The following is a 57,671-nucleotide window of genomic DNA, read 5'->3' on the forward strand; positions in this document are numbered from 1 at the left end:
CATGAACGTGGTCTCGGTGGACGGCGGTGAAGACCATCGCCTGCATCCGGGTCAGGCGCAGCAGCGCTACTGGGTGACCGGTGATAGCGGCCCGAGCGCGTTGCTCCAGGTGTTCGAGGACCTGAGCAGCGGCGAAACGGTGTCGATTCAGCCGGTGCCGGTCGGACGTCGTCATGTGAAGGTAGTCCGTTGCAGCAGGACCGTGATCTGGTGTCGGTATGCCGACCTGTGCGAGCAGCCGCTGGCGGCGATGGACTTCATCGAGTTATGCGACCGCTACAAGGCGGTGTTGCTGAGCGACGTCCCGGCCTTGAGCGCACCGCAGCGAGAAGGTCGTATTGCTCGCGGCACCGAAGACGGCGTCGAGCAAGTGGTCGCCNGTTTCATCGCGCTGGTGGACGAGTGCTACGACCGCAAGGTGCCGCTGTATGTCGAGGCCGCGATGTCGATGCACGAACTGTATACCGAGGGCTACCTGGCCTTCGCCTTTCGCCGAACCCTGAGCCGGTTGCAGGAGATGCAACTGGCGCGGTTCGGGCATTGATGGGGCAGGCCGCGGTTAGCTTACCTAGCCGTTCGGCTCGCCGGCGGTGGGGCCCCTGAAATCACTGCCGCGGCAAGCCGGACGACTACGGGGATCGAGTCAGCTTTGATTCCTGCGCCTCTGCGCCAACACATGCTTGGCGCCTTCACCCACCAGCACCATCACCGCCAGCCAGATCGGCAGATAGGTCATCCATTCGTCGCGGCCGATGGACTCGCCCAGCAACAGCGCAACGCCGACCAGCAGCACCGGTTCGACGTAACTCAACAGCCCGAACACGCTGAACGCCAGCAGGCGGCTGGCCAGGATGTAGCTGACCAGCGCCAGCGCACTGATCGCACCCAGCACCGGAATCAGCAGATAGAAACGCGGAAACTGCTCGACCACCGAAGGGTTGCCCTTGCAGATGAACAGCACTGCGACCGGCAGGATCAGCAGCATGTCCCACCACAGACCGCCCAGGTTGTCGGTCTTGAACTTGCGTCTGAGGATGAAATAGACCGGGTAGCCCAGACACACCAGCAAGGTTTCCCAGGAGAAGCTGCCCAGCCTGAAGAGCTCGTTGCCCACGCCCACCAGCGCAAGGCACGCGGCGATTTTTTGCAGGCGCGACAGGTGTTCGCCGTAGACCACACGGCCGGTGAGGATCATGGTCAGTGGCAGCAGAAAGTAGCCCAGCGACACCTCGAGGCTGCGCCCGTGCAGCGGTGCCCACATGAACAGCCACAACTGCGCGCCCAGCAACAGGGCCGAAAACATCTTTACGCCGAGCAGAGCGGGGTTGTGACGCAGGCGAGCCGTCAGTGTCCGCACCATTTTCCAGTCACCGCTGCTGAGCATGAAGATCGTCACGCAGGGCAGGGTCAGCAGCATGCGCCAGCCGAATATTTCTTCACCGCTGAGGGGTTTCAGCAATGAGGTGTAGAAGTACATGACCGCGAAGAGGCAGGAGGCCATGACCGATAACGCAACACCCTTGTACACAGGGTCTCCTTGGTTTCGATGCTTGGGAAGTGAATACGTCGGGCTCTGATGGCCGGATCGTGTAGGGGAAAGCGGCGCATAGTTTATCTGAACGTTCCTCGGGCGTTCGCTCGCATTCTGGTAAACGCCAGATGGCCTGGCAGTAAACGATGCACGTTTGGCAGAGAACGAGACCGCGTGCCGATTGAGCCGAAAACGGCTGTCCCTCAGACTTTTCCTCAACGCGCCAGACCGGCGCGATCAATCGAGGAAGACCTCCATGACTCAAGAAATCGCCGGTATCAAAATCCCCGACAGTGCCCTGGCCCGCGCCACCACCGAATACATTCGCGACGAAGAAGACGACCTGTTGTTCAACCACTCACGTCGCGTATTCCTGTGGGGCGCGCTGACCGGTGAGCGCAAAGGCCTGAAGTACGACGCCGAACAGCTTTACGTCGGCGCGATGTTCCATGACCTGGGCCTGGTGAAAAAACACAGCAGCCCGGACCTGCGTTTCGAAGTGGACAGTGCCAACGCTGCCCGCGCCTTTGCCAGGCCGTTCGGGTTGTCCGAAGGTGATCTCGAGCAGGTCTGGCTGTCCATCGCGTTGCACACCACGCCGGGGGTTCCCGAGCATCTGCGTCCGAACGTGGCCTTGGTGACCGCTGGCGTCGAAATGGACGTGCTGGGTATCAACTACGACCAGTTCAGCGATGAGCAACGGGAAGTCGTGACCCACGCTCACCCCCGTGGCGAGGCGTTCAAGGAGTGCATCCTGTGCGCCTTCGCCAATGGCTTCAGGCACAAGCCGGACACCACCTTCGGCACCGTGAACGCCGATGTGCTGGTGGATGAAGATGCGAAGTTCAAGCCGATGAACTTCGTCGAGATCATCCGCACGTCGCCGTGGAAGGCGTAACGGGAGATTCATTGTTGAACCGGGCGCCGGCAACCGGCCCAGACGCGCCTGCCAGACGCGCCTGATTGTTCCCACGCTCTGCGTGGGAATGCCGCCCTCGACGCTCCGCGCCCACTTAGGGTAACGCTGAGCGTCACAGGATTTATCACCACGCGGAGCGAGGGAACGATCAGCAGAGATCGTTATGGCGTCAGGGGGTTGAGGCATTCCTGAGGCCAAATCCCTCAGCATCCCTTCTTCGGCATTGCGCCAACCTTTGTTAGGCTCTCTTTTTGTCGGCCCATGATGGGCGGGCTGGTTTTCTAGGGAGCGGCAATGACGTCCATCAGTACCGCAGCGCCCACCGTTCCGGGTCGGTTGGAACAGTTCTCCACGCGCGTCGCCTATTTCATCACCGGTTTCAGCATTTCCGCCTGGGCGCCCCTTGTGCCCTATGCCAAAAGCCGCATGGGGCTGGACGACGCCAACCTTGGCCTGTTGCTGCTGTGTCTGGGAATCGGCTCGATCATCGCCATGCCTATGGCGGGAGCGATGACCGTTCGCTACGGCTGTCGGCGGCTCATCATCCTGTGCGGCAGCATCGCCTGTCTGTGCCTTCCCTTGCTCGCCACTCTCACCAGTGTGCCGTTGATGGTTGCGACGTTATTCGTCTACGGTGCGAGCATGGGCGCGCTCGGGTGTGTCACCAATATTCAGGCGATCATCGTCGAGCGCGCGAGCGGCAAGACCATGATGTCCGGCTTTCACGGCCTGTTCAGTTGCGGCGGGATTGTCGGCGCCGCAGGGGTTTCGGCGCTGCTGAGCGTCGGCGTCTGGCCGTGGCTGACGATGACGCTGGTCGCTGTGTTCATCGCCATCGCCTTGTACAAGGCTGGCCCGAACATGCTCGGCTATGGCAGTCAGGCCGGAGGCCCCGCATTCGCGATCCCTCACGGCGTGGTGCTGTTCATCGGTCTGATGTGCTTCACCGTTTTCCTCACCGAGGGCGCGATGCTCGACTGGAGCGCGGTGTTCCTCAGTGCCCAACGTGGCGTCGAACCGTCCTACGCCGGTTTCGGTTACGCAGTGTTCGCGCTGGCCATGGCCATCGGGCGCTTGTGCGGCGACCCCATCGTGCGGCGCCTGGGTGTGCACCGGATTATTCTGTTCGGCGGATTGTGCGCTGCAGTCGGCATGGCCGTGGCGACGCTGATCCCGTACTGGCAGGCCGCGCTCTGTGGCTACGCGCTGGTGGGGATCGGTTGCTCCAACATCGTGCCGGTGTTCTACAGCGCGGTCGGGCGACAGAAGACCATGCCGGAAAACGTCGCCGTTCCGGCTATCACCACGTTGGGCTACATCGGCATCCTCATGGGCCCGGCCGGGATCGGTTTCGTCGCGCACCTCAGCAGCCTGGGCGTGGCCTTCCTGCTCATTGCCGTGATGCTGCTGGGCGTGGCTATCAGCGGTCGTTACCTGAAAGTCTGAAACTCAGATGGCTCGCGCAGTGCCCGACACGCGAATCGAGCTGCCGGGCACGTCGCTGAACTCGGCGTGGATCCGCGAACGGCAGCCCATGTCTTCGCCCTGCACGATGTCGATGACGCCGCCGTGATCCCAGCCGATGTCACGCAAGTAACCGGCAAAGGCGGCGCTGGCAGCACCGGTGGCCGGGTCTTCGTAGACGCCACCGAAGGCGAACGGGTTGCGGGTATGGAACAGGCGGGACGTTTCAGCGAACACCAAAAGGAGGGTCACCAGCCCTTCGCGGACCATCAGACGGCGGCCGGTTTCGAAGTCGTAACGCATGCCTTTCAGCGTCTCGCGGCGGTTGACGGCCAGCACCAGATGTTGGGCCCCGCCGTTGATCAAAGCGGGAGGAATGCGCAGATCAATGTCTTCGGCCTGCAAGTCGAACAAGCTCATGGCCTCGCTCAGCAATGGGCGGCTGACGGGCTGGCTGTGGGTCGGCGGGGATTGCAGCGCAGCAGCGGTCAATCGGCCCTGTTTTCGGCCTTCGACGCTGATCTGCGCTTCGTTCAGTTGCAGCTTGAAAACCCCATCGCCGAAATGCTCGGCCAGCGCCGCACCGAGGGCGATGGTGGCGTGTCCGCAGAACGGTACTTCGGCTTCGGGGGAAAAGTAACGCACGCGAAAACCATCGTCTTGCGGTACGGCAAAGGCAGTTTCCGAATACCCCACGTCAGCCGCAACCGCCTGCATGGTCGCGTCGTCGGGGAAGATTTCGCCGATCCATACACCGGCCGGATTGCCGCCCTGGTCTGCGTCGGAAAAGGCTGAAAGCCTGCGGATGTCCATTGCCATGTTCGAGTGCCCTTGCGCCGTGGGAAAGTGGCGCAATTGTTGTCGAAGCGGGCGACGGACACCAACCAAAAGTGCTTATGCGTTGGATTCAGGCGATTGATGCAAGGGCCATGATCACTCCGGAATCATCGCAAAACCGACACCGAAACGGTTCCAGGCATTGATGGTGGCGATTGCCAGGGTGATGTTGGCGACGTCGGCCTCGCTGTAATGCTCCAGCAGGGCTTCGTATTGATGCTGTGGTGCGTGGTGAATCGACAGTTGAGTCAGGCTTTCGACCCAGGCCAGCACGACCTTCTCTTTTTCGCTGAAGAAGTGGGTCTCTTCCCAGACGCTCAAGGTCTGCAGACGGGCTTCGGTTTCACCGGCCTTGCGGGCATCATTGGCGTGCATGTTGACGCAGTAGGCGCAGCCGTTGATCTGCGAAGCGCGCAGGCGAATCAGCTCCAGCAGCGAGCTGTCCAGGCCGGATTTACCCAGTGCCATTTCCAGGCCCACCATGGCTTTGTAGGCTTCCGGCGACTTTTGTGCCCAGGCGATTCTCTTGCTCATGACGTGTGTTCCGAAGGAAGTTGAAGGAGAAGTGCGTTGCTGTGGGATTACATTACGCTTGAAGGTTGCAAGCCCGAATAGCCAATGAAACGGGATTGCGGGAGACCAATTGCGCCGCTCACCTCCCTGGAACACGTTTCATGAACGGGCCGGCCACGTTTGGGGCCTTGTCCCACACGCTCAGCGACTTAGCATGTGCGCCAGTTCTAACAACAACTCACAAGGAGCCATCCATGTTTGCCGGATTTCAGAAAGATCAGCGCCAGGTCAACGGTGTACAGATCGCCTACCGGATCGGCGGGAGCGGTCCGGGCTTGTTGCTGCTGCACGGCCACCCGCAGACCCACGTCATCTGGCACAAGATCGCCGAACAGTTGAGTCAGCATTTCACCGTGGTCGCGGCGGATCTGCGCGGCTATGGCGACAGCAGCAAACCGCCGGCGACCGAGGACCATTCCAGCTATTCGAAGCGGGAGATGGGCCGCGACATGGTCGAGCTGATGCGCGAACTGGGGTTGCCGACGTTTTCGATATTGGCTCATGACCGTGGCGCTCGGGTGGCGCACCGACTGGCGCTGGATCATCCACAGGCGGTCACGCGCATGGCGTTGCTCGACATCGCGCCAACCCTGGCGATGTACAGCCAGACCAACGAAGCCTTTGCGCGCGCCTACTGGCACTGGTTTTTCCTGATTCGTCCGGCGCCGTTACCCGAAACGTTGCTGGAGGCCAATCCCGAGCGCTACCTGCGCAGCGTCATGGGCAGCCGCAGCGCAGGGCTCACACCGTTTACCGATGAAGCATTCGCCGAATACGTGCGGTGTGCCAGCCTGCCGGGCGCGGCCCGCGGCGTGTGCGAAGACTATCGCGCCAGCGCCAGTATCGATATGGACCACGACCGTGAGGACATCGCCGCGGGCAATCATCTGACCCTGCCGTTGATGGTGCTGTGGGGTGACGAAGGGACGGTGGGCAAATGCTTCGAGCCGCTCAAGGAGTGGCACAAAGTGGCTACTGACGTGCGCGGCAAGGCGCTGCCCGGCGGGCATTATCTGGCGGAGGAAATTCCCGAGGCGTTGTTGGCGGAGGTGTTGCCGTTTTTGCAGTGAAAGGTGGCTTAGGTTCATACCTCCCCGCAGCAGCACGGCTTACCGGCGGTAGCGTTTTCGGAAACGCCTCCGCCGGCAAGCCATGCTGCTACGGGGGATCGGCGTCAACGCTCCATTGGGCCGTGCATGGGTCTGTGCTTTTCGAGTCTGCGCGCCACAATCCGCTCCCGCACCTTGTCATACGCCATGTTGAACACCAGGGTGTACGGCAGGAACAACAGCAACAGGCCGATATCCAGCAGGAACGCCTGCCACAGGCTGATCGACAGCCACCACGCGGCCAGTGGCACGACTGCGATGATCAGGCCGGTTTCGAACGCGATTGCGTGCAGCACCCGAACCTTCAGGCTCATGGCAAAGCCGATGCGCCGACGCAACCGGTCGAAGCCTGCGTTGAACACCATGTTCCAGAGCATTGCCACGGTTGAAATCATCACCGTCATCGCGCCCATCTTGCCCAGCGACTGGCCGAGCACCCAGGCCAGTCCCGGTGCAAACAGCACCACGCCAATGAGTTCGAACAGCGACGCATGAAACGCGCGTTCCTTGATGGATTTGGCAGGGACGGCCGACTTCGCGGTCTTCGTTTGAGAGATGACGCCAATTGACATGACCATTTCACTTTGTTGCGGGGCAGGCGTGCATTGTCGGCGTGCGATGGACTAAAGTGAAAATCGTTACCATCGGAAAAACCGATGGGTGAAAGAGCAAACCTGTCATGAGCTATTCCCCCGAAGCCCTGGAAGCCTTTGCCCAGACCATCGCCCTGGGTTCGTTCAGCGCGGCTGCACGGCGGCTGGGCAAAAGCCAGTCGACGGTCAGTGAAGCGATCTCTCGGCTGGAGATTGATCTCGGCGTGGAACTGTTCGACCGCTCGTCGAAACAACCGGTGTTGACCGAAGCGGGCAGGGCGCTGCACGGACGGATCGAAGAAGTGCTGGGGGCCTGCGACAAGTTGCGCCGCGCGGCGGGGCGTCTGGCTGAAGGCATGGAACCCCGGCTGACGCTGGTGTTGTCCGACGCCAATCAGTTCGCTGAGTTCGAGGCGCGCATGGCCGAACTCGATCAGCGCTTTCCGGAGCTGGAACTCGAATGCGTGTTCGCCGAGCACGGCGACGCCATCAACCTGATCCAGAGCGGACGGGCGTCGCTAGGGCTGCTGTCGGCCCAGGCCAGCTATCCGCCGGAAGTGGGCCACGCGACCATTGCCGAGCGCGCCGACTTTGGACTGTTCGTCTCCCATCAGCATCCACTCGCAGCCGAAGATGCCGTGGATTACCGCAAACTTGCGCAGCACCGCGCCTTGCGCCTGAACACCATCGTCGACGAAAGCATCCCCACCGATGACCTGCCCAGTGGCGCGCGACGTAGCTGGTCGGCGCCCAATTATCTGTTGCTGATGGACATGGCGATCTTCGGATTCGGCTGGTCGGCCCTGCCGCGCTGGCTGGTCCGCGGTTACGCTCAGGGGCGCCTGAAGGAATTGCAGGTCCCCGGCTGGCCGCGCAGTTCGGCAGTGGATGTGATCTGGTCACGGCAGAAAAGCCTGGGTCCGGCAGGCGCCTGGTTGCTCGATACGCTGCTGGAGGGACGCGGCGGATATTGAACGCCGACGGGTACGCAGAGCGCGTTTGAAATCTTCATCGCAAACGATTGCGACCACCGGTGGTCTGTATTGACCAGCGGTGCGAACCCCTCTGAATCCGGGGTTTGCACCGGTTATGCAGTGCCGTGGCCGCTGTTTTTGTCTGCGCCAGGCGATCACCCCACAAAATAGAGGTTGAATAGTCACAGAAAATGTTATTTAAATAACAAAAATAATAACGCGTCGGCGGTCGTTTTTTCGGACCCCGCTGCGTAAACAAGGTATGACACACATGAACAAGATCGCGGTCATCGGCAGCAACATGGTGGATTTGATCACCTACATCGACCGGATGCCGGCCCAGGGCGAAACCCTCGAGGCGCCGAATTTCGCCATGGGCTGCGGCGGCAAGGGCGCCAATCAGGCCGTGGCGGCTGCCAAGCTCGGCGCCGACGTGCTGATGCTGAGCAAGGTCGGTGACGACATGTTCGCCGACAACACGCTCGCCAACTTCCAGCGCTTTGGCATCGACACCCATTTCGTAGAGTGCGTGCCCGGTGTTTCCAGCGGCGTCGCGCCGATCTTCGTGCAGAGCGACTCGCACAACAGCATCCTCATCGTCAAAGGCGCCAACGCTCACCTCAAACCTGCCGATATCGACGCCGCGCGAGCCGCGTTGCGCGATTGCAAGCTGATCGTGCTGCAGCTGGAAATCGAGCTGGAAACGGTCTACCACGCCATCGACTTCGCCAAGGCCAACGGCATTCCCGTGCTGCTCAATCCGGCACCTGCCGTCAAAGGCCTGAGCCGCGAACACCTGCTGCAACTGGACTTCTTCATTCCCAACGAGACCGAACTGGCGCTGATCACCGGCCAGGTCGTCGACTCGCTGGAATCGGCCCGTGCCGCTGCGTTGCAACTGGTGCAGGACGGCATCCGCCACGTCATCGTCACCCTGGGTGAAAAGGGCGCGCTGTACGTGGGCGAGGAGGGCGAGTTCCGCGTCGAGGGGATCAAGGTCAACGCCCGCGACACCACAGGCGCAGGGGATGCCTTCATCGGTTGCTTCGCCCGCCACTGGAGCGAGGACGGCGATATGCGCAAGGCCATGACCCAGGCAGTGGCCTATTCGGCCTGCTCGGTTACGGGCCTTGGCACCCAGAGTTCCTACCCGGACGCTGCCACGTTCGGACAATTTCTCGAAACGCTGTAAGTCACTCATGAGCCGCCGCGCCCGGACCGGTCAATTCGACCGGCCGGGCGAGGTATTCCCTGCACTTCCCGGAGAACAACAATGACAAAGCCCGCGCTCCAACAATCCCCGGACGGGTTCTACCTGAACCGCACGCCCTGGTTCGCTTTCCTGCTGCTGTGCTGTTGTTTCGCGTTGTGGGCGGCGGCCGCGAGCATGAACGACGTGCTCATCGCGCACTTCAAGAAGGCCTTCTTGCTCAGCGATTTTCAGACCGCTTTCGTGCAGTCGGCGTTCTACCTGGGCTACTTCTTCGTGGCGATTCCGGCGGCGATGGTGGTCAGACGCTTCAGCTACAAGAGCACCATCCTCATCGGCCTGCTGTTGTACATGGTCGGCTGCTCGCTGTTCTTCCCCGCAGCCTCGATGGCCAAGTACGGCATGTTCCTGATGGCGCTGTTCGTCATCGCTGCGGGCCTGTCGTTTCTGGAGACTGCGTGCAACACGTATTCGACATTGATGGGGCCGCGTGAAACCGGCACCCGTCGTCTGAACATCTCGCAGACTTTCCACCCGTTCGGCGCCATGGCCGGGGTCTACGTTGGCAGCTTCGTGATGTTCAAGGACACCGATGCCACCCGTGAACAACTGACCCAGATGAGCGCCTCCGATGCGGCGATCCAGCAACTGGAAATGATCCAGTCGACCCTGCTGCCGTACAAATGGATGATCGCGGTCCTGATCCTGATGTTCGTGCTGATTGCCTTCACCAGATTCCCCGCGTGCAAGGGCAACATCAAGGACGTCGCGAAAAAGAGCAGCATCGGCCAGAGCCTGTCCCGCCTTTGGCGCAACCCGCGCTTCACCTTTGGCGTGCTGGCTCAGTTCCTGTATGTCGGCGCGCAGGTCGGTGTGTGGAGTTTCACCATTCGCCTGGCAATGCAGATGGGCGGGATGAACGAACGCAGCGCATCGTGGTTCCTGCTGACCACCTTTGCTGCGTACTTCGTCGGCAAGATGATCGCCAACCTGCTGATGCGCAAGATGCATCCGGCCAAGGTCCTCGCGATTTATGGCGTGCTGACCATCGTGCTGTTGGCCTACACCATTCTGGTGCCGAACATCAGTGCGGTTTACGCGGCGGTGGGTGTGAGCATCTTCCTCGGTCCGTGCTGGCCGACCATCTATGGCCTGACCATCGACGGTCTGGGCGAAGACACCGGTGTCGGCGGTTCGCTGCTGGTGATGAGCATCGTGGGCGGTGGCGTAATGCCGATCTTCCAGGGACTGTTGTCCGACGCCACCCACGGCAACATGCAGATCGCCTACAGCGTGCCATTGCTGTGCTTCGTGGTGATCGTCGCCTACGCCATCAAGTGCATGCGTGATCCACGCAGCGAAACGGCGCCGGTCGGTGCGGTAACGGCATCATGAGCGGTCTCGACAAGCGCACGACGATCCCGCTGTTTCCCGAGCTGTTCAGTGGCGATGAAAAGACCCTGCTCGAGTCCGCTGACTTTCGCGTGCTGGCCTGGACCTACCCCAGCGGCGTGAAGGCGCTGGCGCTGGAGAACAATCGCGGTCGCGTCGTGGTGCTGCCGTATCAGGGCCAGATGGTCTGGTCCGCGGTGTTCGATGGCTGCGACCTGACCATGCGCAACATGTTCGAGCAACCGCGCCCCAGTCCTACCGTGATTGGCACCTATGGTTGCTTCATGTTCCACAGCGGCATTCTGCGCAATGGCTGCCCGACACCGCAGGACGATCATCCGCTGCACGGCGAGATGCCTTGCGCGCCGATGGACAGCGCCTGGCTGGAAGTGGGCGAAGATACCTCGGGCGCGTTTCTGCGCATTGGGGGCGAATACGAATACGTGATGGGCTTCGGCGATCATTATCTCGCCCGGCCCAGCGTGACATTGCGCGCAGGCTCTGGGCTGTTCGACATCGGCATGGATGTGCGCAATCTGGCGGGCAAGCCGATGGAGCTGATGTACATGGCCCACATGAATTACGCCTACGTCGAAAACGGTCGGTTCGTCGAGCCGCTGGGTGTCGAACGCACCCGGGTTCGCAGCAGCGTTCCGGCCCATGTAAGGCCGACCCCGGCGTGGTCGGCCTACATGGCCGAACTGACGGACGATCCCTCGCGCTTGCAGACCTTGAACACGCCTGAGCTGTATGACCCGGAGATCGTCTGCTTCTTTGACGGGGTTCGAGCGGATGCGCAGGGCGATGCGCACTTTCTGCTCAAGCATGTCGACGGCGCAGCGTTCTACACCCGCTACAAGCCGGCGCAGTTCGACCACGCCGCGCGCTGGATCCTGCACAACGCCGATCAGCAGGTGGCGGCCTTCGTGTTGCCTGCCACCTGCGAGCCGGAGGGCTATCTGGCCGAGAAAGCCAAGGGCAATGTGCGAATGCTGGGCGCGGGGGAGAGTGCGGTATTCAGCGTGACCACGGGTTATCTGGCGGTTGGGGAAGTGCAGACGGTCGAGCGCAATACTCGACCGTAGCGTTTCATGACAGCCAGGGATTCTGCGCCAGGTGCCGGTCCTGAAACGCCAGAATCTGTTCGCGCTTCTGCAGGGTGCTGCCAATCGCATCCAGCCCCAGCAGCAGCGCGTTCTTCCTCAATTCATCGATCTTGAACGGCATCACCCGACCGTTCTGCAAACGAATCTCCTGCGCCGCCAGATCCACCTCGATCTGCGCGGTCTCAGGCTGGCTGACCAGCGTGCCCAACGCCTGAATCTCGGCCTCTTCCAGGACGATGATCAAGACCCCGTTGCGCTGGCAGTTGTCGTAGAAAATCCCCGCGAAACTGCTGCCGATCAGCGCCTGAATCCCCATCTGCTTGAGGCCCCAGACAGCGTGCTCGCGACTCGATCCGCAACCGAAGTTCGGCCCGGTCACCAGAAATTTCGCCCCCTGCCACGCGGGCTGGTTGAGGATGAAGTGCGGATTCGGCTCGCCAGACGGCAGGAAGCGCAGGTCGAAGAACAGGCCCCGATCCAGCCCGGCGCGGTCAATGCCCTTGAGGAACTGCTTGGGCATGATCACGTCGGTGTCGACGTTGGCGGCGAGCATGGGCGCGGCCTTGCCGCTGACTTGGGTAAACGGCTGCATGTCAGAGACTCCCCTGCAAACGACGAACATCAGTCAAGTGGCCGGTAATGGCGGCTGCGGCGACCATTGCCGGGCTCATCAGGTGGGTGCGTGCGCCTGCGCCCTGACGGCCTTCAAAATTGCGGTTGGTGCTCGACGCGCAGCGGTCGCCGGGCGCGAGCACGTCGTCGTTCATGGCCAGGCACATCGAGCAGCCCGACTGGCGCCACTCGAAACCGGCATCGCGAAAGATCGTCGCCAGCCCCTCGGCTTCGGCCTGATCGCGCACGGCGGTGGAACCGGGGACGATCATCGCCCGCACGTGTTGGGCCACGTGTCTGCCGCGCACCACGTGGGCGGCGTCGCGCAAATCTTCGATGCGCGCATTGGTGCAGGAACCGATGAAGGCGTGGCTGATGACGATCTCGCTCAGCGGCATGCCGGCTTCAAGGCCCATGTAGGTCAAGGCTCGGCGCATGTCCTGACGCAGGATCGGATCGGCGATGGCGTCCGGATCCGGCACAGTTTCATGGATAGCGGCGGCCTGATCGGGGCTGGTACCCCATGTGACCATGGGTTGCAGGTCAGTGGTATCGAGCTGGATTTCGCGGTCGAACACGGCATCAGCGTCGCTGTGCAGCGTCTTCCAGCTTTCCACGGCGCGGTCCCATAACGTGCCTTTCGGTGCGCGGGGCTTGTCCTTCAGGTAGGCGAACACCTTGTCGTCCGGCGCCATGAACGCCCCTCGTGCGCCGGCTTCCACGGCCATGTTGCAGATGGTCATCCGGGCTTCGACACTGAGGGCGGAAATGGTCGAGCCGGTGAATTCGATGGCGTAACCGGTGGCACCCGATGCGCCGATCTTGCCGATCAGCGCCATGATCACGTCCTTGGACGTCAGGCCGCTGGACAGGTCGCCCTCGACGGTCACGCGCATGCTTTTCAGACGTTTGTAGACAAGCGTCTGGGACGCCAGCAGGTGTTCGATTTCCGAGGTGCCGATGCCGAAACCGAACGCCCCCAGCGCCCCGTAAGTGGTGGTGTGGCTGTCGCCTGCGGCGATCACCATGCCGGGGAGAATAAAACCTTGCTCGGGCGCGATGACGTGTTCGATGCCCTGACGCTGGTCGAGGACGTCGAACAGTTCGATGCCGAAATTTTCGCAGTTGTCGGCCAGATACGAGACCTGTAACGCACCGCCTGGATCGGCCATGGCCGCCACCCGTTGCGGCGCGGTAGGGTTGACGTGATCGACGACCGCCAGTGCGGTTTGCGGCCGCCACACCTCACGCCCCGCCTCACGCAGACCGCTGAACGCCTGAGGGCTGGTGTATTCGTTGATGACCTGACGGTCGATATAAAGCAGAACATGGCCCTGATCATCGAGGGTGCACACGGTGTGCGAGTCGATGTGTTTGTCGTACAGGGTTCTTGCTGAGGATCTTGTTGGAGTCGTTGTTGTTGAACTCATCACGGCACTCACTCGATGGAAATCACGGCCAGGCAGGCTTGCTGACATCTTAGGCAGGCGAGGGTGACCATCAATGGCCGAAGGGTGAGGGCTTGGAACATGGATCGTGTTTGATGAGGGCGTGACGCTGGGCTGGCTCCTGGTTCTACGCGAAGGAGTTGAGAAAGACTTGTAGGGCTTTTGATTCTGCCCGAAGGGCGTGGGAGTCCAGCTTGCTGACGATGGGCTCTCGTGCGGCTTTTGATTCTGCCCGAAGGGCGTAGGAGTCCAGCTTGCTGACGATGGGCTGCGAAGCAGTCCCGAAACCATTCGACCAGATTGTGTCAGGCGGATAGCGCTGGCAGGGTTTGTTGCCGGTTCCCGGCAGATCGTCAGCAAGCTGGCCTCCCACGCCTTCGGCAGAAGCAGGCAGGTGTTGTCGCCAAAGTCCGGCCAAAAAAACAGGCGCCGAAGCGCCTGCGAAGGAGAGCACGTGAAGCTCTGTGAATCAGAAAATCTGGGTGAAGAACCAGTACAGGCCGCCGGACAGCAGGATCGCCGCTGGCAGGGTCAGAACCCAGGCCATTGCCAGGTTGCGCAGGGTGCGCATCTGCAGGCCGGAGCCGTTGGCGGTCATGCTGCCTGCCACGCCCGAAGACAGCACATGGGTGGTCGAGACCGGCAGGCCGTACATGTCCGCCGCGCCGATGGTCAGCATGGCGACCACTTCCGCCGAAGCGCCCTGGGCGTAGGTCAGGTGAGTTTTGCCGATCTTTTCACCCACTGTCACCACGATGCGTTTCCAGCCGACCATGGTGCCCAGACCCAGCGCGATGGCGACAGCGATCTTCACCCACAGCGGGATGAAGCGCGTGGCGTTGTCGATCTGCTGCTTGAACAGCTGCACCTTGCTTTGGGTATCGGCGTCGAAGTTGCCGACCTTGTTCTTGTCCATCAAACGGATGGCTTCGGAGGTCAGGTACATGTCGTTACGCACGTTGGCGGTGGCTTCGGCCGGGACCTTGGACAGCGAACCGTAGCTGGCGACCTGATCGCCGATTTTGCCGGCCATCACGGCCAGCGCGGGCACCAGATCGGGGGTGGCCTGTTTGTCACGGATGTAGTTGGAGAGCGTCTGGCGCGAATCGGCGGGCGCGGGCAATGGCGCGGCTTTGGTCAGCGCCTGTTGCGTGACCTGAGCCACCGCCGCGAACTGCACCGACTGATCGGCGGGCATCGCACGGTTAAGCGCATAGGCCATCGGCAGGGTGCCTACCAGAATCAGCATGATCAGGCCCATGCCCTTTTGCCCGTCGTTGGAGCCGTGGGCGAAGGACACGCCGGTGCAGGTCAGGATCAGCAGGCCGCGAATCCACAGCGGCGGCGGTTGATTGCCTTCCGGGGCTTTGTATAGCGCGCGGTTCTTGACGAAGGCACGTAGCGCCAGCAGCAACAGGGCCGCGCAGGTGAAGCCCACCAGCGGCGATAGCAGCAGCGAGTAGCCGATCTTGGTGGCTTGCGACCAGTCCACGCCGCTGGTGCCATCACGGCCATGCATCAGCGCGTTGGCGACGCCGACGCCGATGATCGAGCCGATCAGCGTGTGCGACGACGAAGCGGGCAGGCCCAGCCACCAGGTGCCGAGGTTCCACAGGATGGCGGCGATCAACAGGGCGAAGATCATCGCGTAACCGGCGGACGAACCCACTTGCAGGATCAGTTCGACCGGCAGCAGGGCGATGATGCCGAACGCCACCGCACCGCTGGAAAACAGCACGCCCAGAAAGTTGAACATCCCCGACCAGACCACGGCGAAATTCGGCGGCAGGGAGTGGGTATAGATGACGGTTGCCACCGCGTTGGCGGTGTCGTGGAAACCGTTGACGAATTCGAAACCCAGAGCGATCAACAACGCAACGCCGAGCAGCAGGAAGGGGGTCCAGGTCAACACGACCGTGCCCAGTTCATCCATGTCCTGCTTGAGGCTGAAGGCCGTGTACAACAGGCCCAGGCCCAGTACGGCGAAGAAGATCACCATCGTCAGAACGCCGGGCTTGCGCCCGAATTGAGCACTCAGCCCGGGACCCTGTTGCAGGGAGCCTGGAGCCATTGTCGGGGTCGCCATGATTCACAATCCTGTTGAGATGGGATGGCGAACATGATCATTACAAAATGTGACAGAGATACGACGCAGGTCAGGGTTGCGGTGGATTTGTTGGGGTAAGGGATGGGTGGCGTTAACAAATGCCGATTCTGGCCGGAGGCCGTGGCGCATGCCGGAGTGGCTTACTGACGACTGTAGGAGCGCGCTTGCCCGCGATCTGCCGGGAACCGGCAGCGAAACCAGCCAATACGGTATGCCTGATCAGACCTTACAAAGTGATCTTACTGCCGGTTCCCGGCAGATCGCGGGCAAGCGCGCTCCTACCAGAGATTCGGCCACGACCCGCTCAATAATCCCGGCTCTTGCGAAACGCCCAGCGTCCCGCAATGAAGGTAAACGTGGCTACTAGTGCCACCAGCACCCAGAAGCCATGGGGGTCGCTGGCCAGCGGAATACCGCCCACGTTCATGCCGAAGAAGCCGGCGACGATGTTGATCGGCAACGCCAGCACCGTGACCACCGTCAGGGTGAACAGCGTGCGGTTGGTCTGTTCGCTGAGGTTGGCGGCAATTTCTTCCTGCAACAGTTTGATCCGCTCCCCAAGAGCAGTGAGGTCGCTGAGCACCAGCGCCGACTCTTCGGTGGACTGCCGCAATTCCTGCAAGTCCTCCTCCAGCAGCCAGGTGGGCGGGCGATGCAGCAGGCGCATCAGCGAGCCGGGTTCCAGCGCCAGCAGCCGCTGCAGGCGGACCAGCACGCGACGCATGGTCCCCAGTTCGGTGCGGTTGTTGCTCAAGCGCTGGGACAGCAACTGGTCTTCGATTTTGTCGACGCTGATGCTGGTCTTGCGCATGAACTGGGCCAGCACCTCGCTCTGGTCTCGCAGAAGGTGCGCCAGCAGCTCGAGCGGCGAGCGAAAGGTTTCGCCCTGTTTGACCGACGAGCGCAGCTTGTCCACCGAGCGCAATGGTTGATGGCGCGCCGAGATCATCAGATTGCTGCGCACGCACACCCACAACGTGGCGATATCAGTGGAGATACGGTTGAAGTCGAACACCACGTCGTTGACCACCGCCAGCAGGGCGGAGTCGACGTGTTCGATGCGCGTCGAGCGCGAGCCTTCGTGCAGGGCTTCGAGGAACTCGTCAGGCAGTTCGAAGTTGGTTTTCATCCAGCGTTCGCAGCTGGCATGGGCCAGGTTCAGGTGCAGCCAGACGAATTCGTCAGGGTCTGTCGGCGCGCGCAGACACGCCAGCGCAGCGGTGGAATCGATCTCCCGACCAGGCTCCCCAGGACGGAAACGAAAACCGTACAGCAGCCCGAACAGGTCGGATTCCTGATGAGGAGCGATGCGTTGATTCATGAAGGCTCGCAGGCGAGGAGGCCGCAGAAGGCACGGGATCTGAAGCGGCATCATCGCAAGCGGTTTTGACAGTTTTGTGACCGTTTGTGGCAGCACGTCATGCAGACTTGTAGGAGCGCGCTTGCCCGCGATCGCGCCGGTTCAGATACCTCTATCCCGACTGACACACCGCAATCGCGGGCAAGCGCGCTCCTACAGAACGTGGGTCATCACAAAGGTGGGTCATCACACCATGGACAGACGCTTCTTGCGAGTCGGCGCAGGCCACGAGGTGTCGATCAGCAGTTCGTCCTCGATGCTCAGCTCGATCCCGGCCGCAGCGGCATTGAGCTGGAGATGGTGAGGATCGACGGCTTTGGGGATGGCGATCACGCCATCCTGACGCAACACCCAGGCCAGGCTGATCTGCGCTGGCGTGGCGTCGTGGCGTTCGGCAACTTCGATCATGGCCGGGTTCATCAGCAAGTTACCCGCCTGACCAATCGGGCAGTAGGCCATGAGCGGCATGTCGACGTTCTGCATCCAGGGCAGCAGATCGTATTCGACGCCGCGCTCTTCAGGGTTATAGAGCACTTGATTGGTGGCGCAGTGGGTGTTGTTCAGCTCCAGCATGTCCGACACATCGAAGTTCGACACGCCCCAACGGCCGATCTTGCCCGCTTCACGCAGACGTTCGAAGGCCTCAACGGTTTCCTCAAGGGGGTAGGAGCCCGGCCAGTGCAACAGGTACAGATCGATGTAGTCGGTCTTGAGCCGTTGCAGGCTGCGCTCGCACGCGGCGGCGATGCCTTTGCGGCTGGCGTTGTGCGGGTAGACCTTGCTCACCAGCACCACCTCGTCGCGCCGCCCGGCAATGGCCTCGCCGACCACTTCTTCGGCGCCGCCTTCGCCGTACATCTCGGCGGTGTCGATCAGCGTCAGGCCCAGTTCGATGCCCATCTGCAGGGCTGAAACTTCCTCTTGGCGCTGATGGCGATCTTCCCCCATGCGCCAGGTGCCTTGCCCGATGACGGGGACGGTTTGATCTGCCAGTTGGAGCGTGCGCATGGTGCCTCCTGCCGAGTGGGGTATAGAGAGATCAGGCAGTTCAGGCGGGCAGGGGTTCAATTTCATGGATGAATGCGGCTTTGCAGCAACGTCGTTTCAGGGGCGGCTGCAAGACGTGTGGGAGCCGGCTGGCTGGCGAAAGCGTCGGGCCAGAGACCTCAATGCTCAATGACGCAGCGCATTCGTCACTCAGCGGGCTCCCACAATGGATCGTCTTACTGATGTGCCTGGGCGGGCGCGGCAGGCGCCGGCCTGGAGTTCTCCCAACCCCCACCCAGCGCCAGGAACAGATCGATCTGCCCCATGGCCACCTGAGTATTCGCCGCCGCCAGTTGCGCGGTCACGTCGGTGTAGGTGCGCGTTGCCTGCAAATCCGCCAGGAACGACTCGCGACCGGCCATGAAGAAGCGGTGGGTCTGGTCAGCCGCCTGTTTGGCCGATTGCTCGGCATCGGCCAGGGCGTCGCGGCGCTCCAGCAGGGCGGTGTATTGCGACAGACCGGTCTGCGCTTCGCGAATCGCGTTGAGCACCACGCCATCGAAATGCGCCAGTGCCGCCTGATTCGACGCTTCGGCCATGTGAATGCGGGCACGGGCGCCGTTGGACGGGATGGTCCAGTTGATCACGCCGCCGAAACCCCAGCGGTTGGTCGACGGTTCGCCCAGTTCGTCGAGAATACCGACAGTGGCGACCGTCGCGCCGATGCTGATGTCCGGATACAGCTCGCCCGTGGCAACACCGATGCCGGCGCTGGACATCGCCAGACGACGTTCGGCCTGACGCACATCGGGACGACGCTTGAGCAGGGCCGCGCCATCACCGACCGGCATCACCTGAGCGATACGCGGCAGCTCGGCGCAGTCGGCAACCCCTTGCGGCAACTGGTTCAGCGGACGTGCCAGCAACATCGACAGGCGATACAGCCCGGCCTGGCGCGCTGCCTCATAGCGCGGCAATTCGGCGCGCAGGGACTTGAACTGGGTCTGCGAGCGGGTGACCTGAGTCTCGTCGCCACGGCCGGCATCACGCAGGCGCTGGGTCAGGCTCACGCTCTGTTTTTGCAGATCCAGCGAGTGCAGGGCGATATCGTGTTCTTCGTTGGCGGCGCAGATTTGCGTGTACGAACGCACGACGTCCGCCACCAGCGTAATGCGCGCGGTGTCTGCCGCGGCCTGCGCGGCGTCGGCATTGGCCTCGGACGCTTCGATGCCGCGTTGCAACACACCGAACAGGTCGAACTGATACGAGGTGGTCAGGCCCGCATCACCCACGTTGGAGACCGGAACCTTCTCCGGAAGCAAATAGGCCTGACCCGACTCTTGCAAGCGCTGGGCACCGGCCTTCGCAGTGTTGGTGAAGCCGCCTGCGGCGTCGGCTTCGTTCACTTGATAACGGGCACGTTGCAGGTTGGCGGCGGCCACCCGCAGGTCAGTGCTCGACGCCAGCGCCTGAGCCACCAACTGATCCAGTTTGGGATCGTTGTACAACCGCCACCAGTCAGCGGGAACCGGGGCAGACACCACATTGGCCGAGCTGCCCGCCAGCTCGCCCTGTAAATCAGGACGATTGACCGCTGCCTCGTTCGGCAGTTTGTAATCCGGCCCGACCACGGTACAGGCCGAGAGCAACATGCCCAAACCAACGGTTAGAAGGCGTGCGCCGGGTTTCATTGAGCGACTCCTTTGTCAGTGGCCTTTTCATTCTTGCGCGCGGTGGCATCGTCGATGATCGACACGGCCGCCGTACGCCCGGCAATCATGCGGAAGTCGTCTGGCACTTCGGCGAAAGCGATACGCACCGGAATCCGCTGGGCCAAGCGCACCCAGCTGAATGCCGGGTTGACGTTGGGCAGCAGATTGGAGCCGCTGCTGCGGTCGCGGTCCTCGATACCGGCGACGATGCTCACCACATGTCCGCGCAGACGGGCGTTGTCGCCGATCACGCGGATGTCCACGGCCGATCCGATGTGAATGCCGTCGAGCTTGGTTTCTTCGAAATAACCGTCGATGTGATACGAGGCGCTGTCCACTACCGACAGCACCGGGCGCCCGGCACTGACGAACTCGCGGTCCCGTGGCGCGCGGTCGTTGAGGTAGCCGTCGACCGGGCTGCGGATCACCGAGCGGTCGAGGTTCAGCTGCGCGGAGTCCACCGCCACCTGGGCCTCATTCACCGCCGCCAGGGCGCGGGCTTCCTTGGACTGGCTTTCTTCCAGTTGCTCGCGAGCCACCAGGTTGCCAAGGCCACGGTTACGCTTGTTCTCGCGCTGAGCCTGTTCCCAGGTTTCCTTGCGCTCGGCCAGCGTGGCTTGCGCCTGACGCAAGGCCAGGCGGAAGCGGTCCTGGTCGATGGTGAACAGCACCTGGCCCTTGGTGATCGCCTGGTTGTCGCTGACCGAGACCTTTTCGATCAGGCCGGAGACGTCCGGGGCGATCTGGATCACGTCGGCGCGGATGTGACCGTCGCGTGTCCAGGGGGCGTACATGTAATACATCACCATGCGCCAGACGACGATCGCGGCGAGGATGACAACCAGCAGTGTCAGGACCACACGGCCCAGAGTCAGTAGAGGTTTTTTCATTTCATCAGGTATCGACTAAGGGTATCCACGACGCCGAGCAGCAGAGCGTATAGACCGACGTTGAACAAAGCCCGGTGCCAGACCAGGCGGTAGAAGTGGGCACGCGACAGTACGGCGTGAACCACCAGAAAAATCACATAAGCGATGCCCATCAGCACCAGAAAGGTAGGCAGGAAAATCCCGCTGATATCCAGTTCACCGATCACAGTGGCGCTCCATCGATGCCATACGGCGGTTGTTCTTCTTGCTCGGCCAGCACGTCGACGATTTCCACGCCCGGCAGCAGTGCCAGTCGCAGCCCGCTGAGTGCATGCAGCAGGTGCCGACGCGATTCATCGTCGCCCATCCAGTCGAAGGTCAGGGAGCGGCGGGCGCGGTCCATGGTCATCAACAGACCTTTGGGCGCGGGCAAACGCTCGCGGGCCTTGAGGCAGGCGCGGAAATACGCACCGACTTCGGTCGCCACCTGGCGCAGCAACTGGTGTGGCACGTCACCGACCCGAGGCATATAAGCGAGCAGGTCGAGCATGTTCAGCGCCACCCGCACTTCACGCAGCGCAATGTTGGTGTCCTGCGCCGTGATCACCAGTCGCGGCAAGTGCTGCATCAAGCGGTCGAGCATGCGCACGCCCATCTGCCGGTGCTCGGCCAGGGTTGCATCTTCACTCAGCGAAACGATGTCGCACCAACTGAAGCGCGTCAGGCGTTTGGCCGCGACCTCTGTCCCGAACGGCCGCACGATCAGCGTCCAGACAAAGGCAAATGCCAGCCCGGCAGGGCCTGCCAGGTTGGAGTTGACGAAGTTCAGGAAGTCCGCGTCGTAGGCGCTCTGAATGCTGATGAACGACGAGGTGTTGACAATGGTCAGCAACGTGCCGAGGTAGAACTTGGGCTGCACGGTCAGGGTGCCGACACAGATGAACGGCACGGCGAACGCCAGCACCAGCATCGGGAAGTCATGCAGGTTCGGCAGCACCACGAACAGATAGAGGCTGGCGAAGATCACTGACATCATCGTCCAGAAGAAGAAGCGGTAGATCTGCGGCGCCGGGTCGTCCATCGCGGCGAAGAAGCTGCACGACACCGCTGCCAGCGCCACGGCACTGGCACCGTCCTGCCAGCCGAGCAGAATCCACAGCACCGAGGCAACGATGATCGCACTCACCGAGGTCGCCACCGAGTACAGCATCATGCCTTTGTCGAGGAACGGCGACAGGCGAGCCAGACGCCAGTGGCGATAGACCGCACGCCAGGGGCGATGGTCGTCGGTTTCGATGGCGTGTTGCAGGCTGCGGCAGTCCTGCCACAGGTCGATCCACTCACGCAGACGATACAGCGCGTTGGACAACAGCAACTGACGGCGATCATCCAGTTGCGCAGGCGTCGGTTGCAGGCGGTCGAGCTCGTCGTGCAGCGCTTGCCAGTATTTGACCGGTGCACCCTCGGCGGTCTTTTCCACCCAGTCGCGGCACTCGATGATCAGCGGCGCAAGATCGGCCACCAGTTCCGGCGTGCGGCGTTCCAGTGCCCAAAGCGCGTCGTCCAGGGCATCGATCACCGGCAACAGGTGGATCATGCGGCCGCGCAGTTCCTTTGCATTGCGTACGGTCTGGCGGTGCGTGCCTTCGTGGGGCAGTTGGCCGATCATCAGTTCCAGGCTGTTGAACGTGCCGACCATGGCCGTACGCAAGGCACCGACCTGTTCCGGTGTGGCGCTGCGAGAGAGGAACAGATCGCTGTAGGTCGAGGCGTCCTTGAACCATTTGCCCATGGAGTCGACCAGCACTGGCGCCAGACGGCGCGGCCAGAACATTGCGCCGACCACCGCCGCGCAAACGATGCCGAGAAAGATTTCCTCGGTCCGCGACACCGCGATGTCGAACACCGCCTGGGGGTTGTCCACCACCGGAAAGGAAATCAGCGGCATGGTGTAGCCGGCCAGCATCAGCGCGTAGCTGTTGGCGGTGCGCAGGTGCAGGGACAAGAAGAGCAGGGTGCCGGTCCACAGGGCGATGACCACCGCCAGCAGAAACGGCGTCTGCACGAACATCGGCACGATCAGCACCGATGCGGTGGCGCCGAGCAAGGTGCCGGCAGCCCGGTACAGCGCCTTGGAACTGGTCGGCGCGACGAAGGGGCTGGAGACGATGTAGACCGTGGCCATCGCCCAGTAAGGACGGGGCAGCTCGAAAATCAGCGCGATGTACAACGCCAGCATCGACGCGGCGAAGGTGCGGATGCCGTAGAACCAGTCGCGGGACGGCGGAACACCGTCAAAGAAACCTTTGAAAAGTCCGTTCAAGATGACTGCTCCGGCCCCATGGGACTGGCGTTGGCGAAGGCTTTGAAGACGCGCAGGGTGGCTTCCAGGTCCGCAGGTTCGATTGCGCTGAACACATCCCGGCGCAGACGGATCAGTTCATCCTCGATGGAGTTGGCCAGGGCGCGTCCTTCATCGGTCAGGCTCAGGGCCTTGGCGCGGCGGTCGGTGGGGTCTTCAGTGCGCTGGACCAGGTTGGCCTTGCCGAGTTGGTCGAGCAGGCGCACCAGCGACGGGCTTTCCAGCCCGCACGCCTGAGCGACGGTGACCTGCCGCACGCCTTCTCCCAGTCTCGCGATCATCAACAACGGCCCGGCGCAGGCTTCCGACACGCCGTAATTCACCAGGGTGGTCTGACACACGCGGCGCCATTGGCGAGACGCCGCGACGACGCCGCCTGTGATGTGCATTTGCAGTGAGTCTAGAGTCATGAGGATGCCACTGGGTGGATTCGACAAAAAAGGTTGGTTAGGCAGTGAATGATTAGTCCCGGTATTATTAGCTTGCTAATTATTAATATCAAGTTACAAAGTTGAGCGTCAAATCAAATGTGGATGAGTGGTGGCCGACAGGACGAAAGGGCGTGACCGCCCCCTCTCTAGAGGGGACCTGGCGTCTGCGAGTGTCTGACTTTACTACCGCCTGTCGGACTTTTTGCTGAATTGTGAACTTAATTCGAAATTTCTTATCACGCATCTCCAAAAAAATGGCGTCAATCTTTTAGTGGGGCATGCCCGGATTCTGCTGGCCTGATCAAAAAACGCACAATTAGATCGGTGTGATAAGTGATATCGCGATGGTGGCTATCGCCATTTTCAGGGTGATTTCGGCGGTTTCTTGACTGTTCGGCCGAGTTAAAGATCAACCGATTCAGCCGATAGCAAAGGCGACGGGAATCAGGGCTCAAAACCCTGTTCCAGACACATCCCTTTGCTGGTGCGCATGCGCACCCAAGAGTCGCAACATGATCGATCTCGCCACCTGGAATCTCTCCGTACCGGTCGGTACTCCTGCCGTCACTGTGGACACACCCAAACTGGTCGGCGGTTACCAGGATGGTTACTTTCGCTCCGGGGACACCTTGTTCTTTTGGGCGCCTGTAACCGGCTCACGGACTGACAACGCCATTTATCCGCGCACGGAATTGCGTGAAACCTACGCCAACGGTGCCGTGCATAACTGGACCTACACCCAGGCAGACAATTTCCTGCGTGCAGCGTTGACCGTGGATCAGGTGCCATCGTCCGGCAAGATCGTGATCGGTCAGATTCACTGCTACGGCAGCACCGAACCGCTGCTCAAGCTCGAATACCAGTTCAAGGAAAAAACCCAGACCGGCAACATCGTCGCCAAGTTTCGTCTGACGCCGACTTCCGAGCCTGAAGTGATTCAGATCGCCACCGGTGTACTGCTCAAGGAACGTTTCACCTACACCATTCACTTGACGCCAACCGGCAACCTCACGGTGAACGCCCACGATATGCAGTGGAGCGCCAGGCTCGATTCGACCTGGAACGGCAAACAGTTGTATTTCAAGGCGGGGGTCTATACCCAGGACAACACCGGGTATGCGACTGAGGGCGGGGCCGCGACGTTCTACAAACTGCAGATTGCGCACGATCCGAAGGCTTGATGCCAATCTCTGCTTGGGGTTGATACCTGTAGGAGCGCGCTTGCCCGCGATCAGGGTGTGTCAGGTTCACCCTTGTTGACTGGGGAAGCGCCATCGCGGGCAAGCGCGCTCCTACAAGGTTTTCGACCCTGCAACGGGAAACACCAACGCAAAACAGATTCTGCCCGGCGTTGGCTGATGCACCGCGACATCCCCCCCATGCAACTGCATGATCGCCGCGACGATGGCCAGACCCAGCCCGTTGGAGTCGGAACTCTGGTGGCGCGAGGCGTCGCCGCGGTAGAAGCGGTCGAACAGTTTGCCGAGGGCCGATTCGCTCAGGATCGGCCCTTGGTTTTCCACTTCAATGCGCCGATGGCTGGCGCCGTCGACCACCCGGATCTCAATCTCGCTGCCTTCGTCGGCGTAGCGGATCGCATTGGCGACCAGATTGCTCAAGGCCCTGCGCAACAGCAGAGGGTCGGCGCTCAACTGGCCGTTTCCACTGATCTGCAACGTCATCTGCCGTTCTTCTGCCAGCCCTTCGAAATAACCCGTCACCCGCTGCAGTTCATCCTGCAGCTCCAGCGACTGGCAGTTGAGCGCCGCTTGGGCATCGTCGGCGCGGGCCAGAAACAGGATGCTTTCGACCATCCGCGAAATCCGTTCCAGCTCTTCCAGGTTCGAGGCCAGCAAGGCCTGGTATTCATCGGCACTGCGCGGTTGGCGCAAGGCAACCTGGCAATGGCCCATCAACGAGCCCACCGGCGTGCGAATCTCGTGTGCCAGATCGGCGGAGAACTGCGTCAGGCGTTGATACCCATCGGCCAGGCGATCGAGCATCGCGTTGTAGGCGTCGCTCAACTGCTGCAACTCCACGGGTGTGTCGCGGCTGTCCATCCGGCTGTCCAGCCGTGCCGGCGTGATGGCCGCGGCGTGATCGGCCATTCGCCGCAACGGGCGCAATCCCCGGCGCAGCAGCAGATAGCCGAGCAGCGCGGTCAGCACGAACGCCAGCGCGACGGCGATCAGAATACGGTTGCGAAAGTTGGCCAGCGTCGCCATTTCCTTGACCGCCAGATGGGCGGCGGTCAGGTGCACGATCTTGCCGCCGGAGATCGCTTGGACCGTGGCGGCGCGCATGGGGACCTTCGAGCCGACCATGCCGCTGCGCAAGTCGTCCGAACTCAACGGCGTGTTGGCTTCGACCACCGGCATCTCGGGCAAGGGGGCGTGCAGCGGATTGACCATGATCACCGGCGGCTTGTCCGGCTCGGCAATGATGAAGATGTCGTCTTCGCTGTCGAGCATGTTCTCGAACAGTTGCGGGCTGCTGCGCAGGGTATCGAGGGTCAGGTCGTATTGCAGCAGTTTGCGAAAGTGATCGAGCCGCGCCAGCACTGCATGGTCGCTGCGGGTCATCACCGAGGCTTTCATGGTTTCGTACAGGTACATCCCGGCGCTGGCCACGGCGAGCATCGCCACCACCGAAAACGCCAGGGTCGAGCGCAGGGTCAGGGAAGGCTGGCGTCGGGCTCGCATGGCCGCACCTCGCACACATAACCGATGCCGCGCACGGTGTGGATGAGTTTGACCGGGTAGGGCAGGTCGACCTTGCTGCGCAGGCGTTTGATCGCCACGTCCACCACGTTGGTGTCGCTGTCGAAATTCATGTCCCAGACTTCCGAGGCGATCTGCGCCCTGGACAGCACGTCGCCTTCGCGGCGCAGCAACAGGTGCAGCAGGGCGAACTCCTTGTTGGTCAGGGTGATCACCTGTTGCTGACGGGTGACCCGGCGGCGCAGCAGGTCCAGCTCCAGGTCGGCCAGATGAAAGTGGTCGGCCTCGCGCACCACGCCACGGCGCAGAATCGTGCGGATGCGCAGCAGCAATTCGGTGAAGGAAAACGGTTTGACCAGATAGTCGTCGGCGCCCAGTTCAAGGCCGCGAATACGGTCCTGTAGCTGATCGCGAGCCGTGAGAAACAGCACCGGCACGTCCTGTTTGGCGCGCAGCACTTCGATGATCTGCCAGCCATCGATGCCCGGCAGCATCACATCCAGCACCAGAAGGTCATAGCGGTGTTCCAGCGCCATGTGCAGACCGTCGGCGCCGTGCTGCGTCCAGTCGACCTTGTAGCCGGACTCGCTGAGGCCCTTCTTGAGGTACTCGCCGGTCTTGGTGTCGTCTTCGATAAGCAGAATGTGCATTGTGGCGCGGGCTCGGTTCGGGACATGGGCGCGAAACGGCTGAATACCGCGTCGAATGCGGAGTGTAACCAACTCGTGTGCGGCGGTCGGTTACATTTTTGTCATCGGCGTGAAGGGCTGAAAAGCCCATCGATGAATGACAAAAATGTCATCGGCCGGTCATTGTGCAGTGCCGGTTCGGGGTTGAGTATGGTCGTCATTCAACCCGCACCTCCAATCGACAAGGATTCTCCCAATGAAGATGAAGACTGCTCTGTCCACCACCTTCGGCATGCTCATGCTCAGCGCCGCGGTCATGGCCTCGGCCGCCGACATGCCGGTGGTCAAGCCGCTGCGCGGCACGGTCGACAGCGTTGAAAACAACACCCTGAACTTCACCACCCTGGCGGGCGCCCACCAAAGCATCGGCCTGTCCGACAAGACCGGTATCCGCTCGGTCTCCAAGGCCAGTATCGATTCGATCAAGTCCGACAGCTTCATCGGCTCGGCCGCCACGCCTCAGGCGGACGGCACGCTGAAGGCGCTGGAAGTCACGGTCTTTGAAGCGAGCCTCAAAGGCAGCGGTGAAGGCCACTATGGCTGGGAAAATGCCGACGGCAGCACCGGCACCATGACCAACGGCACCGTGGGCAAACTGACCCAGGCCAACGGCCGCACCCTGAGCGTGAGCTACAAAGGCGGCGAGAAGCAATTGGTCGTGCCTGAAGACGTGCCGATTGCCTACGTGCAGGCGGGCAAGGTCGATGAACTGGTCAAGGGCGCCAAAGTCGTGGTGTTTCCGGGCGAAGACGGCAAGACCGCACGCGGTGTAGCAGTTGGCAAGGATGGCTTCCAGCCGCCGATGTAAGCAGCGGCGGTGCGTCCTGTGCACCGCGTTGCGTCCATTGTAGGAGCGCGCTTGCCCGCGATTGCGATCTGTCTGATACAAACATTGTTCTGACACACCGCCATCGCGGGCAAGCGCGCTCCTACAGGTCTCGGCTTACCAGGTTCATCCATGAAGAGCCTTTCAAGATGAAAAAAACCAGAATTCACCCATGGCCCATTCGCCTCACGCACTGGATCAACGCCTTCGGCATGGTCTGCATGTTCATGAGCGGGTGGGGCATCTATAACGCATCGCCGTTGTTCCGTTTCTCCTTCCCCCGGGACTTCACCCTCGGCGGCTGGCTCGGCGGCGCACTGGCCTGGCACTTCGCGGTGATGTGGCTGCTGGTGATCAACGGGCTGATCTACGTGCTCTACAGCCTGTTCAGCAAACATTTCAAACGCGACTTTCTTCCTGTCACGCCCTCGGCGGTCAAGCGCGATCTGATGGACGCGCTGCGTTTTCGTCTCAAGCACGAGAAGGGCGTCTACAACGCCATACAGCGGCTGATGTATTGGCTGGTGCTGGCGGCGGGCGTGCTGATCGTGGTCTCCGGTCTGGCGATCTGGAAACCCATTCAACTGCAGGCACTCACGGCACTGCTTGGCGGCTACGACTTCGCCCGCTTCGTGCATTTTGGCGCCATGGCGGCCATTGGTGCGTTCGTGGTGGTGCATCTGGCGCTGGTCTTGCTGGTACCCAAAACCCTGTTGCCGATGATTACCGGCGGGGTAAAGCCGGTTGCAAACGGGAAGACTGAACATGATTGAACCGAAGAAGCGCGCTGTCCAGCGGATCAAGCTGGAACCGGCGCAACAGACCCAGCTGGAAAGCATTCAACGCCGCAACTTTCTGAGAGGCGGGCTGACGGTGGGCGCGATGGCGATGCTCACCGGCTGCAACCTGCAGGATGGCGATCAGGTGGACAAGGTCCTTTGGGCGATGTCGCGCTGGAACGATCGGGTTCAGGCGTGGCTGTTCAGCGGGCAGAAGCTGGCGCCGACCTTTGGCAAGGAGCAGATCCGCAATCCGTTCCCGTTCAACGCTTTTTATGCCGAGGACGATATTCCGGATCTGGACGTGGCGGACTGGAAGCTTGGCGTGGGCGGTCTGGTTCGCGACAAGGCGCCGTGGACGCTGGATGGTCTGCGCAAACTGCCGCAGCGCAGCGATATCACGCGTCTGATCTGTGTCGAAGGCTGGAGCGCGATCGGGCAGTGGGGCGGGGTGCCGCTGCGCACGTTTCTGGAGCATGTAGGCGCGGATACGACGGCGAAGTTCGTCGGGTTCAAATGCGCCGACCGGTATTATTCGAGCCTCGACATGCCGACGGCATTGCATCCGCAGACTTTGCTGGCCCTGGATTTCGGCGAGGTGGCGTTGCCGCCGGATTATGGGTATCCCTTGCGGGTGAGGGTGCCGACGAAGTTGGGGTTCAAGAATCCCAAGCACATCGTCGAGATCTTCGTGAGCAATGATTATCCGGGGGGGTATTGGGAGGATCAGGGGTATAACTGGTTTAGCGGGATTTGACGTTATGGGGCATTTGGGTTGGCGCTGAGGTTGGGGTGTATATCCGTTATTTTGGGTGGCGCTGATAACGGTTCCGCTCTTACAGCGGGTCACTTTTTCCAAGAGCCGAAAAAGTAACCAAAAAGGCCCTGCTCCCGGTTTGGCCTCGACTTCGTCGAGGTTCCCTCACTCCGGCGACGCTCCGTGGGCCCGCGCCGAACGGACATCCATGTCCTGACGGCGCTCTCGCGGCATCCATGCCGCTCGGCCCACTACACGCCGCCTGCGTTCAGCCTGCACCCAGGTCGCGATTTGTGGTGTCTGGGCTATTGCGTACGGAGATCAAGATCAAGATCAACGGCAACGGCAACGGCAACGGCAACGGCAACGGCAACGACAAAGGGAGCGCCGCCCGACCGTACTGCTAAAAGGGGATGGCATGCATTACGCGCGATGATCGTTCCCACGCTCCGGTGGGAATGCCTTTCAGGACGCTCTGCGTGCCCAGGCTGACGCGGAGCGTCAGTCACTGCGTTACCACGCGGAGTGTGGGAACGATCAAACCGATCAAAGCAGCGGATCGCTTGTGCTGCATGCGAAGCGCATTAGCGCCAGCCCGATCAGGTGCAGAGCGTAGATTGTGTGAGCGACGCAAATTGCGACTTTGGGAGGCCGAGCGCAGGCGTTGCGTAGGGGGCTGCGCGGCATGGATGCCGCGCAAGCCGCCGTTCGGCCAGGGATGGCCGGTCGGCGGCGTGCCCCCGGAGCAATGCCGGAGTCGAGGGAACCCCGACGAAGGAGGGGCCGGACAGGGAGCGCTAGACCCTTGGTTACTTGGGGTCATCAAGTAACTCGCCGCAGGCGAAACCATTCTGGCGTTAGCCAGAACAAAGCTCGATACCCGATCACCGCGCATAAAAAAGCCCGCTCAAAAAAGCGGGCTCTTCATTGCGTTCAGACTCAGTTCAGACCGAGTTTGCCACGCATCTGCGACAGGTCTTCAGCCAGGGTGTTGACCGGGCCAGCCAGCGCCTTGCGGTCGTTTTCCTTGACCTTGTCATAGGTCTCGTAGCCGCCGTCCTTGGTTTTGTACTTCGCCAGGATCTTGTCCACGGTCGCGAAGTTCTTCTCGACCTTGGCGACGAACGCCGCGTCGGATTTGGCCAGTTGCGGCTTGAACAGATCGACGATTTTCTTCGAGCCGTCAACGTTGCCCTGGAAGTCGTACAGGTCAGTGTGGCTATAACGGTCTTCTTCACCGGACAGCTTGGTCGCAGCCACTTCTTCCATCAGCGCAGCAGCACCGCCCACCACTTTCTCTGGCGGGAACGTCATGTCGGCAATGCGCGATTGCAATTCTTTCACGTCGGCCAGCAGCTTGTCGGCGAAAACAGCCTGGTCCTTGGTGGTGTTCTGCGAGAACAGTGCGTATTCCAGACGGTGGAAGCCGGTGAAATCATCGGCTTTCACACCGTTTTCGTGGTCGTCTTCGCGGGAGTCGATCGAAGCGTCCAGGTCACTGAACAGCTCGGCGATCGGTTCGATGGATTCGTAGGAAATACGAGTCGTCGGGAACAGTTTCTTGGCAGTCGCCAGGTCGCCTTTCTTGATGGCGTCGGTGAACTTCTGGGTGTCTTCGGCCAGCTTGTCGACGTTTTCAGTGACGTAGATCTTGTAGTCCGAAACCGGGGTTACCAGGTCCAGCGGTGCGGTTGCAGCAAACACGGACATCGGGGTCTGCAACAGGCCAAGGGTAAGCAACAACGCGAGAGGCGACTTTTTCATAGAGCTCTTCCTGTGAGGTAAGGGTTGTCAGGCAGTTCTTGTATTTACAGCTGAGGCAGCAGCCAGCAGTGACCGGCCGATGTAATCGTTGCTGTCCACCACGCCCGGCAGGGTGAAGAAATAACCGCCGCCAATCGGCTTGAGGTATTCCTCCAGCGGCTCGCCATTGAGGCGCGTCTGGACAGTGATGAAGCCTTTTTCAAGGTCCGACTGGTAACAGATGAACAGCAGGCCCATGTCCAGCTGACCGTTCTTGTTGACCCCATTGGAGTAGTTGAACGGACGACGCAGAATCAGGTTGCGTTGGGTTTCTGCCGTGCGCGGGTTGGCCAGGCGGATGTGAGCATCCATCTTGGTGATCTTGCCTTCCGGGTCCTTCTTGTAATCCGGGACGTCGGTTTCAGTCTTGCCATCCATCGGTGCGCCGGTGGTCTTGACCCGGCCGAAGATCGCTTCCTGTTCCTGCAGTGGCGTACGGTCCCATCGCTCGACGAAGTTGCGGATGATCCGCACCGCCTGGTAGCTGCCGTTGGCGGCCCAGGCCGGTTCATCGCTGCCCGGTTGCACCCAGACCAGCTCGTTCATGGCCTTCTGGTCGTTCGAGTCGGGGTTGGCCGAGCCGTCACGGAAGCCCAGGAAGTTGCGCGCGCTTTCCGGCGGTTGGCCTGGCTTGAGCGGGGCCTGCGCGGGCACGGTGCCTTCCTGTTTCCAGCGCACCCACAGCAGGTCCGGCAGGTTTTTCACGATGTCGCGCAGGGCGTGAATGTTGCTGTCCGGGGCGTTGGAGCAGAACTGAATGCTCAAGTCGCCATGGCAGCAATCGGCTTCCAGCGCGTCATTGGGGAAGCCGACCATGCGCTGCAGGCGTTTAGGCTTGACGGGGGCCAGACCGAAACGCTCGTCGAACAGCGAGTCGCCGACCGAAACGGTGATGGTCAGGTTGTCCGGGGTGACGACCGGGCCGAGGATGCCGGAGTCCAGCGGCGGCAGTTTCGGGTCGACCTGTGGCACGGCGCCGCCGGTCATCAGGAACGAAATACGCTCGTTGAGGGTGCGAAACAGGCGCTCCAGGTCTTCACGATCCTGAGCCAGTACGTCAAAGGAAACCATCATGCCGGCGGCCGGGCGCGGCGTGACGATGCCGCTCTGGTGCATGCCGTGGAACGCATTGTGGTCCTGGGTCTTGTCGCTCTTCGGGGCTTCGGTCACTTGTGCCGGCGCCGGGGCGGCGAGGGCGTTGCCCGTGAGGCTGGCGCCGGCGATGGCCGCGCCCGCTGCGCCCAGGCCCATCAGGACACGGCGGCGCTCGGTGGAAATCGGGGCGTTGGATGAATCTGAGTCTTTCATGTGGATGCTGTCTTCGCTCTGGTTTCAGGGCCGGGCGGGCGCATCAGGCACCCGCCAGGGCACGCCTACAGGCCGGTGAGGCCAAGGGCCGGATCGATTCCTTCGAGTGCATCGGCCAGCGCCTTGGCCTTGTCTGCGATTTGTTTTCGTTGTTCGGTGCCGACCTGGTCGTACGGCTTGAAACCGGCGTCGGCCTTGAGCATCAGCAGCTGGTCATCGAGCGCGGTGGTCGCGTCATCGATTTTCTTCAGCACGTCGCCCGAGGTCTTGGCCAGCAGCGGACGCAGCAGTTCGATCACTTTGCGGGTGCCTTCCAGATTGGCGGCAAACCCGGTGACGTCAATGTGGCTGTAGCGTTCTTCTTCACCGTTGCTGCGGATGTCCGCCAGGCTGCGCATGTTGCGCACGACCATGCTTGCCAGCTGTTCCGGCGCGATGCTCTGGGCCAGCAGTTGCTCTTTCAGGGAGGCGATATCGGCTTGCAGCTTCTGCACGACCGGCGCCAGGCCGTCCACGGACTTCTGCGAGAACAGACCGAATTCGATGCGGTGGAAACCGCTGAAGCCCGGGTCCTGTTCGCGTTTTTCGAAGTAGTCGGCGCGGGCGTTGATCGCGTTGTCGAGTTCAGCCAGGCGCTGCGCAGCCGGAGCGATACGCTGGTAGGCGGCACGGGCCGGTGCATACGCCTGCTGAGCGGCGGCCAGGTCGCCGCTTTCGATGGCTTGCTGCAGGTCGTTCACGGCGCGGATCAGTGCGCTGCTTCGAGTGCTCAGGTAGACGCGGTACTCAGACAGCGGACCGATGAAGGCGACCATCGAAGGGCGTGCCTTGGCGGCGGCGTCGGATTCTGCGGTCGGCGTGACGTGCAAGGTGCCGCGCGGGTTGCTCAACAGGCCGCAGGTGATCGCATAGTCGCCTGGTTGCAGATTGGCATTGATGATCTGGCTCAGGCCGGGAACGATATTTTCGCGCTCCTCGACCACCAGCACGCCGTCGAGGATTTCCCATTCGACCGCACGCTCGGAGGCGTTGACGATGCGGAAGGCATTCTTGCCGGCGGGAACCGTGATCTCGTTCGGCTCGCAGTTCTTGGCGTGGATGGTCACCACGGTCTCGTTGCCGCTGTTGGCGATACGCTTTTTCTGCGCCGACTGGGAGGCAAAATAGAACATGGCGCCCGCGGCGATCATCAGAATCACCGAGCCGGCAACGGCAAACTGCAGGGCGCGTGGAGGCTTGGCTTTCTGCGGAGGAAGGCCGGTGGGACTGGTGGTCATGGTTGCCCTTATTTGTTCGTAACTGAAGAAGAATGGCCGTGTTCATGGGCCGGGCGGGTGGGCAGACTCACCACCCTCGCCGCAGGCTTGAAGAACAGGACCAGCGCGAAGACCAGATAGGCGAAGTACGCCACGAGGACGCTGACGCTCGGCGCATCCTGATAGCCGAACATGCCAGCCAGCACCGAGCCCGTCGGGCCGTCCATCGGCAGGATCGCGCTGATGTCGAAGACCACGTCCTGGAAATGGTTCCAGATACCGGCCTCATGCAGCGAACGCACCGAGTTGGCAAGAATGCCGGCGGCGACGATGAGGATGAACAGCCCGGTGTAACGGAAGAACAAGCTCAGGTTCAGGCGCATGCTGCCTTTATAGATGGCCATGCCGACGCCCACGGCGATGATCAGGCCGAACAGCGCGCCCAGCGGGCCGGACGCACCTTCGCTCTGCTGGAACACGGCCAGCAGGAAGAATACGGTTTCGAGGCTTTCACGGGCCACGGCGAAGAACACCATGGCGATCAGGGCGTAGGTCTGGTTTTTCGATCCGGCGAGGGCGGCGTCCAGGGATTCGTGCAGTTCGTGCTTGATGGAGCGTGCAACCTTGCGCATCCAGACGACCATGGAGCTGAGGATCACCACGGCCACCAGGCCGACGACGCCTTCGAACAGTTCCTGTTGTTTCTGCGGGAATTCAGCGCTGACCATTTCCAGGCCGCCGCCGACGAACAATGCCAGTGCCGCGGCGAGGAAAACCCCGATCCAGACCGCTGGCATCCACTCGCCACGGCCGGTCTGCTTGAGGTAACTGGCAATGATGCCAACGATAAGCGCGGCTTCAATCCCTTCGCGCAACATGATCAAAAAAGGAACGAGCATTTATCACCGGTGAAAATCTGGTAGGGTGTGCGGCATGAACGCGTTCAAAAGCCATTCGCATTCAGCCAATGTGTAACATAATGATACTCATTATTGAATGAGCATACTGGTTTTTTTGCTTTTTCCCGGTTTTGTGCAGGTGTTCAGGTGGCGTTCAGCCATTCGGCAGAGGCTGGGCTGACAGACTCGCTCTCATCATTTCCACGAACCTCTGCGCCGCCGGGCTCAAACCGAACCCCGCGCGACTGATCAAGCCGATCTCCCGATTCACGCCGCCATGCTCGACCCGCACCTGCACCAGATCGCCGCGACCTTCGTCAGCGGATTCCGGCAGCAGCGTCATCCCAAGCCCTTGACGCACCAGAGCCATGACCGTGGACATGTAGTTAGCTTCCAGCCCCGGTGTCAGGGTCAGGCCACCCTCTGAGAACAATTGCTCGACCCGCTCGCGTACGCTGCTGTCGCGTCCCGTGAGGATGATCGGCTCCCCGGACAGCTCCGAAAGGGTGATCGAGTGACGTTTGGCCAATGCATGATCCAAGGGCACGAACAGGCTCAAGCGGTCGACCATTACCACCTGAAAATCCAGCCCGTGGCTCATTCGCGCCCGTACACCCAGACCGAAATCAACCTCGCCCTCGCGCACCAGCGCGTCGATACGTTGCGCCACTACATCGCGCAACCGTACTTCGACGCCGGGGAACTGCTCGCGGAAAGCCTTGAGGATCGGTGGCAAGGCGCCAGAACACAGCGAGGGCAGGGCGGCGATGGTGACCACGCCACGGCGTAACGCAGCCAGGTCCCGCGAGCCGCTGACGATGTTGTCCAGGTCCAGCAACAGTTTTTCCATCGCCCCGCGATTGTTCTGCCCCGCAGCCGTCAGGCGGACCTGGCGCGGGCTGCGTTCGAGCAGCGTGACGCCCAGCCACTCTTCCAGTTGCTGAATCTGCACGGTCAACGCCGAGGGTGACAGGTTCAGCTCGATGGCAGCCTTGGCAAAACTGCCGCTATTGGCCACCGCCAGAAAGGCGCGGATGTGCTGGATCGAGTTTTTCATGAGGGTTGTACCTGTGGGGGCGCGGTGATGATTCCTCCGTAGCAGCATGGCTTGCCGGCGGTGGCGATTTCAAAGACGCCACCGCCGGCAAGCCGTGCTGCTACAGGGGGAGTGGCGCAAGGTCTAAAAGCGGTGTCCCTTCTGGCTGATTCGGTTTTTCCGAATGCAAGGCGCCGAACATTTCAATTTACAAAGCTTACCCCCGTTTCGATACTCGATGAAAACAACAACAGCTCATCCCGCCTCTCGGCCAGGGGTGACGAAAGGACCACTGCATGCTCGCCATTCTGGGTGTCATTACCATTCTCTGTTTGCTCGCCGCCGTCATGAGCAAACGCCTCTCGCCTCTGGTTGCCCTGATTGCCTTGCCGATCATTGCCGCGTTGATCGGTGGTTTCGGTCTGCAGACCAGTGGCTTCATCATCACCGGTATCAAGAACGTCGCCCCCGTGGTCGGGATGTTCGTGTTCGCCATTCTGTTTTTCGGGGTAATGACCGACGCCGGGATGCTCGACCCGATCATCTACCGCATTCTGCGCACCGTGGGGACACGGCCTACGCGGATCGTCGTCGGTACCGCGTTGCTGGCGTTGCTGGTGCATCTGGACGGCTCGGGCGCGGTGACCTTTCTGGTGACGATTCCGGCGATGCTGCCGCTGTACACGCGGCTGGGGATTGATCGGCGGATTCTGGCTTGCGTTGCGGCGATGGCGGCGGGGGTGAATTTCCTGCCGTGGACCGGGCCGGTGCTGCGTTCGTCCGCAGCCCTTCACGTGCCGGTGGCTGATTTGTTCCAGCCGCTGATTCCGGTGCAGATCGTCGGCCTGGCGTTCGTCTTTGTCAGCGCCTGGTTGCTGGGGCGTCGCGAAGAAAAACGCCTGGGTCTGGGCGCCGGGGCCAAGGTCGATGTGGTGCCGGAGCGCATGCTCACCGAGCAGGAAGAAGTGCTGCGTCGTCCGCGCCTGTTCTGGCTCAACCTGCTGCTGACCATCGTGGTCATGGCGGTGATGATCGCCGGCTGGGTCGATCCGGTGGTGATGTTCATGGTCGGCACCGTGCTCGCGCTCTGCATCAATTACCCCAATGTCGATGCGCAGCGTTCGCGTATCGATGCCCACGCCAAGACCGCCCTGACCATGGCCAGCATTCTTCTGGCAGCGGGTGTGTTCACCGGGATCATGCAAGGCACCGGCATGCTCAAGGCGATGGCCGAAGTAGCGGTGGCGCAGATTCCAGCCGGGCACGGCAAATTGATTCCGATGGTGGTGGGCTTTGTCTCCATGCCGCTGAGCATGCTGTTCGACCCGGACTCCTTCTATTTCGGCGTGATGCCGGTGATCGCCGAAGTCGGCCGTGCACTGGGCGTCGATCCGTTGCAAGTCGCCCAGGCGTCCTTGTTAGGTGTCCACACCACCGGCTTCCCGGTCAGTCCGCTGACACCTGCGACGTTCCTGTTGGTAGGGCTGTGCAAGGTCGAGCTGGCCGACCATCAACGTTTCACCATCCCGTTTCTGTTTGGCGCATCGGTGCTGATGACCCTTACCGCACTGCTGTTGGGAGTGTTTTGAATGAAGACTTTACGTATCGGCTCTGGTGCCGGTTATTCGGGCGACCGTATCGAACCGGCGGTGGAACTGGCCGACAAGGGCGAGCTGGATTTTCTGGTTTTTGAATGCCTGGCCGAGCGCACCATCGCGCTGGCGCAACAGGCACGACTGGCGGACCCCGAAGCCGGTTTCGATCCGTTACTCGACGAACGCATGCGTCGCGTGTTGCCGTTCGTGGCCCGCGGGCAGGAGGCGGGACAACGTCGTCTGCGCATCATCAGCAACATGGGCGCGGCCAATCCATTGGCGGCAGCACGAGCGGTGCGGCGTATCGCAATCGAACTCGGCCTGCATGGCCTGAAGGTCGCCGCGCTGACCGGTGATGACGTGCTTGCGCAGTTGAAACCCGAACAACGGCTGGATAACGGCGCGACCATCGCGGCCATGGGCGACCGGCTGATTTCAGCCAATGCCTATCTCGGTGCCGAGGGGATCGTCGACGCGCTGCGGGCCGATGCCGATGTGGTGATCACGGGTCGCGTGGCCGACCCTTCGCTGTTCCTCGCACCGCAATTGTTCACGTTCGGCTGGGCGCAGGATGACTGGACGCGGCTGGGCCGTGGCACGCTGATCGGTCATCTGCTGGAGTGCGCCGGGCAGATCACCGGGGGGTACTTTGCCGATCCGGGTGTGAAGGATGTGGTTGATCTCGCCCGTCTTGGGTTCCCGCTGGCCGAAGTGGACAGCGAGGGCAGGGCTGTGATCAGCAAGGTTGCAGGCTCCGGTGGCCGCATCGACACCGCCACCTGCACCGAACAGATGATCTACGAAGTGCATGATCCCAAGGCCTATCTGACGCCGGACGTAACGGCTGATTTTTCGGGTGTGTCGTTCAGCGTGATCGCGCCCGACGAGGTACGCGCAGAAGGCGCCGACGGTCGCACTCGGCCCCAAACCCTCAAAGTTTCGGTCGGCTATCTGGATGGCTGGATCGGTGAAGGGCAGATTTCCTATGGCGGGCCGGGCGCCCTGGCCCGTGCGCAACTGGCACGCGACGTCGTGCTGGAACGGCTGAAGCTCACCCACGTGGTGTGCGACGAAGTGCGTGCCGAGTTGATCGGTGTCGACTCGTTGCATGGCACGACGGTCGGCGCACGTGCCGCTGGCGAGGCGGGTGAAGTGCGTCGGCGCGTCGCCGCCCGGTGTACCGACGAAACCGAAGCGGTGCGAATCGGCAACGAAGTGGAAACCCTCTACACCAACGGTCCTTATGGCGGCGGCGGGGCAACCAAAGGGCTGCGTCAGGTCGTGGCGGTGGCGTCGTTGCTCCTGCCCCGTGATGCAATCATCCCGCAGGTCCATCTGGAGGACGCATCGTGAACGCAATCAAACTGCGAGAGCTGGCCCATTCACGGACTGGCGACAAGGGCGACACCTCGAACGTTTCGGTGATCGCGTTTCGCGCCGAGGACTATCCGCGCCTGGTCCAGCAACTGACCGTAGAGCGGGTGACCGAGTATTTCGCCGAGCTGCTGGACCCGAACGCCGGGCCAGTCAGGCGCTATGAATGGCCGAATGTGCAGGCACTGAATTTCGTGTTGCCCGGCATCCTCAAAGGCGGCGTGACCCGCTCACTGGCGCTGGACGCGCACGGCAAGGCGTTGGGCGCGGCGTTGCTTGATATCGAGCTTGGGTGAATCCTTTAGCGATTACAGTAATGTCGAAAGGTTATAGCGGCGATGATCTGGGGTGCTATTGAGTAAGTAACGGTCACGTGGAACTCGCTGTTGAGTTCCATGCTCGATGGCGAGCTTGAAAAGGACTTCGATCAATGGCTCTCGATCCCGCTGATGGCTACCCCTATACCCCTCCCGAAATCGCAATGGCCGCTGGGAATCAGAAGCTGCAGGCGCATCAGTTTGCGGTGGATATCGATATCGCGATGCGTCGGCACTATGCAGGTAATCTGCAAGTTCTGGCCAAAACGCTTTATCCGATTCTGTATGCCGAAGCGACGTTCAACGGCGGCCGCTATACCTTCTGTGAAGATGAGCACACGACCTACGCCTGTGAAGAAATCAATCACCTCTACACGGAGCTTAAAGCCATGCTCACATCCCGTTGGCGATTTACTCGATCATATTTCCCTACGCTGGATATCCGCTTAATGGTCAGTGGATAGCGCCATTGAAAGCCTTTGGGTCACAAGTAGAAGCTGTAAAGCTTCGCCTGAGCCAACTGGACATTTCCGGGGCAGCGTTAACGTCCAGCACAAATATTCTGAATGCAGCGATTTCGTTTATCGGCAAAGTCGTGGGTGAGGGCAACTTCACTATTGCTGAATACACCACGTTTTGCGACAGCATAGGCCCCGATATCCTTGTCAACCAGACAGCCGCCGCAGTGGAGCAGGTCGCAGCCATGCAAGCGTGGCGAAGCAGCGTCGGGCAGGCAACGTGGGACAAGATGTATGTGGTCCTTCAATGTATCTGGACGGTTTCGCAAGAAAGCGCACACGAACAGATCATCAAATCGCAGATGAAGCCCGAATTTCACGAGACGCATAGGATCGTTTCGGAAGCGGCGCCGACGCTGGAGGATGCTCGGCTTCTTTTAGCGCGCATTCTCGCGGACCGGGTACTTTCGGCAGCCGTGTTTCGAACGCACACAGGGGAAGACTACAAGCGTCGTCAGCCGGCCCGCGCCGTTCTGGCAGAAGCGAGCGTGCGGTGCGGCGCAGCTCTTCTCAGGATTGAGTCGGGGTGACAGGCATTGCGCCCGTTTTTGATTCTGGCCGCAGGCCGTGGGAGCTGGCTTGCCTGCGATCTGCTGCGAAGCAGTAGTAAACCCTGCTGATGCGGTGTGTCTGGTGCAACCGAGGTGTCTGATTCTACTGCCGGTGCCCGGCAGATCGCGAGCAAGCTTGCTCCTACGCCCTTCGGGCCGAAGCGGACCGCCGTCAGTCCGGCGCCGCGCCGTTCGTGCCGAGGCGGGTCGTCATCAGGTTGTGTTCCCGCGCCGTTCGGGCAGAAGCGGAGCGTCGTCAGGTTGTGTTCGGCGCCGTTCGCGCCGAGGCGGATCGTCGTCAGTCCGGCGCGCGCTGTTCGGGCAGAAGCGAGCGTGCGGTGCGGCGCAGCTCTTCCAAGGACTGAGTCGGAGTGGCAGGCGTTGCCCCCGTTTTTGATTCTGGCCGCAGGCCGTGGGAGCTGGCTTGCCTGCGATCTGCTGCGAAGCAGCAGTAAACCCTGCTGATGCGGTGTGTCTGGTGCAACCGAGGTGTCTGATTCTACTGCCGGTGCCCGGCAGATCGCGAGCAAGCTTGCTCCTACGCCCTTCGGGCCGAAGCGGACCGCCGTCAGTCCGGCGCCGCGCCGTTCGTGCCGAGGCGGGTCGTCATCAGGTTGTGTTCCCGCGCCGTTCGGGCAGAAGCGGAGCGTCGTCAGGTTGTGTTCGGCGCCGTTCGCGCCGAGGCGGATCGTCGTCAGTCCGGCGCGCGCTGTTCGGGCAGAAGCGAGCGTGCGGTGCGGCGCAGCTCTTCCAAGGACTGAGTCGGAGTGGCAGGCGTTGCCCCCGTTTTTGATTCTGGCCGCAGGCCGTGGGAGCTGGCTTGCCTGCGATCTGCTGCGAAGCAGCAGTAAACCCTGCTGATGCGGTGTGTCTGGTGCAACCGAGGTGTCTGATTCTACTGCCGGTGCCCGGCAGATCGCGAGCAAGCTTGCTCCTACGCCCTTCGGGCAGAAGCGGACCGCCGTCAGTCCGGCGCCGCGCCGTTCGTGCCGAGGCGGGTCGTCATACAGGTTGTATTCCCGCGCCCTTCGGGCAGAAGCGGATCGTCGTCAGCCCGGTGCCGCGCCGTTCGTGCCGAGGCGGGTCGTCATCAGGTTGTGTTCCCGCGCCGTTCTGGCAGAAGCGGATCGTCGTCAGTCCGGCCCGCGCCGTTGTGGCAGAAGCGAGCGTGCGGTGCGGCAGCTCTTCTCAGGATTGAGTCGGGGTGGCAGGCATTGCGCCCGTTTTTGATTCTGGCCGCAGGCCGTGGGAGCTGGCTTGCCTGCGATCTGCTGCGAAGCAGCAGTAAACCCTGCTGATGCGGTGTGTCTGGTGCAACCGAGGTGTCTGATTCTACTGCCGGTGCCCGGCAGATCGCGAGCAAGCTTGCTCCTACGCCCTTCGGGCAGAAGTGGACCGCCGTCAGTCCGGCGCCGCGCCGTTCGTGCCGAGGCGGGTCGTCATCAGGTTGTGTTCCCGCGCCGTTCTGGCAGAAGCGGATCGTCGTCAGTCCGGCCCGCGCCGTTGTGGCAGAAGCGAGCGTGCGGTGCGGCAGCTCTTCTCAGGATTGAGTCGGGGTGGCAGGCATTGCCCCCGTTTTTGATTCTGGCCGCAGGCCGTGGGAGCTGGCTTGCCTGCGATCTGCTGCGAAGCAGCAGTAAACCGTGCTGATGCGGTGTGTCTGGTGCAACCGAGGTGTCTGATTCTACTGCCGGTGCCCGGCAGATCGCGAGCAAGCTTGCTCCTACGCCCTTCGGGCAGAAGCGGACCGCCGTCAGTCCGGCGCCGCGCCGTTCGTGCCGAGGCGGGTCGTCATCAGGTTGTGTTCCCGCGCCGTTCTGGCAGAAGCGGATCGTCGTCAGCCCGGTGCCGCGCCGTTCTGGCAGAAGCGGATCGTCGTCAGTCCGGCCCGCGCCGTTGTGGCAGAAGCGAGCGTGCGGTGCGGCAGCTCTTCTCAGGATTGAGTCGGGGTGGCAGGCATTGCGCCCGTTTTTGATTCTGGCCGCAGGCCGTGGGAGCTGGCTTGCCTGCGATCTGCTGCGAAGCAGCAGTAAACCCTGCTGATGCGGTGTGTCTGGTGCAACCGAGGTGTCTGATTCTACTGCCGGTGCCCGGCAGATCGCGAGCAAGCTTGCTCCTACGCCCTTCGGGCAGAAGTGGACCGCCGTCAGTCCGGCGCCGCGCCGTTCGTGCCGAGGCGGGTCGTCATCAGGTTGTGTTCCCGCGCCGTTCTGGCAGAAGCGGATCGTCGTCAGCCCGGTGCCGCGCCGTTCTGGCAGAAGCGGATCGTCGTCAGTCCGGCCCGCGCCGTTGTGGCAGAAGCGAGCCTGCGGTGCGGCGCAGCTCTTCCAAGGACTGAGCCGGAGTGGCAGGCGTTGCCCCCGTTTTTGATTCTGGCCGCAGGCCGTGGGAGCTGGCTTGCCTGCGATCTGCTGCGCAGCGGTAGTAAACCCTGCTGATGCGGTGTGTCTGGTGCAACCAATGTGTCTGATTCTACTGCCGGTGCCCGGCAGATCGCGAGCAAGCTTGTTCCTACGCCCTTCGGGCAGAAGCGGACCGCCGTCAGTCCGGCCCTACGCCGTTCGTGCCGAGGCGGGTCGTCATCAGGTTGTGTTCCCGCGCCGTTCGGGCAGAAGCGGAGCGTCGTCAGGTTGTGTTCGGCGCCGTTCTGGCAGAAGCGGATCGTCGTCAGTCCGGCCCGCGCCGTTCTGGCAGAAGCGAGCGTGCGGTGCGGCAGCTCTTCTCAGGATTGAGTCGGGGTGACAGGCATTGCCCCCGTTTTTGATTCTGGCCGCAGGCCGTGGGAGCTGGCTTGCCTGCGATCTGCTGCGAAGCAGTAGTAAACCCTGCTGATGCAGTGTGTCAGGGGCAACCGAGGTGTCTGATTTTACTGCCGGTGCCCGGCAGATCGCGAGCAAGCTTGCTCCTACGCCCTTCGGGCAGAAGCGGACCGCCGTCAGTCCGGCCCCACGCCGTTCGTGCCGAGGCGGGTCGTCATCAGGTTGTGTTCCCGCGCCGTTCGGGCAGAAGCGGATCGTCGTCAGCCCGGCCCGCGCCGTTGTGGCAGAAGCGAGCGTGCGGTGCGGCAGCTCTTCTCAGGATTGAGTCGGGGTGACAGGCATTGCCCCCGTTTTTGATTCTGGCCGCAGGCCGTGGGAGCTGGCTTGCCTGCGATCTGCTGCGAAGCAGTAGTAAACCCTGCTGATGCAGTGTGTCTGGTGCAACCGAGGTGTCTGATTTTACTGCCGGTGCCCGGCAGATCGCGAGCAAGCTTGCTCCTACGCCCTTCGGGCAGAAGCGGACCGCCGTCAGTCCGGCCCCACGCCGTTCGGGCAGAAGCGGAGGGTCGTCAGTCCGGCCCCACGCCGTTCGTGCCGAGGCGGGTCCTCGTCAGTCCGGCGCCGCGCCGTTCGGGCAGAATCAGAAGCGCGCTACCCTGCCTTTATCGGCAACGTGAGTTCGGCACACAACCCGCCCCCTTCACGATTGGACAGGGTCAATGTACCGCCCAGCGCCATTGCCAGTTGCTGGGAAATCGCCAGACCCAGCCCCGTCCCACCCGTGTCGCGGTTGCGCGAGCTTTCCACGCGGTAGAACGGTTTGAGCACTTCCGGCAATTCCGCTTCGGCAATCCCCGGCCCGCGATCCAGTATTTGTATCGACAGGCCCTTGTTGTCATTGGCGAGCACTTTCAGCTCCGCTGCACCGGCGAACTTCAGCGCGTTGTCGGTCAGGTTGACCAGCACTCGTCGCAGGGCGTGGGGCCGGGTGTCGATCACCGAACCGGTCTTGCCGCACAGCTGCACCTGCTTGTTCATGTCCTGATAGTCGAACACCAGGCTGTCGAGGAACGAGTCCAGATCCACGCGTTTGGGCGCCTCGGTCGAAGTGTCCATGCTGCGCGCGTAGGCCACGCCTTCCTGCACCAGATGCTGCATCTCGCTGAGGTCGTTCCACAGCTTGTCCTTCTCGACGCCCTCGTCCATGAACTCGGCGCGCAGTTTCATGCGGGTGATTGGGGTTTGCAGGTCGTGTGAAATCGCCGCAAGAAGCTGCATACGCTCTTTCACGTAGGCCGCGATGCGTTGCTGCATGGTGTTGAAGGCGACGGCCGCATAGGCGACTTCTGTCGGGCCGGTTTCATCAAGCCGAATGCCTTCGCCGTTCGGGTCCAGGTTGTCCACGGCGTGGGACAGTCGGGTCAGCGGGCGAATCGCGGTCCTGACGGCCAGCCAGGTGCAGGTCACCAGCAATACCAGCTGCACGATCAACAGCAGCGGCAGCCAGGGCGACAGCGGGGTGATCGCCGGGCGCACGTCGATGGTCAGCGGGTTGCCGTCACTCAGCGTCAAATGCGCCTGATAGTGCGGGCGCACGTCGGGGATAGTGTTGAAGCTCAGTTCATATTCGCGGCCCAAAGTGGCCTGCATCGAGCGCACCGAAACGGGGGCCTTGCTCATGTCCATGGGCGTGCCCGGCTGACCGGTCCCCAGCATGTAGCGGTAATTGGGGTGCTCGAAGCGCGGCAGCCACGCCGCGCGCTCATTGGCGGGCAGGCGTTCCAGCACCGCGACGGTGGTCGTCAGGTCCTGTTCCAGGTTGCCCAGCATCAGCGTCATCGCGCTTTGATAGCGCTCATAGAACTGCAGCCCGAAAGACAGACCATGGGCCAGCACCAGACTGATCAGAAAGATCAACGACAGCCGAGACGTCAGCGTCCGTGGCCATCCGAATCTTGGCTTCATGCGTCGTCCCCGAGGATTTCCACCGCGTAGGTGAACACGTAACCCTCGCTGCGCACGGTCTTGATGTACGCCGGATCGCGGGCATCGTCCTGCAGGCGCTGGCGCAGGCGGCTCACCAGCAGATCGATGGAGCGATCGAACAGATCGGCGTCACGGCCCTGCGTCAGGTTCAGCAACTGATCGCGACTCAACACGCGCTGTGGATGATCGAGGAAGGTGCGCAGCAGGCGATATTCCGCGCCGCTGAGGGTGACGATCGTGCCCTCGGCGTCCAGCAGGTGGCGCGCGGTGGTGTCCAGTTTCCATTTGCCGAAGGCCAGCAGGCGGCCGGCTTCACTGACGATCAGGTTCGGTGGCAGCATTCGGGTGCGGCGCAACACGGCATTGATCCGCGCCAGCAGTTCGCGGGCAACGAAGGGTTTGACCAGATAATCGTCAGCACCCATTTCCAGGCCGATGATGCGGTCGGTTTCATCGCTGCGGGCGGTGAGCATCAGCACCGGGGTGGTCTTGTGTTTGCCAGTGCGCAGTTCGCGGCACAGCAGCAGGCCATCGTCGCCGGGCATCATGATGTCGAGCACGATCAGGTCCACCGGCGTCGATTCCAGAAACGAACGCATTTGCCTGCCGTCGGCGCCCACGGTGGTGCGCAGGCCGTTTTTCTTCAGGTAGTTGCCCACCAGTTCCCGGATCTCGCGAGCGGCCGCGACGATCAGAATGTGGTCGACGTGCTCCATTGCTTCAACTCCCCGAATTCATTGACGTGTGGCGCATCTTAACCAGCCGCGCACGGCTTGCCTGCCACCCTTTGTATTGCACTGTATCTGGCATCGCAACGCATACACGCGGATGCAAAAAGCGGATTTTCCAGCGCGAATGTATCGCTGTGTATCCAGGCAGCGCTATGACACTTAATGATTACTTTCCGCCGTTTCGCGACACATCCGGGATACCTCAGGGGCATTCAATGGGACCCATCGAGACAACACGCACCGCCTCGAACCCAATCAACGATTCAACCCTTGAACACTGAAAGCCTCGCATCCTGGAGAACATCATGAACGCAAAGAAAATCGCCCTCGCCACTCTGTTTGCCGCTCTGAGCTTCGGTGCCCTGTCTGCTCAGGCCCAGGACAGCGTCCCGGCGCACAACTACATGTACGGCGAGCACCTGGACATCGCCCGGGCCCTGTCCACCGAAGTCGATGCGACGCCGACCTGCGGCGTGGTCGGCACTCACCTGAACTACGTGGACTCCCACGGCGACAAGCAGACCCTGAACTACCGCACCATCGCCCAGAACTGCGCCGGGGACAACTGATCCCGCCAGCACCCGGCCACTTGAGCCTGCAAAGTCTGAACTCAGTAAAGCCCTGTTTTGACCACCCTTGAGGAATTCGCCATGAAACACTTCAAAACCAGCCTGACCGCCCTTGCTTTTGCTTTCGCCGGGTTCGCCGTCCACGCCAACGCTGCTGCCCAGAAAAGCTGCGCCGAGGACAGCCATTGCTTCCAGCTGGCGCCCAAAGTGGCCGAAAACGGCTCCGAGAAAACCCCGCTGGGAATGTGGATCGAGAGCCGTGGCGAGCTAGTGGCTGAAGGTGGCTCCGAGCACACAGCGATAGGCAAATGGAATCAGGCGTGAGGCATTGGGCTTGCACCGTGCACGTCTCTATAGCATCACGGCTTGCCGGCGGCAGGGCTTTTGAGATCGCCACCGCCGGCAAGCCGGACTGCTGCAGGGACGGGAGCGACTCAGGAGGTATGGCGCAGTTTGTGTGTGTTTGGCATATCATCACGTGCCGCCCCTTCCGCGCCGTCGCGTTCATCAGGACGATTTTCCCGCAATGAGTTCACCCGATTCCTTCGCTCCGCCGCCCTCGCTGTTCCTGCCCCTGACCGAAGAGGTCGCCGGGGCGCTGGCCGCTGGCGAGTCGCTGGACGACTTTCTGAGCGAGGCGACCCGGCCGCAACTCGCCGCGTTGATGCTGTTGCTCAATCTCAAGTCCCTGGTGGCGCAGAACACGGCCATCGAAAAACTGGAGCGAATGCTCGACGACGTCATGCGCGCTGCCTTGTCGGTGGAGGAGGGCGGCGGGGCGTTCGGCGATCTGGTGCGCCTGCGTTTCAACGCCGATAACCTGGCCGACAGCCTGAGCGTTCTGGAAGTGGCCGGTATTGCCCTGCTGGAAAGTCATGAAGTCGAGGACCGGGAATACCTCGACGAAGACGGGCATTGGGACTTCGGATTTGGCAAACGTCAGCGTCAGAAGCTGGAGCCGCTGACCCGCGAGATCGTGCTACCGACTGGCGATGTCCTGCGCCTGAGCGATCAGCAAAGCCGGATTTTCGATGAGTTCCAGGTGTGCAAGGACGAGTCGTTCCACTTGCAGGCCTACGCCGGAGTGGGCAAAACCTTCCTGCTGACCAAGTTCTTCGAAGTGCTGGACCCGGAAAAAACCCTGCTGATGGCAACGTTTCCCGCGCAGGTCATGGCATTGCAGGATCGCATCCGCCACGCCAACCCCAGCGGCCGACTCAACGCCTGCACGTTCGCCCACATGGCCAACCTGCTGCTCAACCGCGACCTGACTTCCCGAGGCTGGCGCAACAGCGACATGCAGCGCACCAGTGCCAGTTCTTTGGTGTCCGATCAGCAAGTGGCGCAGTGGCTGAACCTGCCAGCGGTGGGCACGTTGCAGCCCCGCGACGTGGCGCGAGTCTGTCGCACCACCGTTCACAGCTACTGCCTGTCGCCGCTGGCGACCATCGAGCCGCGCCACCTGCCGTCGCTGGGCCATGCCGCGAGCCAGGCCGACATCGCCATGCTGCTGGAATACAGTCGCCTGTTATGGCGGGAAACAGTCAGGCCATCGGCGCCGCACATTCGTCTGCCGATTCGCAACAGCCAACGCATCAAGTTTCTGTCGCTGACCTCGGAGGTCATTCCCGAGAACTACAGCCACATCATCATCGACGAGAGCCACGAGTTGACGGCACCCATGGTGCAGATTCTCGACCGCAGCCCGCAGGCAGTGATCACCCTGGGCGACGAATTCCAGCAACTGAGCGGCAAGGCCCCGCGTCATGGCGGGTTCATTCGCCAACGCTTCATGACCCAGTCGATCCGGGCCGGCAAACAGATGGCCGAAGTGCTCGATCCGCTGATTCAACTGCACCCCAGCGACATCAAGGAAGGCTTCGTCGGTCGTGCGCCTCATCCGACCCGAATCATTGGCCACAGCGTCATGCCGATTCCGGAAAAGCCCACCACGATTCTGGTTGCCAATGAATGGGGCCTGTTCGCCTGGTTCAGACGCCTGACCGAAGCCGGGGCCCGTTTCAGTCTGCCGCCAAGAACGCTGGAACACCTGACACTGTTCGTCAAAGGCCTGGACCAGCTGTACCGCGAGGATCACAGGCCGCAGCACCGTCTGATCTTCCGCTTTGCCTATTGGGACGCGCTGGCTTCGGCCATGGGCGCGAGCCACGAATTCAAGGCCGTTCATGAGTGGCTGGGGCAGGGCAATACGCTGCAGGACTTCGTCGAGACCGCGCAGCGTTTCTGCAGCGACCCTGCCGCCATCATCAAACTGGCGAAAGTCGAAGACGTGAAGAACCAGGAGTTCGATTCCGTGCTGCTGTCGCGCGATCTCATGCGCCCACCTCGCGAAGGGTCGACGCACTCGCTGGCCAGCGTCTGTTCGCTGCTGTACACCGCCAGCTCCCGTGCGCGCCATGAGCTGCTGTTGCCAGGCAACATGAACGACTGGCTGCAGGACCTCGGTCGTCGATAAACGCCGTCAGGCCTAGCGCTTCACCTTTTTGGGCGGCAACGGCAAGGGCGCGAACAGTGCTTCGATGTCGTCGTCCTGCAGTTTCCAGTCACCGGACGTCCGGCCGTCCAGTACGCCGGAGGCCAACGCGGATTTCTCCTGCTGCAAGTGCTGGATCTTCTCCTCCACCGTACCGCGAGCGATCAGCTTGTAGACGAATACCGGCTTTTCCTGGCCGATCCGGTAGGCGCGGTCGGTGGCCTGGTTTTCGGTGGCGGGGTTCCACCACGGGTCGTAATGAATCACCGTGTCCGCCGCCGTCAGGTTCAGACCGGTGCCGCCGGCCTTGAGGCTGATGAGGAACATCGAACGCTTGCCGCTCTGAAAGTCATGCACCGGCGTGCGTCGATCCTTGGTCCTGCCGGTCAGCAAGGCGTATTCGATGCCGCGCTGTTGCAGCTCGACTTCGATCAGCTCCAGCATCGAGGTGAACTGCGAAAACAGCAGGATCTTGCGGTTCTCGGCCAGCAACTCTTCCAGCATGACCATCAGGCTTTGCAGTTTGGCCGAGCTGGCCTGACGACTGTTGGGCGCCACGCTGTTGACCAGTCGCAAGTCGCAGCAGACCTGACGCAGCTTGAGCAGCGCCTCCAGAATGATGATCTGACTGCGCGCCACGCCCTTGCGGGTGATTTCGTCGCGGACTTTCTTGTCCATCGCCAGGCGCATGGTTTCGTACACGTCGCGCTGGGCGTCGTTGAGTTCGACCCAGTGCACGATCTCGGTCTTGGGCGGCAGCTCGGTCGCCACCTGCTCCTTGGTCCGGCGCAGCAGGAACGGTTTGATACGCGCGTTCAGATGCTGCAAGCGCGCTTCGTCGCCGAGTTTCTCGATGGGCGTGCGGTAGTTGCTGTTGAACTGCTTGGCATCACCCAGCCAGCCAGGCATCAGGAAATGGAACAGCGACCACAGTTCACCCAGATGGTTTTCCAGCGGCGTGCCGCTCAGGCACAGCCGCTGCCGCGCGTTGAGCTGGCGTGCGGCCTGGGCGGCCTTGCTGGTGGGGTTTTTGATGTACTGCGCTTCGTCGAGCACCAGCACATGCAGCAACTGTTTGCTGAGCAGTTCCACATCCCGTGGCAACAGGGCGTAGGTGGTGAGGATCAGGTCGTAGTCTTCCAGACGTTCGTATTCCTGATGCCGGTTGGCGCCGTACAGCGCCAGCACGTTCAGCTGCGGCGTGAAGTGCCGGGCTTCGTCCATCCAGTTGGGAATCAGGCTGGTGGGCATCACCGCCAGCGCGGGCCGATCCAGGCGTCCGGCCTGTTTTTCCACCAACAGATGCGCCAGGGTTTGCAGGGTCTTGCCCAGGCCCATGTCATCGGCCAGCACGCCGCCGACTTCCAGCTCCCGCAGCGCCTGCATCCAGCTCAGGCCCTCCAGCTGATACGGCCGCAGTTTGGCATTGAGGCCCTTGGGCACCTTGACCGTGGCGTTCTTGATATTTACCAGACGCTCGGAGAACTGCCGCAAACGGTCGCCGCCTTGCCACACCAGCGGCATGTCGTCGAGCTGCTTGAGGCGGGTGGCGTCGGCGGTGTTCAGGCGGATGGCGTTATTGCCCTCTTCACGCCAGTAGAAATCGCCGAGGGTCGCCAGCACCGTTTTCAACCGGCCATAGGGCAGGGCAACCTGAATCGGGACGCCGCCGCGCTGGGTAAAATGGTTGAGTTGCACCAGCAATTGTTCGTCGTCGCGGCGCTTGGCGATGCCCGCCAGGGTCATCAATTCCGGGTGGGTGCGCAGCAAGTTGATCAGAATCGGCAGCAGGCTCAGGCGCTCGCCATTGACGATGATGCCCAGCTCCAGATCGAACCAGTCGCGCTCCGGCTCCTCATCGACCACGGCGTACCAGTCGTCCACCGGGGTGACGTCGAAGCCGAAATCGTCGAGCATCTCGACCTGCCACCCCTGCTCGCGCAAGGGTGGCAGGTCGTCGAGCATGAAGCTCAACCAGGCCTTGTCGTTCGGCAGTTCGAACATTTCCCCGGCGCTGTCGGGTAACGCCTTGCTCTGCCGGGTGGCAATGCGAAAGCCCATCTCCTGCAGCTGTTTGCGGTACAGGGCTTCGCGGTCCAGGTGTCGGCGCAAGCGCAGGGTTTCTTCAGGCAAATGGCGCACGATGTCGCTGGAACGGCCGGGGCTGGGCATGCCTGAGGCGTAGAACTCGCCGTAACGGAAGGCCAGCGCGGCGCGGTGCTGAATGTGCCGCTGCATCTTGCCGTTGCGTGGCTCGTAGGCGCTGAACTCGAAACTGGCGAGGATCAGGCGGGGTTTGGGTTCGATATCGCTGATGATGCGCTCAGGCAAGGCTGGCTTTTCTTCGGGCTTGGGCGCGAGGGTGGTCGATTGTCGGTCCACGTTTGCCAGAAGCTCAGGCAAGGTTTCGGGATCCTGCAGGAAGAACAGCGCCGCCGCACAGTGCTTGCAGTTGTTTCTGACCGGGCAGGTGCATTTGCCGACCACGAAATTGCGTGTTCGGTCGGGGTCCTTGAACTGCAACGTCTGGGTGTAGATTTCCAGGCTCGAGCCGCGACACACGGTGCGAACCAGGTCGGGACTGACGTGTTGCAACATCACACGTTTCTGCCGCGCATAGTCGAGCCCGCGTTCCACGCTCTGGGGCTTGAACAACGGTTCCCATGGCAGGGCCAGGGCTTTTTCCAATAGGGATGACACGTCTTGCCCTGCGTCAGCGCGGTGCTTGAAGAGGAGAGACCTTGATCAACATCGCCAGACTTCCATTATCCATATAGGTCAACTCGCCGTTGCGCACTCGGGTCGCCTGACGCATGCGTTCGCTGGTGACCAGCACGCCGTGATCGTCGAGCTGATTGACCCAGAAGTTGGCGTCGATGTCCGTAAAGCGCGCCAGGCCCAGACTGACCGTGCCTTCGATGGGGAAGTGGCCGAACTGCTCCTGACCGCTGCTGATGGCGACCTTGCTCGGGGTCGCGCTGAGGTCCTGTTGCCAGGCACGATGCAGCAACACCTTGTAGCCATCGCTGGTTTCAAGCTTGTTCACCAAGGCGTCCAGCGCGGTGGTGGTCTGTTGGTCGGCGCCAAGCTGTTGGGCGCCGGCAGCCCAGTCCTCCGGTGCGGGCTGGTTGGTCGCCGCCGGTTCGCCATGCTGACGGAACAGGATCAATTCCACCTGATAAGTGCCATCGGCAAAGGCTGCAGGGGCAAACAGCACCAACAGCAGGGTGAGCGAGCGAAACAGACGCATGGTGAATCCTTAAGCCGATTTGGTGGACTGCGGGGTCAGGCGGTCGAACAGCGCTTCAATGGTGTTGAAGCGTTCTTCGGGGCGCTCCATCGGCACCGTGAACTTGAATAACGTGGCGCCTTCGAATTTGTAGCGTTTGGGTTGCCCCTGAATCAGCTTGATCAACGTCAGCGGATCTACTGGAGTATCGGCCGCAAATTCGATTCGTCCACCCTGCGGACCGGCATCGACTTTCTTGATGCCCAGTTGCTCGGCCTTGAGTTTGAGCGAAGTCATGCGCACCAGGTTCTTGGTCGGTTCCGGCAGCAGGCCGAAGCGGTCGATCATCTCCACTTGCAGGTCTTTGAGGCCTTCTTCGTCGGCGGCGTTGGCGATGCGTTTGTAGAGGATCAGGCGCGCGTGCACGTCTGGCAGGTAGTCTTCGGGAATCAGCCCCGGCACCCGCAAATTGACTTCCGGACCACCGCCCAGCGGCTGATCCAGATTTGGCTGCTCGCCCTTGCGGATCGACTTCACCGCACGTTCCAGCATTTCCATATAAAGGGTGAACCCCACGGCCTGGATCTGCCCGCTTTGGCCTTCGCCGAGCAGTTCCCCCGCGCCACGGATTTCCAGGTCGTTGGTCGCCAGCACGAAGCCCGCGCCCAGGTCCTGGGTGTTGGCGATGGCTTCCAGACGCTTCTCGGCGTCCGGTGTGATCTGCTTGCGTGGCGGCGTCAGCAGATAGGCATAAGCCTGGTGGTGACTGCGTCCGACGCGGCCGCGCAACTGGTGCAACTGAGCCAGACCGAATTTGTCTGCGCGCTCGATGATGATGGTGTTGGCGCTCGGCACGTCGATGCCGGTTTCGATGATGGTCGAGGCGATCAGCACGTTGAAGCGCTTGTGATAGAAGTCGCTCATCACCTGTTCGAGATCGCGCTCGTGCATCTGCCCGTGGCCGATGCCGATGCGCGCTTCGGGTACCAGCTCAGCAAGGTCGGCGGCGCACTTCTCGATGGTTTTCACATCGTTGTGCAGGTAGTAGACCTGACCGCCGCGCAGCAACTCACGCAGCAGCGCCTCTTTGACCGTCGGCTTGTTCTGCTCCATGACAAAGGTGCGCACCGACAGGCGACGGGCAGGCGGGGTGGCGATGATCGACAGATCACGCATGCCGGCCACGGCCATGTTCAAGGTGCGCGGGATTGGCGTGGCGGTCAGGGTCAGGATGTCGACCTCGCTGCGCAGCGCCTTGAGCTGTTCTTTCTGACGCACACCGAAGCGGTGTTCTTCGTCGATGATCACCAGCCCCAGGTTCTTGATTTTGACGTCGTCCTGCAACAGCTTGTGGGTGCCGATGACGATATCGATCTTGCCTTCGGCCAGATCGGCCACGGCGGCGTTGATCTCCTTGGCCGACTTGAAGCGGCTCATGACTTCAACGGTCACCGGCCAGTCGGCGAAGCGGTCGCGGAAGCTGTTGTAGTGTTGCTGGGCGAGCAGGGTGGTCGGTACCAGAATCGCCACCTGCTTGCCGCCATGCACCGCGATGAACGCCGCGCGCATCGCCACTTCCGTCTTGCCGAAACCGACGTCGCCGCAGACCAGACGGTCCATCGGCTTGGGTGCCAGCATGTCGTGGCGTACCGCTTCGATGGTGGTCTGCTGGTCCGGGGTTTCTTCGAACGGGAAACCGGCGCTGAAGGTTTCATAGTCCAGCTTTGGATCGGCGAACGCGTAGCCTTCGCGGGCGGCGCGGCGGGCATAGATATCGAGCAGTTCGGCGGCCACATCGCGCACTTGCTCGGCGGCCTTGCGCTTGGCTTTCTGCCAGGCTTCGGAGCCCAATCGGTGCAGTGGCGCCAGTTCGTCATCGCTGCCGGTGTAGCGGGCAATGAGGTGCAGGTTGGCGACCGGGACATACAGCTTGGCGTCCTCGGCATAGGCCAGCATCAGGAACTCGGCGGCCTGATTCTCCACCTCCAGTGTCGCCAGGCCCAGATAGCGGCCCACGCCGTGGTCGATGTGAACCACCGGCGCGCCTTCGCGCAGTTCGGCGAGGTTCTTGATGACGGCATCATTGGAGTGGCCGTCGGCGCGCTTCTCGCGGCGGCGGCGCTGCATGACCCGCTGACCGAACAGCGGACTTTCGGCGACCAGCGCCAGTGCCGGCTGCTCCAGCACCAGTCCTTCGTCCAGCGGCGCGATGGTGATCGCCAGCCGCTCTTTGCTGTCGACGAACTCCTGCCAGCTGTCGAGGGTTTTGGGGCGCAGTTTCAGACGCTCGAGCAGCTCCAGCAGGACTTCGCGGCGACCCGCGGACTCAGCGGTGAACAGCACGCGGCCGGGGAATTCGTTGAGGAAGGTCGACAGCGCCGCCAATGGCTCGTTGGCCTTGGCTTCGATGGCGAGATTGGGCAGCACCTGCGCCGGGAATCGTTCGCGACCCACGCCGGTTTCGACATCGTCCTGGCTGGTGACCACTCGCGGCCAGGTCTTCAGGCGTGCGAAGCAGTCTTCCACCGGCAGGAACAGTTCATCGGGGGGCAGCAACGGACGGTCGGGATCGACGCGACGTTCTTCATAACGGTTGCGCACGTCCTTCCAGAAGGTCTCGGCGGCCTGTTCGATGCCGGGCAAGGAGAACACTTGCGTGTCCTGCGGCAGGTAGTCGAACAGCGTCGAGGTTTCTTCGAAGAACAGCGGAATGTAGTACTCGATACCTGCGGGCGTAATCCCGCTGTTCAGGTCCTGGAAGATCGGGCTGCGGCGGAAGTCCACATCGAAGCGCTCGCGGAACCGCGCCTTGAAGCGGGTGACGGCCTCCTTCTGCAATGGGAATTCCTTGGCCGGCAACAGACGCACCGAGTCGACCTTGTCGATGGAACGCTGGGTCTCCGGTTCGAAGGTGCGCAGGGTTTCGATTTCGTCGTCGAACAGGTCGATCCGGTAGGGGAGTTTGCTGCCCATCGGGAACAGGTCGATCAGCGCGCCGCGTACCGTGAATTCACCATGCTCGTACACCGTATCGACGTATCGATAGCCGCTGGCTTCGAGCCGCGAGCGCATCAGCTCGACATCGAGCTTCTGGCCGACGTCGAGCACCAAACTGCTGCCGAGCAGGAATTTGGTCGGCGCCAGGCGGTGCAAGGCGGTTGTGATCGGCACCACCAGCACGCCATGTTCCAGCTCCGGCAACCGGTAAAGGCTGGCGATACGCTGGGAGATGATGTCCTGATGCGGCGAGAACAGATCGTAGGGCAGGGTTTCCCAGTCAGGGAAATGCAACACCGGAAGCGCAGGGGCGAAAAACTTCAGTTCCTGCTCCAGCCGCTCGGCACTTTGGCTGTCGGCGGTCAAAAGCAGGGTGAAGCGTTTCGCGGCGCTGGCGGCCTCGGCGATGGCCAGGCTTTGAGCGGCACCGGGCAGATTGCCCCAATGTTGTTTGCCTGCGGCAGCAGGAAGAATCGGTAGGCGCAGAACGGGCACGGAAGATAAAGCTCCAGGCGTTGCGGCAAAGCTGGGGATTGTAACTAAATCGGCAATCCGCTGTCAGTTTTACGCTCACGCGATTATGTAGTGCCCGTCTTGTTCAAAACAGCGGATTGCTCATAAACAAAGGCTTGGGCATAATGTAGTCCCTTTTTTCAGCCCCTACATGTGGAAGGTTCCCGTGACTCAGAAGCCCGACCAGTGTCTTGGTGAATGGATCGATCGTGAAGCCCTCGCCGAGGCGATGATCCCGCTTATCGGACAGCTATACCGCAATAACAATGTGGTGAGTTCGATCTATGGCCGCACCCTGATCAACCGTTCAGTCATCGCGATTCTCAAGGCTCACCGCTTTGCGCGTCACCGCCAGGCTGACGCAACCGAGTTGTCCGTACACGAGACTTTCCCGCTCATCAAAGCGATGAGCGAGCTCAAACTGGGCGCTGCTTCGGTGGACCTGGGCAAGCTGGCCGTCAAATACAAGGCCGAAGCCAATGGCCGTACTGCCGAGCAGTTCGTCCGCGAAGAAATGGCCGAAATCGTCGGTCAACAGAACTCCGGCGCTCGCAAGGGCACTGACGTCGTGCTGTACGGCTTCGGTCGTATCGGTCGTCTGCTGGCCCGCATCCTGATCGAAAAAACCGGTGGCGGCGACGGCCTGCGTCTGCGTGCCATCGTCGTGCGCAAAGGCGCCGAGAACGATCTGGTCAAGCGCGCCAGCCTGCTGCGTCGTGACTCGGTTCACGGCCCGTTCGACGGCACCATCACCATCGATGAAGCCAACAACACCATCAGCGCCAACGGCAACCTGATTCAGGTGATCTACGCCAAGAACCCGACCGAGGTGGATTACACCCAGTACGGTATCAAAGACGCGCTGTTGGTCGACAACACCGGTGTCTGGCGTGATGCCGACGGTCTTGGCCAGCACCTGCAGTGCCCTGGCATCGACCGCGTGGTGCTGACCGCGCCGGGCAAGGGCAAGCTGAAGAACATCGTTCACGGCATCAACCACCAGCAGATCACCGCCGATGACAAGATCATCTCGGCTGCGTCCTGCACCACCAACGCCATCGTACCGGTCCTCAAGGCCGTCAACGACAAGTTCGGTATCGTCAACGGTCACGTTGAAACGGTTCACTCGTACACCAACGACCAGAACCTGATCGACAACTTCCACAAGGGCGATCGCCGTGGCCGTAGTGCCGCGTTGAACATGGTCATCACCGAAACCGGTGCTGCCACCGCAGCTGCGAAGGCACTGCCTGAGCTGGCCGGCAAGCTGACCGGTAACGCGATCCGCGTTCCGACGCCGAACGTTTCGATGGCGATTCTGAACCTGAACCTGGGCACCGCGACCACTCGCGAAGAAATGAACGAATACCTGCGCGAAACCGCGCTGTACTCGGACCTGCACAAGCAGATCGACTTCGTGAATTCGCAGGAAGTGGTTTCGACCGACTTCGTAGGCTCGCGTCACGCGGGTGTGGTCGATGCTGAGGCGACCATCTGCATGGATAACCGCGTTGTGCTGTACGTCTGGTACGACAACGAATTCGGTTACAGCTGCCAGGTGGTTCGCGTGATGGAAGACATGGCGGGCGTCAACCCACCGGCTTTCCCGAAGTAAGATAGAGGCAGCGGCGGGCGATTTGTACACGCCGCAAGCTGAATCTCAAGAAGCGCCCCGACTGGTTCGGGGCGTTTTTTTTTGTGGTTTTCGGCTCCCTGTCCGGCCCCTCCAGCTTCTCCCACAGAGTTCGGTGTTCAACACGAAATTTGGGCACATCGCGAATCCGTAGCAGTCCGGCTTGCCGGCGGTGGCGTGTTCAAAATCGCTACCGCCGGCAAGCCGGACTGCTACAGAAAAAGCGTGCAAACCCCGCTCTTGCTTTGGCTTTTGATCTTAGCGTTGGACGTTTAACCCGCAACTGCCGCCATGCGCGCCTGACCACCTTTGCGGAACAGCACCAGTGTCGCGATCAGACCCAGAACCGCAGCGCCGCTCAGCCAGATACCCGGCGCGGCCTTGTTGTCGAGCACGTGGATCAGATAAGTACACGCCGCCGGCGTGAAACCACCAAAGGTAGCGGTCGCCAGGCTATACGCCAGAGAGAACCCGGTGGTGCGCACTTCGACCGGCATGATCTCGGTCAGCGAAACCACCATAGCGCCGTTGTACGAACCGTACAGGAACGACAACCACAGCTCGACCATCAGCAGGTTGGCGAAGCTCGGGTTGGAGGTCAGCCACGACAGGGCAGGGTAGGCCGTAACGATGGCCAGAATCGTTGCCGCCAACAACAGCGGCTTGCGACCGATCTTGTCCGACAAAGCGCCCATCACCGGCAGCCAGATGAAGTTCGAGATCCCCACGCACACCG

General features: G+C 61.7%; 48 protein-coding genes and 1 pseudogene (2 of these 49 only partly in view). 22 read left to right on the forward strand and 27 right to left on the reverse strand.

Translation table 11 applies throughout. The features are described from left to right. Together zapE (D3M70_RS10970) and zapE (D3M70_RS33025) are read left to right on the forward strand one after the other, a co-directional pair. Positions 1 to 379: part of a cell division protein ZapE coding region (gene zapE / locus D3M70_RS10970; RefSeq protein ID WP_256659808.1), annotated on the forward strand (this coding region is incomplete at its 3' end). Its footprint begins 530 nt before the window's first position; the window shows 379 of its 909 annotated nt. 1 nt (position 380) lies between these two features. Next, positions 381 to 544: pseudogene (gene zapE, locus D3M70_RS33025) on the forward strand (AFG1/ZapE family ATPase); the annotation flags it as partial. A gap of 99 nt (positions 545 to 643) precedes the next feature. Here zapE (D3M70_RS33025) and rarD read toward each other — a convergent pair. Further along, positions 644 to 1,528, reverse strand: coding sequence for an EamA family transporter RarD (rarD, locus tag D3M70_RS10975; RefSeq protein WP_120125791.1), 885 nt, complete (start codon positions 1,526 to 1,528; stop codon positions 644 to 646). A gap of 259 nt (positions 1,529 to 1,787) precedes the next feature. Here rarD and D3M70_RS10980 point away from each other — a divergent pair, with 259 nt between their 5' ends. After that, the gene (locus D3M70_RS10980) at positions 1,788 to 2,429 is read left to right on the forward strand and encodes an HD domain-containing protein (protein WP_120125792.1); all 642 of its coding nucleotides are present in this window, start codon (positions 1,788 to 1,790) and stop codon (positions 2,427 to 2,429) included. Positions 2,430 to 2,744: 315 nt separating this feature from the next. After that, positions 2,745 to 3,896, forward strand: coding sequence for an MFS transporter (locus tag D3M70_RS10985; RefSeq protein WP_120125793.1), 1,152 nt, complete (start codon positions 2,745 to 2,747; stop codon positions 3,894 to 3,896). 3 nt (positions 3,897 to 3,899) lie between these two features. On the opposite strand, the gene D3M70_RS10990 is transcribed toward D3M70_RS10985, so the two are convergent. Both D3M70_RS10990 and D3M70_RS10995 read right to left on the reverse strand, forming a co-directional pair. Beyond that, positions 3,900 to 4,733 (reverse strand): PhzF family phenazine biosynthesis protein, encoded by an 834-nt coding sequence (locus D3M70_RS10990; protein WP_120125794.1) that lies wholly within the window; start codon positions 4,731 to 4,733, stop codon positions 3,900 to 3,902. A gap of 114 nt (positions 4,734 to 4,847) precedes the next feature. Further along, positions 4,848 to 5,285 carry a carboxymuconolactone decarboxylase family protein gene (locus D3M70_RS10995; protein WP_120125795.1) on the reverse strand — a complete coding sequence of 146 codons (438 nt, stop codon included), beginning with the start codon at positions 5,283 to 5,285 and terminating at the stop codon, positions 4,848 to 4,850. Positions 5,286 to 5,518: 233 nt separating this feature from the next. On the opposite strand from D3M70_RS10995, the gene D3M70_RS11000 reads away from it, so the two are divergent. After that, the gene (locus D3M70_RS11000) at positions 5,519 to 6,394 is read left to right on the forward strand and encodes an alpha/beta fold hydrolase (protein ID WP_120125796.1); all 876 of its coding nucleotides are present in this window, start codon (positions 5,519 to 5,521) and stop codon (positions 6,392 to 6,394) included. Between the two features lie 104 nt (positions 6,395 to 6,498). On the opposite strand, the gene D3M70_RS11005 is transcribed toward D3M70_RS11000, so the two are convergent. Continuing rightward, positions 6,499 to 7,005 (reverse strand): multidrug/biocide efflux PACE transporter, encoded by a 507-nt coding sequence (locus D3M70_RS11005; RefSeq protein WP_120125797.1) that lies wholly within the window; start codon positions 7,003 to 7,005, stop codon positions 6,499 to 6,501. Positions 7,006 to 7,112: 107 nt separating this feature from the next. On the opposite strand from D3M70_RS11005, the gene D3M70_RS11010 reads away from it, so the two are divergent. The 4 genes from D3M70_RS11010 (at position 7,113) to D3M70_RS11025 (ending at position 11,687) form a co-directional block, all read left to right on the forward strand. Continuing rightward, positions 7,113 to 8,000, forward strand: a complete 888-nt coding sequence (locus D3M70_RS11010) for a LysR family transcriptional regulator (RefSeq protein WP_120125798.1) — start codon at positions 7,113 to 7,115, stop codon at positions 7,998 to 8,000. Positions 8,001 to 8,271: 271 nt separating this feature from the next. Further along, complete coding sequence (gene rbsK / locus D3M70_RS11015) at positions 8,272 to 9,192, forward strand: ribokinase (protein WP_120125799.1); 921 nt, start codon at positions 8,272 to 8,274, stop codon at positions 9,190 to 9,192. 81 nt (positions 9,193 to 9,273) lie between these two features. Then, complete coding sequence (gene fucP, locus D3M70_RS11020) at positions 9,274 to 10,605, forward strand: L-fucose:H+ symporter permease (protein WP_120125800.1); 1,332 nt, start codon at positions 9,274 to 9,276, stop codon at positions 10,603 to 10,605. Beyond that, positions 10,602 to 11,687: an aldose 1-epimerase family protein gene (locus D3M70_RS11025; protein ID WP_120125801.1), complete on the forward strand. Its 1,086-nt coding sequence runs from the start codon at positions 10,602 to 10,604 to the stop codon at positions 11,685 to 11,687. Before fucP ends, D3M70_RS11025 begins: the two co-directional genes overlap by 4 nt. 4 nt (positions 11,688 to 11,691) lie before the next feature. Here the strand turns inward: D3M70_RS11025 and leuD are convergent, their stop codons facing one another. From leuD to D3M70_RS11080, 10 genes are all read right to left on the reverse strand, one after another. Continuing rightward, a complete protein-coding gene (gene leuD / locus D3M70_RS11030) occupies positions 11,692 to 12,300 on the reverse strand; it encodes a 3-isopropylmalate dehydratase small subunit (RefSeq protein ID WP_120125802.1) in 609 nt (202 codons plus the stop codon). A 1-nt stretch (position 12,301) separates the two neighbouring features. Next, positions 12,302 to 13,750, reverse strand: coding sequence for a 3-isopropylmalate dehydratase large subunit (leuC, locus tag D3M70_RS11035; protein ID WP_120125803.1), 1,449 nt, complete (start codon positions 13,748 to 13,750; stop codon positions 12,302 to 12,304). Between the two features lie 487 nt (positions 13,751 to 14,237). Next, positions 14,238 to 15,839: an inorganic phosphate transporter gene (locus tag D3M70_RS11045; protein WP_256659816.1), complete on the reverse strand. Its 1,602-nt coding sequence runs from the start codon at positions 15,837 to 15,839 to the stop codon at positions 14,238 to 14,240. Between the two features lie 340 nt (positions 15,840 to 16,179). Then, the gene (locus D3M70_RS11050; protein WP_120125806.1) at positions 16,180 to 17,196 is read right to left on the reverse strand and encodes a transporter; all 1,017 of its coding nucleotides are present in this window, start codon (positions 17,194 to 17,196) and stop codon (positions 16,180 to 16,182) included. Positions 17,197 to 17,421: 225 nt separating this feature from the next. After that, complete coding sequence (locus D3M70_RS11055; RefSeq protein ID WP_120125807.1) at positions 17,422 to 18,243, reverse strand: aldo/keto reductase; 822 nt, start codon at positions 18,241 to 18,243, stop codon at positions 17,422 to 17,424. 215 nt (positions 18,244 to 18,458) lie between these two features. Continuing rightward, a complete protein-coding gene (locus D3M70_RS11060; RefSeq protein ID WP_120125808.1) occupies positions 18,459 to 19,913 on the reverse strand; it encodes an efflux transporter outer membrane subunit in 1,455 nt (484 codons plus the stop codon). Further along, positions 19,910 to 20,824, reverse strand: a complete 915-nt coding sequence (locus D3M70_RS11065; protein WP_120125809.1) for an HlyD family secretion protein — start codon at positions 20,822 to 20,824, stop codon at positions 19,910 to 19,912. The genes D3M70_RS11060 and D3M70_RS11065 overlap by 4 nt, the downstream gene beginning before the upstream one ends. Next, positions 20,821 to 21,030: a DUF1656 domain-containing protein gene (locus tag D3M70_RS11070; protein WP_120125810.1), complete on the reverse strand. Its 210-nt coding sequence runs from the start codon at positions 21,028 to 21,030 to the stop codon at positions 20,821 to 20,823. Before D3M70_RS11070 ends, D3M70_RS11065 begins: the two co-directional genes overlap by 4 nt. Next, positions 21,027 to 23,126 (reverse strand): FUSC family protein, encoded by a 2,100-nt coding sequence (locus tag D3M70_RS11075; protein WP_120125811.1) that lies wholly within the window; start codon positions 23,124 to 23,126, stop codon positions 21,027 to 21,029. Before D3M70_RS11075 ends, D3M70_RS11070 begins: the two co-directional genes overlap by 4 nt. Further along, entirely contained in the window at positions 23,123 to 23,575 is a 453-nt protein-coding gene (locus D3M70_RS11080) for a MarR family winged helix-turn-helix transcriptional regulator (RefSeq protein WP_120125812.1), read from the reverse strand. Before D3M70_RS11080 ends, D3M70_RS11075 begins: the two co-directional genes overlap by 4 nt. Before the next feature lie 533 nt (positions 23,576 to 24,108). On the opposite strand from D3M70_RS11080, the gene D3M70_RS11085 reads away from it, so the two are divergent. Continuing rightward, positions 24,109 to 24,777, forward strand: a complete 669-nt coding sequence (locus tag D3M70_RS11085) for a polysaccharide lyase family 7 protein (RefSeq protein ID WP_120125813.1) — start codon at positions 24,109 to 24,111, stop codon at positions 24,775 to 24,777. Positions 24,778 to 24,888: 111 nt separating this feature from the next. On the opposite strand, the gene D3M70_RS11090 is transcribed toward D3M70_RS11085, so the two are convergent. Both D3M70_RS11090 and D3M70_RS11095 read right to left on the reverse strand, forming a co-directional pair. Then, on the reverse strand, positions 24,889 to 26,298 hold the full coding sequence (locus D3M70_RS11090) for a heavy metal sensor histidine kinase (protein ID WP_120125814.1): 1,410 nt from the start codon (positions 26,296 to 26,298) through the stop codon (positions 24,889 to 24,891). Beyond that, on the reverse strand, positions 26,271 to 26,966 hold the full coding sequence (locus D3M70_RS11095; RefSeq protein ID WP_120125815.1) for a heavy metal response regulator transcription factor: 696 nt from the start codon (positions 26,964 to 26,966) through the stop codon (positions 26,271 to 26,273). The genes D3M70_RS11090 and D3M70_RS11095 overlap by 28 nt, the downstream gene beginning before the upstream one ends. Before the next feature lie 241 nt (positions 26,967 to 27,207). Between D3M70_RS11095 and D3M70_RS11100 the strand changes: the two genes are divergently transcribed. The 3 genes from D3M70_RS11100 (at position 27,208) to D3M70_RS11110 (ending at position 29,367) form a co-directional block, all read left to right on the forward strand. Then, entirely contained in the window at positions 27,208 to 27,813 is a 606-nt protein-coding gene (locus tag D3M70_RS11100; RefSeq protein ID WP_120125959.1) for a hypothetical protein, read from the forward strand. A gap of 167 nt (positions 27,814 to 27,980) precedes the next feature. Next, the gene (locus D3M70_RS11105; protein WP_120125816.1) at positions 27,981 to 28,604 is read left to right on the forward strand and encodes a cytochrome b/b6 domain-containing protein; all 624 of its coding nucleotides are present in this window, start codon (positions 27,981 to 27,983) and stop codon (positions 28,602 to 28,604) included. Next, positions 28,597 to 29,367: a molybdopterin-dependent oxidoreductase gene (locus D3M70_RS11110; protein ID WP_120125817.1), complete on the forward strand. Its 771-nt coding sequence runs from the start codon at positions 28,597 to 28,599 to the stop codon at positions 29,365 to 29,367. The genes D3M70_RS11105 and D3M70_RS11110 overlap by 8 nt, the downstream gene beginning before the upstream one ends. Before the next feature lie 939 nt (positions 29,368 to 30,306). On the opposite strand, the gene efeO (D3M70_RS11115) is transcribed toward D3M70_RS11110, so the two are convergent. The 5 genes from efeO (D3M70_RS11115) to D3M70_RS11135 all read right to left on the reverse strand — a co-directional run bounded on the left by efeO (D3M70_RS11115) (position 30,307) and on the right by D3M70_RS11135 (position 35,690). Then, complete coding sequence (gene efeO / locus D3M70_RS11115) at positions 30,307 to 31,131, reverse strand: iron uptake system protein EfeO (RefSeq protein WP_120125818.1); 825 nt, start codon at positions 31,129 to 31,131, stop codon at positions 30,307 to 30,309. Positions 31,132 to 31,158: 27 nt separating this feature from the next. Next, complete coding sequence (gene efeB, locus D3M70_RS11120) at positions 31,159 to 32,478, reverse strand: iron uptake transporter deferrochelatase/peroxidase subunit (protein WP_120125819.1); 1,320 nt, start codon at positions 32,476 to 32,478, stop codon at positions 31,159 to 31,161. Between the two features lie 65 nt (positions 32,479 to 32,543). Continuing rightward, positions 32,544 to 33,755, reverse strand: a complete 1,212-nt coding sequence (efeO, locus tag D3M70_RS11125; protein WP_120125820.1) for an iron uptake system protein EfeO — start codon at positions 33,753 to 33,755, stop codon at positions 32,544 to 32,546. 8 nt (positions 33,756 to 33,763) lie between these two features. After that, positions 33,764 to 34,633 carry an iron uptake transporter permease EfeU gene (gene efeU, locus D3M70_RS11130; RefSeq protein ID WP_120125821.1) on the reverse strand — a complete coding sequence of 290 codons (870 nt, stop codon included), beginning with the start codon at positions 34,631 to 34,633 and terminating at the stop codon, positions 33,764 to 33,766. Between the two features lie 154 nt (positions 34,634 to 34,787). After that, positions 34,788 to 35,690: a LysR family transcriptional regulator gene (locus tag D3M70_RS11135; protein ID WP_120125822.1), complete on the reverse strand. Its 903-nt coding sequence runs from the start codon at positions 35,688 to 35,690 to the stop codon at positions 34,788 to 34,790. A 275-nt stretch (positions 35,691 to 35,965) separates the two neighbouring features. On the opposite strand from D3M70_RS11135, the gene D3M70_RS11140 reads away from it, so the two are divergent. The 5 genes from D3M70_RS11140 to D3M70_RS11160 all read left to right on the forward strand — a co-directional run bounded on the left by D3M70_RS11140 (position 35,966) and on the right by D3M70_RS11160 (position 40,003). Beyond that, entirely contained in the window at positions 35,966 to 37,258 is a 1,293-nt protein-coding gene (locus tag D3M70_RS11140) for a CitMHS family transporter (protein ID WP_120125823.1), read from the forward strand. Further along, complete coding sequence (locus D3M70_RS11145) at positions 37,259 to 38,617, forward strand: acyclic terpene utilization AtuA family protein (protein WP_120125824.1); 1,359 nt, start codon at positions 37,259 to 37,261, stop codon at positions 38,615 to 38,617. Between the two features lie 5 nt (positions 38,618 to 38,622). Further along, positions 38,623 to 38,934 carry a hypothetical protein gene (locus D3M70_RS11150; protein ID WP_120125960.1) on the forward strand — a complete coding sequence of 104 codons (312 nt, stop codon included), beginning with the start codon at positions 38,623 to 38,625 and terminating at the stop codon, positions 38,932 to 38,934. Positions 38,935 to 39,068: 134 nt separating this feature from the next. Next, entirely contained in the window at positions 39,069 to 39,419 is a 351-nt protein-coding gene (locus D3M70_RS11155; RefSeq protein WP_120125825.1) for a hypothetical protein, read from the forward strand. A gap of 5 nt (positions 39,420 to 39,424) precedes the next feature. Further along, a complete protein-coding gene (locus D3M70_RS11160) occupies positions 39,425 to 40,003 on the forward strand; it encodes a hypothetical protein (protein ID WP_120125826.1) in 579 nt (192 codons plus the stop codon). Positions 40,004 to 43,434: 3,431 nt separating this feature from the next. On the opposite strand, the gene D3M70_RS11165 is transcribed toward D3M70_RS11160, so the two are convergent. Both D3M70_RS11165 and D3M70_RS11170 read right to left on the reverse strand, forming a co-directional pair. Continuing rightward, complete coding sequence (locus D3M70_RS11165) at positions 43,435 to 44,748, reverse strand: HAMP domain-containing sensor histidine kinase (protein ID WP_120125827.1); 1,314 nt, start codon at positions 44,746 to 44,748, stop codon at positions 43,435 to 43,437. Then, a complete protein-coding gene (locus D3M70_RS11170) occupies positions 44,745 to 45,485 on the reverse strand; it encodes a response regulator (RefSeq protein ID WP_120125828.1) in 741 nt (246 codons plus the stop codon). The genes D3M70_RS11165 and D3M70_RS11170 overlap by 4 nt, the downstream gene beginning before the upstream one ends. Positions 45,486 to 45,805: 320 nt before the next feature. Here D3M70_RS11170 and D3M70_RS11175 point away from each other — a divergent pair, with 320 nt between their 5' ends. The 3 genes from D3M70_RS11175 to D3M70_RS11190 all read left to right on the forward strand — a co-directional run bounded on the left by D3M70_RS11175 (position 45,806) and on the right by D3M70_RS11190 (position 48,545). Then, positions 45,806 to 46,069 carry a DUF2790 domain-containing protein gene (locus D3M70_RS11175; protein WP_120125829.1) on the forward strand — a complete coding sequence of 88 codons (264 nt, stop codon included), beginning with the start codon at positions 45,806 to 45,808 and terminating at the stop codon, positions 46,067 to 46,069. An 81-nt stretch (positions 46,070 to 46,150) separates the two neighbouring features. After that, on the forward strand, positions 46,151 to 46,393 hold the full coding sequence (locus D3M70_RS11180; RefSeq protein ID WP_120125830.1) for a hypothetical protein: 243 nt from the start codon (positions 46,151 to 46,153) through the stop codon (positions 46,391 to 46,393). A gap of 202 nt (positions 46,394 to 46,595) precedes the next feature. Next, on the forward strand, positions 46,596 to 48,545 hold the full coding sequence (locus D3M70_RS11190) for an AAA family ATPase (RefSeq protein ID WP_120125832.1): 1,950 nt from the start codon (positions 46,596 to 46,598) through the stop codon (positions 48,543 to 48,545). Between the two features lie 12 nt (positions 48,546 to 48,557). Here the strand turns inward: D3M70_RS11190 and D3M70_RS11195 are convergent, their stop codons facing one another. From D3M70_RS11195 to mfd, 3 genes are read right to left on the reverse strand one after another with little or no spacing between them, the layout of a single operon-like run. Next, entirely contained in the window at positions 48,558 to 51,263 is a 2,706-nt protein-coding gene (locus tag D3M70_RS11195; RefSeq protein ID WP_120125833.1) for a DEAD/DEAH box helicase, read from the reverse strand. 13 nt (positions 51,264 to 51,276) lie between these two features. Further along, a complete protein-coding gene (locus D3M70_RS11200) occupies positions 51,277 to 51,813 on the reverse strand; it encodes a CsiV family protein (RefSeq protein WP_120125834.1) in 537 nt (178 codons plus the stop codon). 9 nt (positions 51,814 to 51,822) lie between these two features. Then, a complete protein-coding gene (gene mfd / locus D3M70_RS11205; protein ID WP_120125835.1) occupies positions 51,823 to 55,284 on the reverse strand; it encodes a transcription-repair coupling factor in 3,462 nt (1,153 codons plus the stop codon). A gap of 169 nt (positions 55,285 to 55,453) precedes the next feature. Here mfd and D3M70_RS11210 point away from each other — a divergent pair, with 169 nt between their 5' ends. Further along, positions 55,454 to 56,917 (forward strand): glyceraldehyde-3-phosphate dehydrogenase, encoded by a 1,464-nt coding sequence (locus D3M70_RS11210; protein ID WP_081569016.1) that lies wholly within the window; start codon positions 55,454 to 55,456, stop codon positions 56,915 to 56,917. A gap of 290 nt (positions 56,918 to 57,207) precedes the next feature. On the opposite strand, the gene D3M70_RS11215 is transcribed toward D3M70_RS11210, so the two are convergent. Then, positions 57,208 to 57,671 carry the 3' end of an MFS transporter gene (locus tag D3M70_RS11215; protein WP_120125836.1) on the reverse strand. The gene runs 826 nt beyond the window's last position, so the window shows 464 of its 1,290 coding nt (coding positions 827-1,290); the start codon falls outside the window, past its right edge; the stop codon is at positions 57,208 to 57,210.

Origin of the sequence: Pseudomonas sp. LS-2 (assembly GCF_003605735.1) — a bacterium.
Classification (GTDB): domain Bacteria; phylum Pseudomonadota; class Gammaproteobacteria; order Pseudomonadales; family Pseudomonadaceae; genus Aquipseudomonas.

Excerpts from the sequence above, each read along its gene's own strand:
- D3M70_RS10980 (WP_120125792.1), top strand. The coding sequence starts at position 1,788 with ATGACTCAAGAAATCGCCGGTATCAAAATCCCCGACAGTGCCCTGGCC.
- D3M70_RS10985 (WP_120125793.1), top strand. The coding sequence starts at position 2,745 with ATGACGTCCATCAGTACCGCAGCGCCCACCGTTCCGGGTCGGTTGGAA.
- D3M70_RS10990 (WP_120125794.1), bottom strand. The coding sequence starts at position 4,733 with ATGGCAATGGACATCCGCAGGCTTTCAGCCTTTTCCGACGCAGACCAG.
- D3M70_RS10995 (WP_120125795.1), bottom strand. The coding sequence starts at position 5,285 with ATGAGCAAGAGAATCGCCTGGGCACAAAAGTCGCCGGAAGCCTACAAA.
- D3M70_RS11000 (WP_120125796.1), top strand. The coding sequence starts at position 5,519 with ATGTTTGCCGGATTTCAGAAAGATCAGCGCCAGGTCAACGGTGTACAG.
- D3M70_RS11005 (WP_120125797.1), bottom strand. The coding sequence starts at position 7,005 with ATGTCAATTGGCGTCATCTCTCAAACGAAGACCGCGAAGTCGGCCGTC.
- D3M70_RS11010 (WP_120125798.1), top strand. The coding sequence starts at position 7,113 with ATGAGCTATTCCCCCGAAGCCCTGGAAGCCTTTGCCCAGACCATCGCC.
- rbsK (WP_120125799.1), top strand. The coding sequence starts at position 8,272 with ATGAACAAGATCGCGGTCATCGGCAGCAACATGGTGGATTTGATCACC.
- fucP (WP_120125800.1), top strand. The coding sequence starts at position 9,274 with ATGACAAAGCCCGCGCTCCAACAATCCCCGGACGGGTTCTACCTGAAC.
- D3M70_RS11025 (WP_120125801.1), top strand. The coding sequence starts at position 10,602 with ATGAGCGGTCTCGACAAGCGCACGACGATCCCGCTGTTTCCCGAGCTG.
- leuD (WP_120125802.1), bottom strand. The coding sequence starts at position 12,300 with ATGCAGCCGTTTACCCAAGTCAGCGGCAAGGCCGCGCCCATGCTCGCC.
- leuC (WP_120125803.1), bottom strand. The coding sequence starts at position 13,750 with ATGAGTTCAACAACAACGACTCCAACAAGATCCTCAGCAAGAACCCTG.
- D3M70_RS11045 (WP_256659816.1), bottom strand. The coding sequence starts at position 15,839 with ATGGCTCCAGGCTCCCTGCAACAGGGTCCCGGGCTGAGTGCTCAATTC.
- D3M70_RS11050 (WP_120125806.1), bottom strand. The coding sequence starts at position 17,196 with ATGAATCAACGCATCGCTCCTCATCAGGAATCCGACCTGTTCGGGCTG.
- D3M70_RS11055 (WP_120125807.1), bottom strand. The coding sequence starts at position 18,243 with ATGCGCACGCTCCAACTGGCAGATCAAACCGTCCCCGTCATCGGGCAA.
- D3M70_RS11060 (WP_120125808.1), bottom strand. The coding sequence starts at position 19,913 with ATGAAACCCGGCGCACGCCTTCTAACCGTTGGTTTGGGCATGTTGCTC.
- D3M70_RS11065 (WP_120125809.1), bottom strand. The coding sequence starts at position 20,824 with ATGAAAAAACCTCTACTGACTCTGGGCCGTGTGGTCCTGACACTGCTG.
- D3M70_RS11080 (WP_120125812.1), bottom strand. The coding sequence starts at position 23,575 with ATGACTCTAGACTCACTGCAAATGCACATCACAGGCGGCGTCGTCGCG.
- D3M70_RS11085 (WP_120125813.1), top strand. The coding sequence starts at position 24,109 with ATGATCGATCTCGCCACCTGGAATCTCTCCGTACCGGTCGGTACTCCT.
- D3M70_RS11090 (WP_120125814.1), bottom strand. The coding sequence starts at position 26,298 with ATGCGAGCCCGACGCCAGCCTTCCCTGACCCTGCGCTCGACCCTGGCG.
- D3M70_RS11095 (WP_120125815.1), bottom strand. The coding sequence starts at position 26,966 with ATGCACATTCTGCTTATCGAAGACGACACCAAGACCGGCGAGTACCTC.
- D3M70_RS11100 (WP_120125959.1), top strand. The coding sequence starts at position 27,208 with ATGAAGACTGCTCTGTCCACCACCTTCGGCATGCTCATGCTCAGCGCC.
- D3M70_RS11105 (WP_120125816.1), top strand. The coding sequence starts at position 27,981 with ATGAAAAAAACCAGAATTCACCCATGGCCCATTCGCCTCACGCACTGG.
- D3M70_RS11110 (WP_120125817.1), top strand. The coding sequence starts at position 28,597 with ATGATTGAACCGAAGAAGCGCGCTGTCCAGCGGATCAAGCTGGAACCG.
- efeO (WP_120125818.1), bottom strand. The coding sequence starts at position 31,131 with ATGAAAAAGTCGCCTCTCGCGTTGTTGCTTACCCTTGGCCTGTTGCAG.
- efeB (WP_120125819.1), bottom strand. The coding sequence starts at position 32,478 with ATGAAAGACTCAGATTCATCCAACGCCCCGATTTCCACCGAGCGCCGC.
- efeO (WP_120125820.1), bottom strand. The coding sequence starts at position 33,755 with ATGACCACCAGTCCCACCGGCCTTCCTCCGCAGAAAGCCAAGCCTCCA.
- efeU (WP_120125821.1), bottom strand. The coding sequence starts at position 34,633 with ATGCTCGTTCCTTTTTTGATCATGTTGCGCGAAGGGATTGAAGCCGCG.
- D3M70_RS11135 (WP_120125822.1), bottom strand. The coding sequence starts at position 35,690 with ATGAAAAACTCGATCCAGCACATCCGCGCCTTTCTGGCGGTGGCCAAT.
- D3M70_RS11140 (WP_120125823.1), top strand. The coding sequence starts at position 35,966 with ATGCTCGCCATTCTGGGTGTCATTACCATTCTCTGTTTGCTCGCCGCC.
- D3M70_RS11145 (WP_120125824.1), top strand. The coding sequence starts at position 37,259 with ATGAAGACTTTACGTATCGGCTCTGGTGCCGGTTATTCGGGCGACCGT.
- D3M70_RS11155 (WP_120125825.1), top strand. The coding sequence starts at position 39,069 with ATGGCTCTCGATCCCGCTGATGGCTACCCCTATACCCCTCCCGAAATC.
- D3M70_RS11165 (WP_120125827.1), bottom strand. The coding sequence starts at position 44,748 with ATGAAGCCAAGATTCGGATGGCCACGGACGCTGACGTCTCGGCTGTCG.
- D3M70_RS11170 (WP_120125828.1), bottom strand. The coding sequence starts at position 45,485 with ATGGAGCACGTCGACCACATTCTGATCGTCGCGGCCGCTCGCGAGATC.
- D3M70_RS11175 (WP_120125829.1), top strand. The coding sequence starts at position 45,806 with ATGAACGCAAAGAAAATCGCCCTCGCCACTCTGTTTGCCGCTCTGAGC.
- D3M70_RS11180 (WP_120125830.1), top strand. The coding sequence starts at position 46,151 with ATGAAACACTTCAAAACCAGCCTGACCGCCCTTGCTTTTGCTTTCGCC.
- D3M70_RS11190 (WP_120125832.1), top strand. The coding sequence starts at position 46,596 with ATGAGTTCACCCGATTCCTTCGCTCCGCCGCCCTCGCTGTTCCTGCCC.
- D3M70_RS11200 (WP_120125834.1), bottom strand. The coding sequence starts at position 51,813 with ATGCGTCTGTTTCGCTCGCTCACCCTGCTGTTGGTGCTGTTTGCCCCT.
- D3M70_RS11210 (WP_081569016.1), top strand. The coding sequence starts at position 55,454 with ATGTGGAAGGTTCCCGTGACTCAGAAGCCCGACCAGTGTCTTGGTGAA.